This window comes from Martinezella tropici (genome assembly GCF_003287875.1).
In the GTDB taxonomy this organism is placed as follows: Bacteria; Pseudomonadota; Alphaproteobacteria; order Rhizobiales; family Rhizobiaceae; genus Rhizobium; species Rhizobium tropici_C.
In genome coordinates, this window is sequence record NZ_QMKK01000015.1 from 1 (window position 1) to 56,695 (window position 56,695).

The window sequence follows — 56,695 nt, forward strand, 5'->3', positions numbered from 1 at the left end:
TGAGACCCCATGTCCTTAGCCGGCAGGGTGGCTCGTCTCGCATTATGTTCAGAACGAGGGTTAGCTGCAGCGCCAGAGCCTCAAACATAGGAGACGAGCCGTGGTCGATGATATCGCAGTTTACGTTGGTTTGGATGTGAGCAAGGAAAAAATCGCGATCGGTCTGGCGGAAGCGGGCCGCAAAGGTGAGGTTCGCTATTACGGCGAAATTGCCAACCGTGCTGATGCGGTGCGCAAATTTGTCGACAAGCTTGCTGGACGTCACGGACGCCTGTGCCTTTGCTATGAGGCCGGCCCGACAGGTTATGGATTGTATCGTCAACTTCGCGATCTTGGCCATGAATGCCTTGTCGTCGCGCCATCGCTGGTTCCGACCCGTCCGGGGCTTCAGATCAAGACGGATCGCCGCGATGCTGTCGCGCTTGCCGCGTTGTTGCGCGCTGGTGAACTGTCGTCCATCTGGGTTCCCGACGAGACACATGAGGCCATGCGCGATCTCTGCCGGGCAAGGGAAGTGACGGTCTCGGATCTACGGCGCGCGCGCCAGCATCTTTTATCGTTCCTGCTCCGGCACGGGCGGGTCTTCGAAGGCCGCTCTCATTGGACAAGAGCTCATCGAAACTGGCTGGCGACACAGCGCTTTGATCACCGTGCGCAGCAGATCGCTATGGAAGAATATATTCGTGCCATCGAGCAAATCGAGGAACGGCGTGAGCGGTTGACCCGGCAGATGGTGGCGCTCTTGCCGGACTGGTCGCTTAACCCTGTCGTCGAAGCGATCCAGGCCCTGCGCGGTGTCGCACAGATCTCGGCGGTGACACTGGTATCGGAGATCGGCGACTTCAGACGCTTCAACAATCCCCGGCAGTTCATGGCATGGCTGGGTCTGGTTCCCAAAGAGCGCTCGACCGGGGCCAGCGTGTCGCGGGGTTCAATCACGAAGGCCGGCAACACCCGTGCGCGGCGCATGCTGGTCGAAGGCGCATGGACCTATAGATTGCCTGCGCGTGTAAGCCAGGAAATCCTGAAACGAACGGAGGGGCTGCCTGAAGCGATCAGGGCGATCGCCTGGAAGGCGCAGGTGCGGCTATGCCAACGATATCGGCGCATGCAGGCTAGTGGCCGCCCCACAAACATCGTCATCGTCGCCATCGCGCGCGAGCTCGCTGCCTTCGCCTGGGCGATTGCGACGACAGTTCCCATTACCCCAACAAAGGCAGCCTGACGAAAAGGCATCAAGGGAAAGGAGAAAACAAGTTCAATTCCATCACGCTGTTTATTGCTGGGCGTGGCGGCCGGTCAGGGTAACCCTCGTTGTGATTCTGCGAGCCTGAAACGGCAACACGCGCCATGTGAGACAGAGGAAGGCCCGAGACGAACCACGGTCCTGCGGTATCCAACCCGCGCATCAGAGTCTGATCAACCGTCGTCTCAATGCCGCCGCGTCCTGCAATAACCAGCCCGTTTCTTTCGGCGCTGAAAAGCGAAACGAAAACCTATACCCCAATCCTTGAAAACGGACATGAGAATCACAAATTCTTCAAATCCAAAACTATTTTATGGGTATGTGACCTAGAGCAATTCCAGGAAAAGTGCATAGCAGTTTTCCGTCCGGAATTGCGCAAATACAAATGGATAGAGCGTTTTCGCGATTCGAAGAAAAGCGAGAAGGCTCTAGGCTCGCACGGCCATCGATCTGATTTTGAAGAAGCGGCGCGGAAAACGCGCCGCTTCTCCTGTTTTGCGGATAAGATCCCGGCAGTATTATTCCAACGCAGTGTGCAGGCAATGATCTGGTTCGACGCAGTTCTGGAACATCCGGCGGACGATGACCTGCTGAGAGGCCGCATCGCGGCGATGCTTGATCTGCGCACGCAGAGCGTGGACATCGTCCACGACATCGGCGAAATGCGCGATGCGCCCGTCACTTGCGTGGTCGGTGGCGCATCGGAAGACGCCTATTCGCAAATCGTGACCATCTATCTTTCGGGGGATCTTCAACAGCCCGATATCATTGAAAGTGGCGCACGCCTTGCACGACTGCTCGGCAGATCGTTGCTTCTTGCGGATGACGCCACCTCGGACCCCTACTCGTTCATTCTCGTGTCCGAGACCGGGGTTCGGTCGGTCGTATCGGTCGATCCCGGCGAGCTGGACATGCACGACCGTTACGTGATCCAGGCGCGACAGGAGCGTTAGGCGACTGGAGTCTATCGGCTCGGCGCCTCTACGTTTCGCGTCTGATTTTTCCGGCGGACCGACCTTTGCGGCGATCCTCTATTGCTGTTGTCGTCACGCCTGGCCGCCTTCTCCACCAGACGGTCGAGATGCTTCAAATCCTCCTCGTCCAGGTTCTCGATGCCGATGAAGCGATTCTCCGCGGCACTGGTCAGGATGAGTTCGTTGAGCTTGGCCTGGATGGCACGCGTATCGCGCGTCTGCGCGTTCTGCAACAAAAAGACCATCAGGAAGGTGATGATCGTCGTGCCTGTGTTTATGATGAGCTGCCAAGTCTCGGAAAAGCTGAAGATCGGCCCGGTCAAGCCCCAGACGACGACCGACAGCAGCGCCAGTATGAAAACAACCGGTTTTCCCGCCCCTTCTGAAACCACCGTGGCGAAACGAGCGAAGATATGTTTAAGCCTTGCCATGAACATCATCCTCGGCTGAACCCACCTATCTCTCGAACTATTCCAGTTCGCGGGATAGACGCAGATCAACGCTGCAAGGTCACGCTGGTTCCCGCCTAGGAGACGGGAACCAATGACAAGCCGGCGCCTAGTGAGGCTCGGCTGGCACCACAAGCTTGCGATAGAGATGCCAGGTGGCATGCCCGAGTATGGGCATGATCACGGCCAGCCCCGCAAAGATCGGAATCGTGCCGATCACCAGCAGTGCCGCCACAATCAGGCCCCAGACCGCCACCGGTATCGGATTGATCAGCGTCGCCCGGATGCTGGCGTCGATCGCGGCCACGACGCCGACATCGCGGTCCAGCAGCAGCGGGAAGGTAACGACCGTGGTCGCCAGCACGACAAGCGCAAAGATGAAGCCGAGGAGATTGCCCCAGAACATCATCGCTATGCCTTCGGGCGTGGTCAGGATAGTCGACACGAAGGATGTGAGCTTCGGCGGCGCGCCATCACCGAAATAGAAGAAGTAGAGATTCTGCGCCACGAAGAGCCAGACGATGAAAAGGCCGAACAGCAAGAGGCCGGCAACGATGATCGACGGCAAGGCTGGTGAGAAACGGACCTCGAAAGCATGGCTCCATGACGTATCCAGCCCCTTCTCCCGCCGTCGGCTGATCTCGTAGAGGCCGATTGCCGCGATGGGACCCAGCAGGGCAAAGCCTGACATCAATGGAAACAGCAGTGGCAGCAGGTTCTGGTCCGTGCTCCAGATCGCAAGCGCAATGCCTGCAATCGGATACATCAGGCACAGGAACACATAGTGCGATGGCTTTTCGCTGAAGTCGTCCAGCCCCATTTTCAGGGCATCGACGAGGTCAGCAATGCCGATCTTGCGGATGGCCGGGCGGCTGAATGTATGGTCCGCTCCTGCCATGACGTGAAAGGCCGTCATGATGCTCTCCTCCTCAACCTCGATGTGCTCGGCTGGCGGCGCAAATGGCGGCAAAATTGGTTGCCGACATCCTCATTCGCTACCGGCAGCCGCGATATTAGCAAATTTTGCCGCAATTGTCGCCTTTCTCACTTGACAGTTGAGCTCCCCTTTTCCACATCGGCGCAATCATGAAAGCCTCCGACGCAAACATTCTCATCATTCCCGGTTATACGAATTCCGGCCCCGACCACTGGCAGACGCGCTGGGAGCAGAAGCTCTCGACCGCGCGGCGCGTGGACCAGGCGGAATGGTCGAAGCCGGTGCGCGATGACTGGGTCGCCCGCATTGCCGAGGAAGTGAACGCTTCGGATAAGCCCGTTGTCCTCGTCGCGCATTCGCTCGGCGTCCCCTCGGCGATCCATGCGATCCCGCATTTCCGCAACAAGATTGCCGGCGCCTTCTTCGTGGCACCGCCCGATGTCGCCAATCCGGATATCCGGCCGAAGCATCTGATGACCTTCGGTCCCTATCCGCGCGATCCGCTGCCGTTTCCCTCTGTTACCATTGCAAGCCGCAACGATCCTTTCGGCAGTTATGAGCATGCGGATGATGTTGCCAGCAGCTGGGGTTCGCTGCTGATCGATGCCGGTGAAGCCGGTCATATCAATACCGAATCCGGGCATGGTCCCTGGCCTGAAGGCACGATGGTCTTCGCCAAATTCCTCAGCCAGCTGAAGCCTTGATTGCGGTGGAACAACGGTGGGTAGAAGCACGCCTCGCCTCACTAGCCTGTGAAGTAGCAGGCACCTTCATTCCATCGTCAGATAAAAGCCTGTAAAACAGGCTAGCAAAGGATCCCGATTCCCAGCATTGGCACCCCGTCAAGGCCGGAATTCCGAGGAAGGAGGCGCAGGCGGATTGTGAATTCGCTTCTTATCCGTTATGGGGACGCCCACATATGATCCACTTGCGCTATACCGTAAGCGCCAAAGACAGAGAACAATACCAATGAACCGTCGCCGCCGTATTTACGAGGGCAAGGCCAAGATCCTTTATGAAGGGCCTGAGCCGGGCACGCTGATCCAGTTCTTCAAGGACGATGCCACCGCCTTCAACAAGAAGAAGCACGAAGTCATCGATGGCAAGGGTGTTCTGAACAATCGCATCTGCGAATATATTTTCAGCCATCTGAACAAGATCGGCATTCCCACGCACTTCATCCGCCGCCTCAACATGCGCGAGCAGCTGATCAAGGAAGTGGAGATGATTCCGCTCGAGATCGTCGTGCGCAATGTCGCCGCCGGCTCGCTCGCCAAGCGCCTCGGCATCGAGGAAGGCGTCGTGCTGCCGCGCTCGATCATCGAGTTCTACTACAAGTCCGACGCACTCGAAGATCCGATGGTCTCCGAGGAGCACATCACGGCTTTCGGCTGGGCCAATCCGGCCGAACTCGATGACATCATGGCACTCGCCATCCGCGTCAACGATTTCATGACCGGCCTTTTCCTCGGCGTCGGCATCCAGCTCGTCGATTTCAAGATCGAATGCGGCCGCCTCTTCGAAGGCGACATGATGCGCATCATTCTGGCAGACGAGATCTCACCGGACAGCTGCCGTCTCTGGGACATCGAAACCCGGGAGAAGATGGACAAGGATCGTTTCCGCCGCGACCTCGGCGGCCTGTTGGAAGCCTATTCCGAAGTGGCGCGCCGCCTCGGCATCATCAATGAAAACGAACCCGTGCGCGGCACGGGCCCGGTTCTCGTCAAGTAAGTTCAGAAAGGACAATCGTGATCAAGGCTCGTGTAACCGTCACGCTGAAGAACGGCGTTCTCGATCCGCAGGGCAAGGCAATCGAAGGTGCGCTCGGCGCACTCGGCTTTGACGGCGTCCATCAGGTCCGCCAGGGCAAGGTCTTCGACCTCGAGCTGGAAGGTGCCGACAAGGGCAAGGCCGAGGCGGACCTCAGGGCCATGTGCGAGAAGCTTCTCGCCAACACGGTGATCGAGAACTTCAGCATTTCGATCGACTGATTGTCCTCTTTCGCGAGCCGTGCTTCCTTTGCCTGAGGCAATGGGGTATGGCTCACGAAGACCATTCCAGCGATTACTCTTCGCCTATTGCGGGACCAGCATCATGAAATCAGCAGTCGTCCAACTCCCCGGCCTCAATCGCGATCGCGACATGATTGCGGCACTGACCAAGATTTCCGGTCATGCGCCGGTGACGGTCTGGCAGACCGAAACCGAAATCCCTGATGTCGACCTGATCGTCATTCCCGGCGGTTTCTCCTATGGCGATTATCTGCGCTGCGGAGCAATTGCCGCCCGCATGCCGATCATGCAGGCGATCAAGGACAAGGCCGACAAGGGCGTCAAGGTTTTGGGCGTCTGCAACGGTTTCCAGATCCTGCTTGAAGCCGGCATGCTGCCTGGCGCGCTGATGCGCAACGCCTCGCTGAAATTCGTCTGCCGCGAAGTGAAGCTGGAAGTCGTCAATGCCGAGACGGACTTCACCGCCGCCTACGCCAAGGGCCAGGTCATCCGCAGCCCGGTCGCGCATCACGACGGCAACTATTTCGCCGATGCCGAGACGCTGAAGGCGATCGAAGACAACGGCCAGGTGGTCTTCCGCTACGCCGAAGGCACGAACCCCAACGGCTCGGTCAACGACATCGCCGGCGTGATGAACGCCAAGGGCAACGTGCTTGGCATGATGCCGCATCCGGAAAACCTGATCGAGGCCGCCCATGGCGGCAGCGACGGCCGCGGATTGTTCGCCTCCGCGCTCGGTGTGGTCGCCGCCTGACACCAGGCCGATCCTATATCGAAACCACGAAATCGGCGCCTTCGCATAAAACGGCACGGCGCCGAACCATGATCCGGCAGACCTCGGCAGAACAGCCCTAACCGCCTCACTGGAAAGAGATTGATGCGCCCTCGCCTCCTGACAGGACTTTATTCCGCCGCCGCCATCGCGACGCTTGGGCTGCTGGTAACTTCGTGCGGCCCGCGGCCGCCGGCCATCACCGCGACGGATCACAGCGCCCTGTCGACGATGGAACGTATCATGCTCAATGCCAGCGCCTGCTGGTTCAAGTCGTCGGACCCGGCCTTCGCCGGTTATCAGCTCTCTCCGGAGCTCAACTCCTTTACCGGTCGCCCGCGCATTCTTGTGGTCGACAAGAAACACCCGACCGGCCGGCCGTCGCTCGTCGTGCAAGCGGAAGGCAATCCCGCACAATTGCAGGCCTTCGGTCCGATGATGTCGGGTGCCTCTGGCGGCCGCATCACCGGCGACGTCAATCGCTGGGCTGGTGGCTCCAAGGCTTGCAGCTAGGCCAAAGGCCCGAGGCTGTTTTCCGCCTGAGCCACAATTACACCGGCGCATGACGTCCCCTCACTCTCAGGGATCATGGTCATGGACAGGTTTGTCATTCTTTCCGGCTGCTCGGGAGGTGGAAAATCCACCCTATTGGAAGCGCTCAAGCGCCGCGGGCACCAGGCTATCGAAGAGCCGGGGCGACGCATCGTCGTCGAGGAGTTGGAAAGCGGCGGCTCCGCTTTGCCATGGGTCGATGCACCGGCATTCGCGCGCCGGGCAATCGCCATGTCGCTCGCAGATCGCGAGAAAGCAATAGCGTTTCCGGGGATTGTCTTCTTCGACAGAGGCTTGATCGACGCCGCATCGTCTCGAGCATTTGACGGGCGAGCCCGTGCTGGCTGCACTCGGTCAACTGCACCGCTACAACAGGCATGTCTTCCTGACCCCGCCATGGCCGGAAATCTATGTCGGCGATCGCGAAAGAAGGCACGATTTTACGGCGGCGGTTGCGGAATACGACCGATTGACCGCCGCCTATCCCGCGCTCGGCTATGAGGTGCATGTCCTGCCGAAGATCGGCATCGAGGAACGCGCTGACTTCATATATTCCGTTCTGGACCTCGAATAGGCGGCGGACAGGCAGGGCTGCCCAGGTTTATCCGCCCGTTCAATCCCAGAAGAACGACTTCTTGGCTTCCGTCGCCGCCTCGAGCCGCGTCAGGCCGATGTCGCGCAGCTGATCATCCGTCAGGTCTCGTAGGACCCAGCGGCTCTCGCGCTTTTCCAGCCAATGCAGATAAATATTCCAAAGCCGAAGCGCCGGATGCGGCCTTGGCTGCGCCGTCCGGACTTTTACGCCTACCGAGGACGCGTCTTGCGCCTTGGTCGCGCAGATTGCATCTATTGTACTCATCTTCATTCTCACATGATGGTGACAATTTTCGCGTATCGAGCCAAACGATACAAATTGACTCATACGCTTGACTCCATAACAGAGACAATCTAGGAAATTGTCATTATGACAAATTGGCTTCCTGACATTTCCAGCGGAACTGGCCCGGTCTATATCCGCGTCGCCGATGCCATCGAACACGCGATTACCCATGGCGTTTTGCCGCCCGGCACCAAGCTGCCGCCACAGCGCAATCTTGCCTATGACATCGGCGTCACCATCGGCACCATAAGCCGGGCCTATGCGCTCGTGCATGAACGCGGCCTCGTGGCCGGCGAAGTCGGCCGCGGCACTTATGTGCTGGAACGCTCGAACGGCAAGCAGATCGAGCTCGTCGATCCGATCACTCAGGCGCTTGCCGGCACGCGCGGCCTGAATACGCCGGAAGCGAAGATACGCTTCGACACGACCGCGGCGCCCGACATTGGCCAGGGCGAAATCATCGGCAGGCTCTTTGCCGACATCAGCAGCGAGCATCAGACGGAAATTTCCTCCTATTCCCGGAATTTCCCGGCAAGCTGGTTCCAGGCGGGACAAATCTGGCTCGCCCGCAACGGCTGGCAGCCGGCAATCGAGACGATCGTGCCGACGCTCGGCGCCCACGCCGCCGCCATCGCAGTCATTTCGGCCGTCACGTCGCCGGGCGACAAGATCGTCTTCGAGAACCTGACCTATACGCAGATCAGCCGCGCCGCGCGCCTGCTCGGGCGCCGCTCGATCCTGGTGGATTCAGACGAGCACGGCATGATCCCGGAGGATTTTGAGCGCCTTTGCCAGCAGCAGCATCCGCGCCTCGCCTTCGTGATGCCGACGGCACATAATCCCACGCTGGTGACAATGCCGGAATCCAGACGCCGGGCAATCGCCGCCATCGCACGCCGGCACAGCGTCTGGCTGATCGAGGACGACCTCTATGGCGGCATGACCGGCGACCCCAATCCGCTTATGGCCGCCATCGCGCCGGAACGGACTTTCGTGGTCAGCAGCCTGTCGAAGTCGGTCACGGCGGGGGTACGCGGCGGCTGGGTCGCCTGCCCGCCGCATTTTGCCCAGCGCATCAAGGTCACCCACAAGATGACGACCGGCGGCCTGCCCTTTATTCTGGCGGAGACCTGCGCCCGGCTCGTACTTGGCGGTCACGCGCTGGAACTGCGCCGCAAATCGGTCGAGGAGATCAGGGCGCGCGAATTGATCGCGCGCGAGGCGCTGGCCGGTTTCGAGTTCAACTCGCATCCGCATCTGCCGTTCCTATGGCTGAAGCTGCCCGAGCCCTGGCTTTCGGGCACATTCAAGAACGCCGCCCTCGCCGAGGGGGTGCTGATCGATGACGAAGACGAATTCAAGGCAGCACGAATCGAACGGGTTTTCCACAGGGTCCGCATCGCCTTCTCCTCACCACCGCAACGAGAAGATGTTGCAGACGGCTTCATAATATTGCGTAGGTTGTTGGAAAACGGTTCATCGACATACGATAGTCACATTTAAGCAAGTCTTATCAATTTATCGACGGACATCTTGCGGAAATACTATTGCATCATCTCGACTCTTAGGACGCTACCATTCTATCAATAAGTCAGGATTCGCCCGCCACACCAGGGGGAGTGCATGGCTATTGCAGGCTATTTAAGCAAGCGTTTAGTTACGAGTTTTCTGGTAATCAGTTCCGCATTCATAGCAGGTCAATCCATCGCAACCGCCGCAGACACGGTTGCGGTTGCCCCTCAAGCCAAGATCTTCGATGAATTGCGATTTGGCGCGAGCGGATCGGTTCAGAGCGGATATGATCACGAAAATGGCGTCTTTCCGGACGTCCAGGTGTTGTTCAATCCGTTTGGTTACAATCCGACCGCAGATTGGAAAGACCAGCTGACCCATCCGCGTATTCATCTGGGAACTTCGATCGGCACCGGAGGGTCGGCGACCCAGGTCTATGGTGGCCTTTCCTGGACACTCACGCATAGCAACGGCATCTTCACGGAAGTCGGCTTCGGCGGCACGGTGCACACCGGCAATCTCCACGATTGGCAGGATCATGGCCCGATGCTCGGCTGCCGCCTGCTGTTCCACGAATATGCCGGCCTCGGCTATAACTTCGACAGCCATTGGAACGTGATGGCGCAGATCGCGCATGCGTCGCATGCCAATCTCTGCGATGGTCCCAATGGCGGCATGACGCGCGCAGGCGTCATGGTTGGCTATAAATTCTGACGATCTCGCGCGACCTTCAATGGCCGCGCAACCGACTTCTCCAGCATCAATGCCGGCGTGTTGTGAACGCCGGTGATTTTCCTGTCGCACGACAGGGAGAGTTGCGCTAAAGAGACCCCGATCCCTGACCGGTCTTCAAATCCTTTACAGGCAAGGACACTCGAGCGCCCATGACCATTTCCAATTCGATCCAGATCACCCCCGAACTGATTGCCGCCCACGGCCTGAAGCCGGATGAATATCAGCGCATTCTGGATCTGATCGGCCGCGAGCCCTCCTTTACCGAGCTCGGCATCTTCTCCGCCATGTGGAACGAGCACTGCTCGTACAAATCCTCCAAGAAGTGGCTACGCACGCTGCCGACCAAGGGACCGCGCGTCATCCAGGGTCCGGGCGAGAATGCCGGCGTGGTCGACATCGATGACGGCGATTGCGTCGTCTTCAAGATGGAGAGCCACAACCACCCCTCCTACATCGAGCCGTATCAGGGCGCTGCGACCGGCGTCGGCGGCATTCTGCGCGACGTCTTCACCATGGGCGCTCGCCCGATCGCTGCCATGAACGCCCTGCGTTTCGGCGAGCCGGATCATCCGAAGACCCGCCATCTCGTCTCCGGCGTCGTCGCCGGTGTGGGCGGCTACGGCAATTCCTTCGGCGTTCCCACAGTCGGCGGCGAAGTCGAATTCGATGCGCGCTACAACGGCAATATTCTGGTCAACGCCTTTGCGGCCGGCCTTGCCAAGTCCAATGCGATCTTCCTGTCGGAAGCCAAGGGCGTTGGCCTCCCGGTCGTCTATCTCGGCGCCAAGACCGGCCGTGATGGCGTCGGCGGCGCCACCATGGCGTCCGCCGAATTCGACGAATCGATCGAGGAAAAGCGCCCGACCGTTCAGGTCGGCGACCCCTTCACCGAAAAATGCCTGCTGGAAGCCTGCCTGGAACTGATGCAGACGGGTGCCGTCATCGCCATTCAGGACATGGGTGCCGCCGGCCTCACCTGCTCCGCCGTCGAAATGGGCGCCAAGGGCGACCTCGGCATCGAGCTCGATCTCGACAAGGTGCCCGTGCGCGAAGAGCGGATGACGGCCTATGAAATGATGCTGTCGGAAAGCCAGGAGCGCATGCTCATGGTGCTGCAGCCGGAAAAGGAAACCGTCGCCAAGGCGATCTTCGTCAAGTGGGGTCTGGATTTCGCCATCGTCGGCAAGACGACGGATGATCTGCGCTTCCGCGTCATCCATCAGGGCGAAGAAGTCGCCAATCTGCCGATCAAGGATCTCGGAGATCAGGCACCGGAATATGACCGCCCGTGGCGCGAGTCAGACAAGCGCGCAGCCCTGCCGGCCGATCTCGTCGCAGCCCCGGAAGACTACGGTCAGGCTCTGCTGACGCTCGTTGGCTCCGCCAACCAGTCCAGCCGCCGCTGGGTCTATGAGCAATATGACACGCTTATCCAGGGCAATTCGCTGCAGCTTCCCGGCGGTGACGCCGGCGTCGTCCGCGTCGAAGGCCATGCGACTAAGGCTCTCGCCTTCTCCTCCGACGTGACGCCGCGCTATGTCGAAGCCGATCCGTTCGAAGGCGGCAAGCAGGCCGTGGCCGAATGCTGGCGCAACATCACGGCGACCGGCGCCGAGCCGCTGGCTGCGACCGACAATCTGAACTTCGGCAATCCGGAAAAACCCGAAATCATGGGCCAGTTCGTCGGCGCCGTTAAAGGCATCGGCGAAGCCTGCCGCGCGCTGGATTTCCCGATCGTTTCGGGCAATGTCTCGCTCTACAACGAGACCAATGGCGTCGCAATCCTCCCGACCCCAACCATCGCCGGCGTTGGCCTGCTGCCAGATTGGAAGGCCATGGCCCGCATCGGCTCCGCTTCGGAAGGTGACCACGTTTTGATGATCGGTGTCGACGGCAGCCATCTCGGCTCCTCGATCTATCTGCGCGATATCGTCGGCTCGACCGATGGCCCTGCTCCGGAAGTCGATCTCTTTGCCGAGCGCCGCAATGGCGATTTCGTCCGCTCCGCCATCCGCAACGGCCAGGTCACGGCTTGCCACGACATATCGTCCGGCGGACTGGCGTTGGCACTCGCAGAAGTGGCAATGGCATCCGGCAAGGGTCTGCGTGTCGACCTCGCGGAATGCAAAACTTTGCCGCATGCAGCGCTTTTCGGTGAGGATCAGGCCCGTTACGTCATCGCCGTTCCGGCCGATGTCGCCGATTTCGTCTGCATCAATGCGGAAAGCGCCGGAGTGCCCTTCCGCCGTCTTGGAACAGTCGGCGGCGATGCGCTTGCCATCAGTGGCCTGTTAACGCTTCCGGTTGAACAGTTGCGCGAGGCGCATGAATCGTGGTTTCCTGCCTTCATGGATGGCGGCTCGCTTGCCGCTGCTGAATAAATCGAGGTACCACTCATGCCCATGAACCCCGGCGATATCGAAGACATGATCAAGGCCGGCATTCCCGGCGCCAAGGTGACGATTCGCGACCTGGCCGGGGATGGCGATCACTATGCCGCCGAAGTTGTCGCGGAAGCCTTCCGCGGCAAGAGCCGCGTGCAGCAGCACCAGATGGTCTATGATGCCCTGAAGGGCAATATGGGCGGTGTGCTGCACGCCCTTGCGCTACAGACGTCAGCGCCCGACTGAGAGCACCTTTGCCTCTTCGCCGGAGTTGAAGCTCAGCTCCGGCAATCTCTTCGATGAGAACTCAGCGAAATCCGACACCGGCAGCGGACCGGCCGTCATCAGCGTGAAATCGAAGAAGGCTTTCACATCGGGGCCGAGGACATATTGCCGGTGAACCCGCAGGAAATCGCGCTTGATCTTCCTGTAATGCTTCTGCGACAGCATCTGCTTGAAACGCACGAAGAGGATCGAAGCCTGCGCCGCATCCGTATGCCCGCAAACGGCGGCGACCTTCGCCTTATAAAAGTGAATCGCGTCGGTCAGACAATGAACATCGAGCCAGAAGATCTCCTTGCAACGTGCGATCAGCCCGACACGCGAGCGCAGCTCGGATGCCGGCCGCATAAGGGCGCATTGCAGAATGGCGCTGCCGAGCGTCATGAATACCACGCGCTTGCCCTGCAATAGTTCCGGCTCCCGCTCGAGCAGCAGGCCGATCACATGAGTGGCAACGGACGAGCCCATGCTATGTGAGGAAATAACGAATTCGTCGATATCGGGCTCATCCAGGGCCTGACGCACGCTGATCGCGCTCGCCTCCAGCCATTGCTTGGCGCCGAGCCCGTTCACTCCCGCCATGGCCACCGCCATTTCCCAGTCGGAGAAAAGATGCAGCGTATGCAACTTCTCCGCCTGCGGCAGAAATACATAGACGAAGAATGCGACGGCCAGCGCGATGCTGCCGATATGGCTCCAGGCCGGCAGGCCGAATACGAACGGCGTGAAGGCGATGGAAAGGCTGATCGACAGCCCCGCAAGCATCAACAGAAAGGGAAAGACGAAAAACAGGCCGAAGCGCCAGGCGTGACGGAAATAACCGACCATCCCGCCCGAAACGGCAACCCTTGCGGCGGCAAGATATCCCTGCATGAGCCGCGTAAAGAACGGCCTGCCGTTCAAGGCCGAGACAAGATCGTTGTGATCGACGATATGAATGCGGCTCTGCGTCTGCCAATCCGCAGCCGCTGCGGTCACATCGAAACAGGGTGCCCGGCCGAAGTTTTTCAGCTCGTCGACGGAAACCGAAAAATCCCAGACTGCGGCGCTCTGCTGCGCCGAACGCCCGTAGCGAGCCCGATGCGCTGCCGCATCCAACGGCTCGAAACCAGGGAAGTGGAGAACCACCCTCTTCTTGATATTATTCATCTGGCAGTCTGTCCCTGGGCGCACGAGCGGCATCGAAAATACTGGAAATCGCCAAAACCACGGGCTACGGGCTTTTTCATGGCGGCGCCCACAATTCATCTCAACATAAAAAGATTGAAATCAAGTGTTTAAGGTCGTGGCCGTTGGCGGGAAAGAAGAACGCTTATAGAGGTCACCCGACTCGCTGCTGTACCGCACGGTGACAAGAAGGCGACCTCAGCATTCGCGGCCAGGATAGGGAGAACTGTCTGCACAGGGGTCCGCCGGCGGCGCGATCATGATTTTTTGGACGATCGGCGGCACCGCTGGTTGCGGTGTCGGAGCAGTCGAAGCGCGGTAGCCGAAGGCAATGCTCAAAACGAGCACGATGGCACAGACGGTCACGGCACTGTTCAGAATGGAAGCCCTTGGCGTGCGCACATGCTCATAATATTCCCGCTCGCCCTCGCTTCTTTCCTCCGAACTGTAAAATTCCCGCTCTTCACCAACCTGCCCGTCGGAATAGTGATGGTGGCTCATGGTGTCCGCTCCCTCAAAAATACGAATGCAATGTCAACAAGGGACCGATACGCGCCAAATCGCATCAATCGACAAACTCTAACAAACATACCGGCCGTTTGTAAATTAAGTAGCGGCCTAATATTAATCGTCCCTTGCTTGAAATTTTCATTTGTGTTGTTCAGGCTTGGAGTTGAAGAGGCGTTTTCAAAACGCACTGTTCAGAAAAGATTGCCAATGAGCCATTTCGGCCATCTTTCTTAACAGCTGATGCTGGAAATCCATTCATGCGATGAAAAAGGAAAAGCCTGCGTTTTGCCGCTGGAAATCGCGCCTGTCGCTTGCTATTTAAGGAACAGATTTAACGCTGCGGACCTTGACTCCGCATGTGAAAGGAACTGTCCAATGAGCGGTATTCACGAATTCATCGACAACGAAGTCAAGAACAACGACGTCGTTCTTTTCATGAAGGGCACGCCCCAGTTCCCGCAATGTGGCTTCTCAGGCCAAGTGGTCCAGATTCTCGATTATATCGGCGTCGACTATAAGGGCGTCAACGTCCTTGCCGATGCCGAGATTCGTCAGGGCATCAAGGACTATTCCAACTGGCCGACCATTCCGCAGCTCTATGTAAAGGGCGAGTTCATCGGCGGCTGTGACATCGTACGCGAAATGTTCCAGGCGGGCGAGTTGCAGCAACACCTCCAGGAACACGGCATCAGCGTTCGCGGCGCCGCCTGACCGGGCACCGGGCTCCCCGTCCGGTTTCCATAGTTCAATTGGATCGAAAAGGCGCTGCCATCGGGCGGCGCCTTGACATGTTTATGGGAATAAAACCGTGACGAACACATCCCAGGCTATGTCCCATGGGCAGCTGCCCATGGGCAAACGCGAGTTCATCGCGCTCGCGGCCTTCCTGATGGCGATCAATTCGCTCGCGATCGACATCATGCTCCCCGCCTTGCAGCAGATCGGCTCCAGCCTTGGCGTGATAAACGAGAATCATCGGCAATATGTGGTGACGGCCTATCTCATCGGCTTCGGCTTGGCGCAGCTCATCTACGGTCCCCTGTCGGATCGCTTCGGCCGCCGCCTGCCCCTGCTGATCGGCCTTACCGTTTACGTCATCTCCGCTTTCGGCATTGCCCTTATCCCGTCCTTTGCAGGCCTGCTCCTCCTGCGCTTCATCCAGGGTCTCGGATCGGCGGCGACACGTGTTATCACCATTTCGATCGTTCGTGACGTCTTCGGCGGCCGTCTGATGGCGGAGGTCATGTCGCTGATCATGATGGTCTTCATGATCGTGCCCGTCATCGCGCCCGGAAGCGGCCAGATCATCTTGCTGATCAGCACCTGGCACATGATCTTCGTCTTCATCGGCACGATGGCGACACTTGTCGGTCTCTGGATGTACTTCCGGCTTCCCGAAACGCTGAAACCGGAAAACGTCCGGCCTTTGACGGTCAAATCCGTTGCCGCGGGTTTCCGCATCGTGCTGACGAACAGGGTGGCCCTCTGTTACACCCTTGCCAGCACGTTCCTGTTTGGGGCGCTGTTCGGCTTCATCAACTCGGCTCAACAGATCTACAGCGGCATTTACGGACTCGGCGTCTACACGCCCGTCGCCTTCGGCGGCGTGGCGCTGTTCATGGCCTTGTCATCCTTCATCAATTCGCAACTCGTCGGCCGTTTCGGCATGCGGCGGCTGTCGCATGCGGCGCTGCTCGGTTTCTCCGTCGTCACCTTCATCTGGATGATCGTCCAGCTTTACGGCCCGGCGCCGATGCCCTTCCCGCTCTTCATGATCTTTTTCGCGCTGGCAATGTTCCAGTTCGGCTGGATCGGCTCCAATTTCAACTCGCTCGCCATGGAGCCGCTCGGCCATGTCGCCGGAACCGCTTCCTCGGTGCTCGGCTTCATGAGCACGGTCGGCGGTGCATCGATCGGCGCCGGCATCGGCCAGTATTTCAACGGTACGGCGACGCCGATGGTCATCGGCTACTTCACAGTCTCGCTGATCGGTTTGATGTTCGTGCTGATTGCCGAAAGGGGTCGCCTCTTCCGCCCGCATAATGCGCCCCCTCCGGCCGACCAGTCTCTCGCTTTGCATTGACAGGCATATTCAAATGACAACCGCGCCTCAGTCTCACCAGCCGGAACAGTCCGGCTCCAGCCGCATCGGCCTCGGCATCGTGGAATTCATCCTGCTGATCGCCCTGATGACGGCCAGCATCTCCATGGGCATCGACAGCATGCTGCCGGCACTGCCAAACATCGGCCAATCGCTTCATGTCGCCAACTCGAATGACACTCAGCTCGTCATCGGCGTCTACTTCCTCGGCTTCGGCATCTGTCAGCTGTTTTTCGGCAGCATGTCGGACACTTACGGCCGTCGGCGCATCCTGCTCGGCGGCCTCGCCTTCTACATGGCGACGCTGTTTGCGGCGGCCTGGAGCGGCAATCTCTTCACGCTGCTCGTCCTGCGCTTCGCCCAGGGTGTCGGCGCCGCAGCCGTGCGCATCACGACGCTTGCCATCGTGCGCGACTGCTTCGGCGGACGCGAAATGGCCCGCGTCATGTCCTATGTCATGATCGTCTTCATGATCATGCCGATGGTTGCCCCTTTCGTCGGCCAGATGATCGTTGCCTATTCAAAGTGGCAATGGATCTTCATCCTGCTCGGCATCGTCAGCGCTGGCCTGTTCCTGGTCGCCTTCTTCCGCATGAAAGAAACGCTTCCAGCCGAGGAACGCCTGCCGCTTTCGGTCGCCTCTGTCCTGTCCGGCTTCAAGACAGTGTTGACCAATCGCATCACCTGCGGCTACACGATCGGCCTGACGCTCTATACCGGCATCATCTGTGCCTACATCGTATCCGTGCAGCAGGTTTTCGGTGAAGTCTACGGCCTTGGGGACACGTTTCCGATCGCCTTTGCGGCAACGGCAGCCGGCACCGCCGTGGCACAGTTCGCCAATGGCTATTTCGTCCGCAGCTTCGGCATGCGCCGTATTTCTCATGCCGCCATGATCATTTTCACCGTTTTAGGCGCCATCGGTTACATCGTCGGCATGTTCGGCCAGCCGAGCTTCACCTTCATCTATGTACTGATCTCGGTGATGCTGATGATGTTTGCAGTGATCACCACCAATTGCATGGCGATCAGCCTCGAGCCGATGGGGCATCTTGCGGGCACGGCAGCCGCCATCACCAGCTCGATCTCCACGACGGTCGGCGTTCTCATCGGCGGCATCGTCGGTCAGATGTTTGATGGCACCGCGCAACCGCTGCTCGCCGGCTTCACTGTATTCGGTGCGCTATCGATCGTCGCGACGCTTTGGGCGGAACGTGGCAAGCTCTTCACTCATCCCGGCGATACACCGGCGCTGGAGCCGGGCATGGGGCATGTTTGAACGACGTGCCTCCCTTCCTTAGAGCGGTTCAGTTTTTCACGGAATCTCTGAACCGCTCTATCTCTTTGTTTTCACGCAATTCCGGACGGAAAACCGCTGCGCACTTTTCCTGGAATTGCTCTAGGCGCCGCTGCGCGGCCGACTGACCCAGCGCACAGCCGCAGCGATCGCAAGCCCGAAGAGCGGCCACATCGCCCATGGTGTTCCGTGCCAGGTGAAAAGGTTGATGGTAACGATCCCGATACCTGTGATGACAAGGCTCGCGATCGCCATATCGATCTGCGGGTTGCTACGGACGTAACGATACGCGTTGACCCACAAAATCGCGAGTATGGGCCATTTCGCCCAAAATTCGCCATCCCAGGTCAACCCGTTAAGAACGGCTAGGCCGATGCACACGACTAGAGCAACACCGTAGCTCCGCCGCCAGTCCTGCGGCAAGGATTCCCGCATCGCCGCTTCGGGCGCCCGCACGGGAGCCGGCTCCTGGGCCGACCGATAATCGGATGTGGTGTCGACAACCTGCACGCCGCCGATCCGCACAGCATAGCTTGGCACGCCGCCTTCGATGTTCTTGACCTCGAGCTGCCCGAGAAAATCGAAACCGACCGCCACCTTATTGCGGACTTGATCGTAGACCGTGTTGGAAATGACGATGCCACCCGGAGCAGCGCGCGATTGCAGCCGGGCGGCAATATTGACGCCGTCGCCATAAAGGTCATCGCCATCGGCGATCACATCACCGAGATTGAGGCCGATGCGAAAGAGCATCTGCTTGTCGGGATCGGTCACTGCATTGTAGCCGGCAAGCTCGTTCTGCGTGTCGATCGCAGCGCGCACAGCTTCGACGACGCTCGGAAACTCGGCAAAGACGCCATCGCCCCAGGTGTTGATGACACGCCCGCCATGCGCTTCGATCAGCCGTTTCATCGCCTCGCGGTAACGACGAAGGGTCGAAAGTGTCCCCTCCTCGTCTTTGCCCATGAGGCGCGAATAATCCTGCACGTCGGCGCAGAAGATGGTGGTCAGCTTGCGGCTCGTCTCGGACATTTGTCTTCATCCTCGCGGCAAGCACCGACCAGGGCTCTTGCCTGTTACAGCAAAGATAGCCCTCCAGCCGGCACTTTCCAAGTAGGGCACCGTCGGCAATTCAACCGCGAAACCCGCTTTAGAGGGTGAAGACCTCACGCCGCAGCAATTCCCAGGTATCCTTGTCCGCCGCAATCAGCAGCCCGCCGTCGAGGTGGTGCGGCAAATAGGGAGAGCCGTCGAAACGTCGGACATAGGCGCCAGCCTCGGCAGAGATCAGCGCTCCCGCCAGATGATCCCAGGGCATCAGCTTGTTGTACATGAGATAATGCACATAGCCGCCGGCAAGCGTGCGGTATTCGTGGGCCGCGCACCGATAGCAGGTCGTGTAGCGTACTTTGGCGAGATTACCCATGATCTCGGCGCGCTTTTCCTTGGGCAAAAAGCCTGTAGCCGCCATGCCGACCAACTCTTCCAGCGCGACGGAGGGCGCAACGTTGAGACGCAGCGTCTCGCCGTCCGGCCGCCGCAGCCATGCGCCGCTGCCGCGCTCTGCCAGCACCCAGTCGTCGCCCATCGGGTCGAAGATGATGCCGGCGACCGTTTCTCCCTTGGAGACGACCGAGGCCATGACACCGAAAGCCGGAATGCCGGCAGCGAAATTGAACGTGCCGTCGACTGGATCGACGATGATGGCAAGATCGGCATCCGCCAGCTTGCCAAGCAACGACGGATCAGCGGCAACCGATTCCTCGCCGACGAACAGCGCCTCGGGCCAGAGCCGCGAAACCTCGGCCTTGATCATGCGCTCTGCACGTTCGTCGGCTTCCGTCACCAGATCCGTCGCCTCGCTCTTGGCGCGGATATCGTCGCTGCCAAGCCTGCGAAAACGCGGCAGGATCTCCGTCTGTGCCGCGCGGCGCAGCACATGAGCAAGCGTGGTAACGTCAACAAGCGATGTCATGCTTTGTCCTTTCCCGTCAGGCACCAATGATGTCGCGACGAATCATCTGCCAGCTTTCTTCATCCGGCGCAGAAATAATGCCGCCCACGGTTTCACCGGGCCTGTAGGGCGTACCATCGAATTTGGCGGTATAGCCGCCGGCTTCCTGATGCGCCAGCACGCCGGCAAGATGATCCCATGGCATAAGCTTGCAATGGCCGATGAAATGCCATTTGCCTGAAGCCACCATCCAATATTCATAAGCCGAGCAATTCAGCGAGAATGCCATGCGGGTCTTGGACAGGTTGGCGCTGATGCGGGACCGGTCAGGTTCGTCCATGTGCCCCCAGGATATGGCGCCCGTCATGGCGCTTAAGGGCGCGGGTCTGGCAACGGAAAGCCGCCTCACCTGTCCCGTTCTCCGGCGCAGGAAAGTGCCGCCGCCCTTCATGGCGGTAACGGTGTCGCCCAGTACGGAATCATGAATGATGCTGCCGATGGTCTCACCATTGGCGACAATTGCCAGTATCGTCCCGAAGACCGGCAGGCCGGCAGCGAAATTGAATGTGCCATCTACCGGGTCGATAGCGAAGGCAAGCTCCGCATGCGCCAGAGCAGGCACAACTGTTTTGTCCGCCTCATAGGCCTCTTCACCAACGATAAGGGCAGCCGGGAAGCGCGCCTTCAGCGCCGTGGTGATATGCTTTTCGGCCAGTAGATCGGCCTCGGTCACGAGGTCGATAGCCGAGGTCTTTTCCGATATGTCGCCGGCATCCAGATTGCGGAAGCGCGGCATGATCTCCTTTGACGCCGCTTCTGCAACGATCGTCATCACATAGTCGAAATCAGCATCGGAGAAGGTCATCGGAAGCCTCTGTTTTGAAAGGGCTTCCTCTTATGCCCGATTCGATGACATCGGTGTGGCAAAAGCCCTGAAATTAAGCGGAATCGCTCGAAGAGCCCTGCGTCATCAAACCCGCAAAATCGAACAGCTTCGGATCGAGCAGGTGCGACGGGTTCACATGCGCCAGGGCGCGCAGCATCGTATCCTTGCGGCCCGGCATGCGCCGCTCGATATCAGCGAGCATGTCCTTCATGGCATTGCGCTGCAGCCCATCCTGCGAGCCGCAGAGATCGCAGGGGATGATCGGAAACTGCATGGCCGCGGCAAACTTGGCAAGATCGTCCTCAGCGGCATAGGCGAGCGGACGAAGAAGCATCAAGTCGCCTTCGTCGTTGAGCAGCTTTGCGGGCATGGAAGCCAAGCGGCCGCCATGGAAGAAGTTCATGAAGAAGGTCTCGAGAATATCCTCGCGGTGATGGCCAAGCACCAGCGCATCGCAACCTTCCTCGCGGGCGATGCGATAGAGATTGCCGCGGCGCAGGCGCGAACAGAGCGAGCAATAGGTTGCCCCCTCCGGCACCTTCTCCTTCACGATGGAATAGGTGTCGCGATACTCGATGCGATGCGTGACACCGATCTTCGTGAGGTATTCGGGCAGGATATGCTTTGGGAAATTCGGCTGCCCCTGATCGAGATTGCAGGCGATCAGCTCCACCGGCAGCAAGCCTCGCCATTTCAGATCAAGGAGCAGTGCCAGCAAACCGTAGGAATCCTTGCCGCCGGAAAGGCCGACCAGCCAGCGCTTCTGGCCCTTCAGCATCTGGAAGTCTTCCATTGCCTGGCGCACTTGCCGCAACAGGCGCTTGCGAAGCTTGTTGAAGGAGACCGAACGCGGCGCATCGAAAAACATCGGATGAACGGCAGAACTGCCATCTTCAGCCTCGATATCGATGTCGTCTTTCACAGTGGTCGCGATATTCATTGCGTCATTCCTTGCATCTCGCCACGCTGATAGCAGAAAGCGGAACGAGAAGACACCGTATCAATCGCCGAACACCGACCAGCCGGTGCGCGCAGCCAGCATTTCCAACGCTACGGCGCCGAGTTGCGAATTGCCGACCTTGTTCAGCCCCGGCGACCACACGGCGATCGAGCCGATGCCCGGCGCCACCGCCAGAATGCCGCCACCGACGCCGCTCTTGCCCGGCAGGCCGACATGATAGGCGAAGTCCCCCGAGCCATCATAATGGCCGCAGGTCAGCATGAGCGCATTGATACGCCGCGCCCGCTTCGGCGAGACGACGGAGTGGCCGGTGATCGGATTGCTGCCGCGCGCAGCGAGATAGAGCCCAGCCTTGGCAAGCTGCTGGCAGCTCATGGACAGCGCGCATTGATGGAAATAGACACCGAGCACATGCTCGACCGGATGGTGGAGATTGCCGTAGGCGCGCATGAAATTGGCGAGCGCGAAATTTCTATAACCGGTTTGGGTCTCTGAACGCGCAACCTTGTCATCGATGGTGATCGTCTCGTCGTCAGCTACATAGCGCACGAAGCGCAGCAGCTCGCCGATCGCCTCGCGCGGCTCGTGCCCGGCCAGCACGACGTCGCTGATGGCGATCGCGCCCGCATTGATGAAGGGGTTGCGCGGTATCCCCTCTTCGCGCTCCAGCTGGACGATGGAGTTGAAGGCCGTGCCGGACGGCTCGCGCCCTACACGATTCCACAGGCTCTCGCCGACTTTGCCCAACGCCAGGGTCAGCATAAAGACCTTGGAAATACTCTGGATAGAGAAAGGAACGCCGGCGTCGCCGATGCTGTAGACATCGCCATCGACCGTCGCGATTGCCATCCCGAACTGCTTCGGGTCGACCTTTGCCAGCTCCGGAATGTAATCGGCGACCTTGCCCTCGCCGATGCGCGGCGAAAGCTCCGCATGAATGCCGTCGAGAATGGCCTGCAAATCCGTCATGAGGCGCTCCAAAGACAAAAAAGCCGCTCGAACCGAGCGGCTTTTCATTCATCAAGAAAGTTATACGCTTATTAACGCGAATAGAATTCGACGACCAGATGCGGTTCCATGACAACGGCGTACGGTACGTCGCCGAGAGCCGGAACGCGAGCGAAGGTCGCAACCATCTTGTTGTGATCGACTTCGATGTACTCCGGAACGTCGCGCTCAGCGAGCGAAACCGATTCGAGAACGGTTACGAGCTGCTTGGACTTTTCGCGAACTTCGATAACGTCGCCAGCCTTGCAGCGGTAGGAACCGATGTTGACGCGAACGCCGTTGACGGTGACGTGGCCATGGTTGACGAACTGACGGGCTGCGAAGACGGTCGGAACGAACTTGGCGCGGTAGACAATCGCGTCGAGGCGCGATTCGAGCAGGCCGATCAGGTTTTCCGAGGTATCGCCCTTGCGGCGGTTGGCTTCGTCGAAGATGGCGCGGAACTGCTTTTCACGCAGGTCGCCGTAGTAGCCCTTCAGCTTCTGCTTGGCGCGCAGCTGCACGCCGAAGTCCGAAAGCTTGCCCTTGCGGCGCTGGCCGTGCTGGCCCGGGCCGTATTCGCGACGGTTAACCGGGGACTTCGGACGGCCCCAGATGTTTTCGCCCATACGGCGGTCAATTTTGTACTTGGACGATTCGCGCTTGCTCATCGCATTTCCTTTCAAGTGTTATGGCGGCCCGTTGCCGAACCGCGAAGGAAACACGCCCTCCTCTGAACTCCGTTTTCGAGCTCTGACAGGCCTCTCACGTTAGCGAACGGACGAAGCCACGGGACATGTCAAATGAAACACCGGACATTTCTGCCCGGCGTTGGCGCGGTCTGTAAGGGGTCGTTATGAAAATGTCAACAGCCGCACGCGACGCTGTTGAGAATGAAGCAGCGAATGCTATATTTGATGCTTGATGCTTGATGCTTGATGCTTGATGACCGATCAAGGTGCAATGATGCGAACAACCCTTGCAATTGACGACGACGTACTTGCCGCGGCAAAGGCGATGGCAGAACAGCAGCACCGCAGTATCGGTGATGTCATTTCCGACCTGGCTCGCCGGTCGCTCAACCGTCCGCAGCCGGTAAAGGAGCGGAATGGTATTCCGTTGCTCACGCCTAAGACGGGCAATCCCCCTGTTACGCTCGATCTTGTCAACAAACTTCGTGACGAACTTCCGTGACATTTTTGTTGGACGTCAATGTTCTGATCGCTTTATTCGACCCTGGCCATGTATCGCATGATATGGCCCATGAGTGGTTTCACTCCCTAGCCGGCGATAGTTGGGCAACGTGTCCGTTAACGGAAAATGGGGTTGTGCGGATTCTTAGCCAGCCCAACTACCCTAATTCTCCTGGGCCGCCGTCAACAGCTGCGGTTCTTGTTGCCCAACTTCGCAGCTTGCCGGGTCACCAATTCTGGGCCGACGATATCAGTCTGCTGGATGATACTTTGGTGGATTCGACACGCATTCTGACTCCTGGACAAATCACCGACACCTACCTGTTGGCATTGGCGAAATTCCATGGGGGCCAACTGGCAACGTTCGACCGGCGCCTATCAACTTCGGCCGTCAAGGACGGCAAAGCCGCACTCCACATCATCGCCAGCAACGTGTAACCGGCAGCTATTCAGCCGCCGCCTGCTCACCGCCGTCGAGATCGGGCGCATTGGCATCGCCGGGCGCGGTCTGCGACCCCATATCCGGAAAGGCGACAATGCGTTTGCCCGAAAAATCCGTGTGGACGACGACGCTGCCCTGCTCTTCGAAATAGCTCAGCAGTCGCCGCGCGCGCCGGGCCGAATGAGTACCATAGGCGCGGGCGATGCGGGCGTCGGACGGGCATGGCTCGCCGCTGATAGCGGCCTTCGCCAGCATCAGGAAAACACCCTGCAGATCGTCGGTGACGCTGGCAGATAGCGAAAGCGCCGTTGCCCATTGATCCGTCGCCATGACTTCTTCGTCCGCACCGGAGCGGGCAATCGCCACGCGTCGACGGAACTCCGAAAGGCTCATGGGTGCGCCGGGAACGCGGCGCATGCGCAAGCGTACAAGAAACTCCTGATAAAGCACCGAATCCGTTCGGAAGCCCGAGGCCGGATCGTCGAGGATTTCGGAGAGCACGGCGCTCACTCTCGCCTCGCGATCCTCGCTCGATAGTTCCGGCTGGCTGACCTTCGGTTCCGAAGGTGCCGGGCTTGCCGCCGGTACGGAGCGGGAAAGCTCTGCCAGAATATCGGTCGTCGGACGCGGCGCCGGTGTGGTACGGCGGACAACGGGACGCGTGAACTCTTCCGGATCCGGCGTGAAGATCAGATCTTCGATATCCTGCGGTGCATCCGGCAGCGGCATCAGCTTCGGGCTGGAGGAACGCGCCGATGTTTCCACCGTGCCGATGGTGATCGGCAGCGGGCGACGCGAAAGTGCCGGCCCGAGGGCGACGAAATTGCCACGCTTGAGGTCGCGAAACATTTCCGCCTGCCTGCGATCCATGCCGAGCAAATCGGCCGCGCGGGCCATGTCGATATCGAGGAAGGTACGGCCCATCAGGAAGTTGGAGGCTTCTGCGGCAACGTTCTTGGCAAGCTTCGCCAGGCGCTGCGTCGCGATGACGCCGGCAAGGCCGCGCTTTCGGCCGCGGCACATCAGATTTGTCATGGCGCCTAGCGACATCTTGCGCGCATCTTCCGAAACGTCGCCGCCGACCGAGGGGGCAAACATCTGCGCTTCGTCGACCACGACCAGCACGGGATACCAGAATTCGCGGTCGGCATCGAACATGCCATTGAGGAAGGCGGCGGCAGCGCGCATCTGCTGCTCGATATCAAGCCCTTCGAGCGTCAGCACGCAGGAAACGCGATGCTGGCGAATACGGTTTGCGATGCCGGCAAGCTCTGCTTCCGTGCGCTCGCCATCCACGACCACATGCCCGAACTTGTCGGCCAGCGTGACGAAATCGCCTTCTGGATCGATGATGACCTGCTGCACCCATTGCGCCGACTGTTCGAGCAGGCGCCTCAAAAGATGCGATTTTCCGGAACCGGAATTGCCCTGTACCAGGAGACGCGTCGCCAGCAGCTCCTCGATATCGAGCTGGGCGCTGGTCCCGCCGGACGCCGTTCCCATGTCGATGCCGACCTGCAATGCACTTCCCCTATGAGCGAGAATCAAATGTCGATGCGTCCCATCTTTCTGAAAGGACGCGCCTCCGTCTAGCAAAGATTTCCAAGCTTCGCGCCCGTGGATTGAAAAAACCCACAGGCGATTGCGAGACCTACCTGAAGCGCAGGTTTGCGCGCGACAGCTGGCTGACCGATGTGCAGCCCATGAGCTTCATGTCGCGCTCCACTTCGGTACGCAGGTGCCGCAGTGCCCGTTCCACGCCCGCCTGACCGGCAGCGGCCAGCGGATAGAGATAGAAGCGGCCGAGGCCAACGGCCTTGGCACCGAGCGACAGAGCCTTCAGCACATGCGTGCCGCGCTGGACGCCGCCATCCATCATGACATCGATGCGATGGCCGACGGCGTCGACGATTTCCGCCAGCTGATCGAACGCGGAGCGAGAACCGTCGAGCTGCCGGCCGCCATGGTTCGAGAGCACGATGCCGGTGCATCCGATATCGACCGCACGCTTTGCGTCCTCGACCGACATGATGCCCTTCAGGCAAAACTGCCCGTTCCAGTGCTTCACCATCTCGGCAACGTCGTTCCAGTTCATCGACGGATCCAGCATCTCGGTGAAATACTTGCCGATCGACATCGCACCGCCGCTCATGTCGACATGCTCGTCGAGCTGCGGCAGGCGGAACTTCTCGTGGGTGACGTAGTTCAGCGCCCACGCAGGCTTGATGGCGAACTGGGTGATCCCGGCTAGATTGAGCTTGAACGGAATGGAAAACCCCGTGCGAAGATCGCGCTCGCGATTGCCGCCGGTAATGCTGTCCACCGTCAGCATCATCACGTTGACGCCGGCTTCCTTCGCCCGCTCCATCATTGCCCGATTCAGGCCACGATCCCTATGGAAATAGAACTGGTAGACCTGCGGTCCCGCATGCTTCTTGCGGATTTCCTCAAGGCTGACGGTACCGAGCGAGGAAACGCCGAACATGGTGCCGAGCGAAGAAGCTGCGGCAGCCACCGCGTTCTCACCCTGATGGTGGAAGAGACGCTGCAACGCCGTCGGCGAGCAATAAAAAGGTGTCGCGAGCTTTTGCCCCATGACGGTGACAGACATATCAATCTCGCTGACCCCGCGCAGGACGTTGGGAACGAGATCGCAACTTTCGAAGCTGGCTGTGTTCCGCCGGAGCGTCACTTCGTCGTCGGCTGCGCCGTCGATATAGTTGAAGATCGGGCCGGGAAGACGCTTTTTCGCAAGAAGGCGAAAATCATGGAAGTTGTGGCACTCACGCAGACGCATGGCTTGCCCCGACAACACTGCAATCAATCTCAAAAGACATCAAATATCGCCCTCCCAATATTCCGCCACTCAGCCCAATGCTGCATTACAACCGATGCAAGCGTGCCTCCCACTTGTAAAGCACATCCGGCTCCTTTTCCTCATTGCCTGCCCCATCCGACTCGTCAACCACGAAGAAGCCATGCTTCTCGTAAAAGCGGCGCGCAGGCTCGTTTCTCTGGAACGTCCAGAGCGACAGCGCCGGATAGGTCGACTTGGCGATATCGACAAGGCGGCTGCCGATGCCGCGCCCCTGCGCCTCAGGCAGAACATAAAGCTGGTCGATCCAATCCTCGAGAAAGGCGATGACGCCAACAAGACGACCGCCCTCTTCCGCACCCCAAATCTGGCAATCTTTGAAAACGACAGCGCTCCAGAAGCCAACATCTTCTTCGGGCGTATGAAGTCCGGCAAGCGCCGGCAGCCGCTCGTTGAAGGAAGCGCGATGGACAGCGGCAGCCGCCGGCATATCCGCGAGATCGAGTTTTCGCAGCGAAACCTTGTCTTTCATCATCAAGCCTTGAGTCCAAAACCCTGCATCAGCCGGCGCGTGGGGAAATCGGGTGCCCCGGAGGTAAACACCGCAAAGTCGAAATTGTCGGGATGCACAGCATCGGCCATCTGCGGCACCAGGCTGCGGGCGCGCCTTGCGATGGCTTCAGCCGGATCGAGCCAATCGACCGGCCAAGGCGCAAGGCGACGGAAAATATTCGCCATGAAAGGGTAATGCGTGCAGGCAAGCACCACGATATCGGTCTTGCGGCCATCCATCTCGACGAAGCACTGATCGATCTCGGTCATGACGGCCTCGTCTGTAATTGCATCGCCGCGAATATAGCTCTCCGCCAGGCGCGCCAGATTTTCCGATCCGACAAGCCGCACATGGCATTGTGTGGCAAAGGACTGGATCAGATCGCGCGTATAGGCGCGCTTGACGGTGCCCGGTGTCGCCAACACGGAGACCAACCCGGAGCGCGTGCGCTCCGCAGCTGGCTTGATCGCCGGCACGGTACCCACGAACGTCATCTGCGGAAAGGCGGCACGAAGAGCGGCGCCGGCCAGCGTGAACGCCGTGTTGCAGGCGATGATGCAGACTTCCGGATCATATTGCGCGAGCAGCTTTGCGAAGAGACCGACAATGCGCTCTTTCAAGGCTGCTTCTTCCCAACTGCCATAGGGAAATGCGGCATCGTCGGCGATATAGATGAAACCCCGCTCCGGCATCAGCACGCGTGCTTCGCGCAGCACGGTCAAACCGCCGATCCCTGAATCGAAAACAAGGACCGGTTTCAGCTCATTCGCCGCTGCTGTCATCGTTCGTGGTTTCCTTGGGTGCTTTCGAGGATCGGGGATGCGAGCCACTGCCGCGCGGGGACTTCCGCGAGAAGCGGTCGAGAGACGAGATCACCCCGCGCAAGACGCTGATTTCCTGTTCGGTGAAGGCCCGGCGCGAGAGGACGGCCCGGAGATTGTCGACCATTTTCGGCTTTTTCCCGGCGGGATGGAAATAATTGCGCGCATCCAGCGCTTCCTCGAGCTGGTCGAAAAGGCCGAAAAGCTGCTCCTTCGTCGAAGGCCGCTGCTCGATCGCCTGGAAAGGCACATCGCCGAGATCCTCCATGCCCGACTTCATCCACTCATAGGACATCAGCAGCACGGCCTGCGCGATGTTCAAAGAAGCAAAGGCGGGATTGACGGGAAATGTCACGATCTCGTCGGCCAGCGCCACTTCCTCGTTCGTCAGGCCCCAGCGCTCCCTACCGAAGAGGATGCCGGTACCCTCACCTGCTTGGAACTTGGCACGAAGGGTTTGCGCGGCAATAACAGGCGAACGCACCGGCTTGTAACCATCCCGCTCCCGCGCGGTTGTCGCATAGATGAAATTGAGATCAGCGATCGCCTGCTCCAGTGTCTCGTAGACCTTGGTCGCTTCGATGATGTGATCCGCCTTGGAAGCCGTCGCCTGTGCCCTCTCGTTCGGCCAGCCATCGCGAGGATTGACGAGCCGCAACTCGGCAAGGCCGAAATTCGCCATGGCGCGCGCCACCATGCCGATATTTTCGCCCATCTGCGGCTCGACCAGAATGATGGCCGGCCCTTCGGCCAGAAGTTGACGCTCGCTGTTCGTGCCTGCCATGATGCCTAAATCTCCGCGCGCGAAACCAATCGCGCTAATTCGAGCATGATGCCGAGAAGTGTTAGCGGTTTTCGGACGACATCATGCTCAATGTCCTGATTCCGGTGTCGCAATAGCGAGACGCCAGCCGATCGGCAAGGTTTTTGCGCTTGAACGGCAGAACGAATCCGGCCCGATTATTGTGGATTGGCGGGCTTCTGATCCGACGGTTGCTGCGTCTGGTCTGTCGGCTGTTGCTGCTGTTGTTTGACGAGATCCACCATCACGCTCTTGAGCGAGCTCGGATTGCCGTTGTCATCGTTGGTGACGATATCGTCCACCAGGGGCCTGCCGCCCTCTTCGATGACCTCGAAACGAACCGTGGTCACCTTCTGATAATCGGCATCTGATCCCATGCAGGTGGATTTCTTGAAGGTCGCCAGCACCTCGGTCACATTGTTCTTCGGCGTCTGGGCGGCAATCTTCACGTCCTCCAGCGGACACGCATCCTGCGCATTGACGATGACATCGTAGTCGAAGGGCGAGATACCATCCTCGTCGGCGGCGGGAAATTGCGCCGCCGCCTGATATTTCGCCGCGAAATCCTTGCTGTAGATATCCTTGAGCTTGCTCTCGTCGAAGATATCCTGCCAATCGCTGTCGCCGCCCGCCCAGTTCGAGACGGTCGCATCCATGATGGCCTTGACCGGCGTCGTCGCATCGGCGGCCAGTGCCATATGCGCGCCTAGGGAGAACTGAAAGAGCGTGAAGGCAAGCGCGGATGCGGCAAATTTCTGCATGACGTGATTCCGTAATAACAGGCAAAACATGCGCGACCTTAGCCCCATCGACCGCTTTGGCAATGGCCGGATCGCAAAAAGCGGATGATGTCACGAATGATCAAAAACACTATGCCCAAGGCTCTATCGGCTTTGCGTTCCGCACTTGCGGTGCTATAGCCCTCGGGACTTCATATTACTCACAGGACCATCGGGTCCCATCAGCTTAAACGAGGCAGAAGCATGAAGAAGATCAAGGTCGCAAATCCCGTTGCCGATCTCGATGGCGACGAAATGACTCGCATCATCTGGCAGCTCATCAAAGAAAAACTGATCTTCCCCTACCTCGACATCGATATCGATTATTACGACCTCTCGGTCGAAAACCGCGACGCCACCAATGACCAGGTCACCGTCGACGCCGCTAACGCCATCAAAAAATACGGCGTCGGCATCAAATGCGCGACGATCACGCCGGACGAAGCCCGCGTCAAGGAATTCAACCTCAAGGAAATGTGGAAGAGCCCGAACGGCACGATCCGCAACATTCTCGGCGGCGTCATCTTCCGCGAGCCGATCATCTGCAAGAACGTTCCGCGCCTCGTTCCGGGCTGGACGCAGCCGATCGTCGTCGGCCGTCACGCTTTCGGCGACCAGTACCGCGCCACCGACTTCAAGTTCCCCGGCAAGGGCAAGCTCACCATCAAGTTTGTCGGCGAAGACGGCACGGTCATCGAGAAGGAAGTCTTCAACGCTCCTGGCGCCGGCGTTGCCATGGCCATGTACAACCTCGACGAGTCGATCCGCGAATTCGCCCGCGCCTCGATGATGTACGGCCTGATGCGCAAGTGGCCGGTCTACCTCTCGACCAAGAACACCATCCTCAAGGCCTATGACGGCCGCTTCAAGGACATCTTCGAAGAAGTCTACCAGAACGAGTTCAAGGCTCAGTTCGACGAAGCCGGCATCACCTACGAGCATCGCCTGATCGACGACATGGTTGCCTCGGCTCTCAAGTGGTCCGGCGGCTACGTCTGGGCCTGCAAGAACTACGACGGCGACGTCCAGTCCGATACCGTTGCCCAGGGCTTCGGCTCGCTCGGCCTAATGACCTCGGTTCTGCTCACGCCGGATGGCAAGACGGTCGAAGCCGAAGCCGCACACGGCACGGTGACCCGCCACTATCGTCAGCACCAGAAGGGTCAGGAAACCTCGACGAACTCGATCGCTTCGATCTTCGCCTGGACCCGCGGCCTCGCTCATCGCGCCAAGCTCGACGACAATGCCGAACTCGCGAAGTTCGCTTCCACGCTCGAAAAGGTTTGCGTCGACACGGTTGAAGCCGGCTACATGACCAAGGACCTGGCGCTGCTGATCGGCCCCGATCAGCCGTGGCTCTCGACCACCGCCTTCCTCGACAAGATCGACGAAAACCTCAAGAAGGCCATGGCTGCCTAAGCCTCGTCACCATCTGGACATAAGAAAACCCGGCCTCAGCGCCGGGTTTTCTTTTGCGCGGAATCTTGCCGCCGGGGCGAACCGGTGGCAAAAATGCGCGCAACAAAAGGGAGAGGCAGATGGCTGAGGAACTCGTTTTCTATACCAATCCGATGTCGCGCGGACGCATAGCCCGCTGGATGCTGGAGGAAATCGGCCAGCCCTACCGCACCGAATATCTCGACTACGGCACGACGATGAAGTCGCCGGAATATCTTGCAGTCAACCCAATGGGCAAGGTGCCGGCCATCAAGCACGGCGACACCGTCGTCACCGAAGGTGCCGCCATCTGTGCCTATCTGGCCGAAACCTTCTCGCAGGCAGGCCTTGCCCCGACAGCGGCCGAGCGCGGCCGCTATTTCCGCTGGATGTTTTTTGCGGCCGGCCCGTTCGAGATGGCGATCACCAATCGCACCCTCGGCTTCGAAGTGCCGCCGGAACGCCTGCGCATGGCCGGCTGCGGCAGCTTCGCGAATGTGCTTGATGCGATGGAGTACGCCGTCACGACCTCGCCGTTTATCGCCGGCGACCGCTTCACGGCCGCCGACGTCTATGTCGGTTCGCATATCGGCTGGGGTCTCAATTTCGGGACGATCGAAAAGCGGCCAGCTTTCATCGACTACTGGAGCCGGGTCAGCGACCGCGACGCCTACCGCCGTGGCAACGAGATTGATAATGCCGCGATGCCGAAACCGGCTAATGCCTGACAATACAAGGTATTGAAAGGAAACCCTCTATCGGGATCTTATGCCGCTACTGAAGCGGCATATAGATATCCGTCAGCAATTCCGTCGGCGGTACATCACGCGGATTGTTGATATATTCCTCGAACATGAGGGTATCGCGCAGCTGCCGTCCGGAAGCCGGAAGCCATTGCGCATAGAGCCACTGATAAGCCCTATGCATGTTCGCATAAGGCCCCTTGTGACGCAGCACGGCATATTCACCGCCCTCCAGCGAGCGCCGTTCCAGTGGGGCGGCAGTCGCAACGGCCTCGCTGGCAGTAACACAGGCATAGGAGCGCAGATTGTCCGCTTCCACGACATCGGGATCGTCGAGATAGACGCCGATCATGCGCATGTCCGGCCCTGCCAGACCGCGGGCGAAGATGGTGCCGAAGAGTGTTTCGAAAGCCTGGCCTATCTGCATGTAGGAGCCGCGATGGGCGACACCGATCAGTGACATCGGGGAAATGGTGCGAAGCGTAACGTCGAACATGATCGTGATCCTTCCTTGAGTATTGGGTTCGAAGATCCTGTGGCTTCCCTCATTCCGATATCGCGCCGGCGGCATGCCGTAGACGGATCTGAAGATGCGGTTGAACGATTGGAGGTTGGGATAGCCCGACCGCTTTGCAATGTCGCTGACGGATAGACGGGTGTTGACGAGATCGCCGGCGGCACGGTGCAGCCGCAGCCGCTTGACGGTCGCCGCCGCCGTCTCACCATAGATCGCCCGATAGATCCTGTGCCAGTGGTAGCTGGACATGCAGGCGATCTCGGCGAGCTTTTCCATATCGAGTTCTTCATCCAGATGCTCATGGATATAGGCCGAAACCCGCCGCAACCGGGTCTCGTAAAGCGTCCACGCCGTTCCACCACTCATGTCTAACCCCCTTGTAAATCGATCGGCCGACAAGAGCATAACCGGATTTGACAAATCCTGCGGAGTTGCCTGCATAAACAAAAATGGCGGACACCGAAGCATCCGCCATCCTGGATTATCTATCGGAAATCAGCGACTTAGCCAGCAAGTGCTGCAGCAATTGCCTCGATCGCTTCATCAGCCTTGGCGCCATCCGGGCCCCCGGCTTGGGCCATGTCGGGACGGCCGCCGCCGCCCTTGCCGCCGAGCGCAGCCGAAGCAACGCGCACGAGATCGACGGCGCTGAAGCGGCTCGTCAGGTCCTCCGTGACGGCGACGACGGCGCTGGCCTTGCCATCATCCGAGACGCCGATCAGCGTCACGACGCCGGAGCCGAGGCTTGCCTTAGCCTCATCCGCCAGACCCTTGAGATCCTTGGGATCGACGCCGGAAACCGGCTTGCCGAGGAATTTGACGCCATTGACTTCGCGGACAGCATCGGCCGAACCGCCCTGACCGCCGCCCATGGCAAGCTTGCGCTTGGCATCCGCCAGTTCGCGTTCCAGCTTGCGGCGCTCGTCCATGAGCGCTTCAACGCGCGTGACGACATCGGCCGGCTGTACCTTCAGCGCCGAGGCGAGGCTCTTCACGCGATCGTCCTGCTCGGCGAGATAGTCGCGCGCGGATTCGCCGGTCACGGCTTCGATGCGGCGCACGCCGGCACCGACGGCACTTTCGCCGAGAATGCGGACGAGGCCGATCTGGCCAGTGGCGGAGACATGCGTACCGCCGCAAAGCTCGACGGAATAGGGCTTGCCGGCCTTGGCACCCCGCACGCCCTGCCCCATCGATACGACGCGGACTTCGTCGCCATATTTCTCGCCGAACAGTGCCATCGCACCTTCCGCGATGGCATCGTCGACGCTCATCAGGCGGGTCGTCACCGGCGAGTTCTGCAGGATGATCTCGTTGGCCATCTCTTCGACGACCTTGAGCTCCTCGGCCGACATTGGCTTCGGATGCGAAACGTCGAAACGCAGCCGCTCGGGGGCAACCAGCGAGCCCTTCTGCGCCACATGCGTGCCGAGTACTTCGCGAAGTGCCTCGTGCAGCAGATGGGTGGCGGAATGGTTGGCGCGCAGGCGCGAACGCCTGTTGTGATCGACGGTCAGGACGACGGCGTCGCCGACCTTGATCTTGCCTTCCGAAACTTCGGAGCTGTGAACGAAGAGGCCCTCGCCCTTCTTCTGCGTATCGCTGACAGCGAGCTTGCCGTGATCGCTGGAGATCACGCCCGTGTCGCCCATCTGGCCACCGGATTCACCGTAGAACGGCGTCTGGTTGACGACGATCTGCACCTTGTCGCCGGCAGAGGCGCTGTCGACCGCGACACCGTCCTTGACGATTGCCTGGATGACGCCTTCGGCGGTTTCCGTGTCATAGCCCAGGAATTCGGTCGCACCGTTCTTTTCCTTGAGCTCGAACCAGATGGTTTCGGTTGCCTTGTCGCCGGAGCCGGTCCAATGCGAGCGCGCCTCGGCCTTCTGGCGCTCCATGGCATCGGTAAAGCTGGAAATATCGACACCGATGCCGCGGGCGCGCAGCGCATCCTGCGTCAGGTCGAGCGGGAAGCCGTAGGTGTCATAGAGCTTGAAGGCGGTCTCGCCGTCCAGACTGTCGCCCTTATGCAGATCCGAAGTGGCATCGTTGAGCAGCGAAAGGCCGCGTTCCAGCGTTTTGCGGAAACGGGTTTCTTCGAGCTTCAGCGTCTCGGAGGTCAGCGCCTCGGCGCGCACCAGCTCCGGATAGGCGCGGCCCATCTGCTGGATCAGCGCCGGCAGCAGCTTCCACATCAGCGGCTCTTTGGCGCCGAGTAGCTGCGCGTGGCGCATGGCGCGGCGCATGATGCGGCGAAGCACGTAGCCGCGGCCTTCATTTGACGGCAGCACGCCATCGGCGATCAGGAAGGCAGACGAACGCAGATGGTCAGCAATGACGCGATGGCTGGCACGATGCTCGCCCTCGGCCTTCACGCCGGTCGCCTCTTCCGAAGCTTCGATCAGCGCGCGGAAGAGATCGATATCGTAGTTGTCATGCTTGCCCTGCAGCACGGCGGCAACGCGCTCGAGGCCCATGCCGGTGTCGATCGACGGACGCGGCAGGTCGACGCGCTGCTCCTTGGTGATCTGCTCAAACTGCATGAAGACGAGATTCCAGATCTCGATGAAGCGGTCGCCATCTTCTTCCGGAGAGCCGGGAGGGCCGCCCCAGATATGATCGCCGTGATCGTAGAAGATTTCGGAGCAGGGGCCACACGGACCGGTATCACCCATCGCCCAGAAATTGTCGCTGGTGGCGATGCGGATGATCTTGTCATCGGAAAGACCGGCAATCTTCTTCCAGAGATTATAGGCGTCGTCATCGGTGTGATAGACCGTGACCAGCAGGCGCTTGGCATCGAGACCGAATTCCTTGGTGATCAGGTTCCAGGCAAGCTCGATGGCGCGCTCCTTGAAATAGTCGCCAAAGGAGAAGTTGCCGAGCATCTCGAAGAAGGTGTGATGGCGCGCGGTGTAGCCGACATTGTCGAGGTCGTTGTGCTTGCCGCCGGCGCGCACGCATTTCTGCGCCGTCGACGCCGTCGTATAGGGACGCTGCTCTAGGCCGGTGAACACGTTCTTGAACTGCACCATGCCGGCATTGGTGAACATCAATGTCGGATCGTTGCGCGGCACCAGCGGGCTCGACGGCACGATCTCGTGGCCGTTTTTCTTAAAATAGTCGAGGAAGGTCGACCGGATTTCATTCACACCGCTCATATGGGGCCCTTCAGTCCTGCGCTCAGCAACTTGCATCAAAGTCAGTGGCTTTTATCGTCCGCTCCCGGCGCTGTCCAGCCGCACGAACAAAACCGGCCGCACATCCCTTGGACAATACGGCCGGTTTCGAATTTTAGTCTCGGTCTTGGATGGGAAATTGCTCCCGAAAATCCTTATTCGGCGGAGGCGTCGCCATCATCGGCATCGGGACCGCCATTCTGCAGGAAGCGATCGGCGATCAGGCCGGCATTCTGGCGTAGCGACAATTCAATCTCACGGGCGAGATCCGGATTGTCACGCAGGAAGAGCTTCGCGTTTTCGCGGCCTTGGCCGAGACGCTGGCTGTTATAGGAGAACCAGGCACCGGACTTTTCGACGATACCGGCCTTGACGCCGAGATCGACCAGTTCGCCAGTCTTGGAGACGCCTTCGCCATACATGATGTCGAACTCGACCTGCTTGAAGGGCGGCGCCATCTTGTTCTTGACGACCTTGACGCGGGTCTGGTTGCCGATCACTTCTTCGCGCTCCTTGACGGCGCCGATGCGGCGGATGTCGAGGCGAACCGAGGCGTAGAACTTCAGCGCGTTACCGCCCGTCGTCGTTTCCGGCGAGCCGAACATGACGCCGATCTTCATACGGATCTGGTTGATGAAGATCACCATGCAGTTGGACTTGGAGATCGAAGCCGTGAGCTTGCGCAGCGCCTGGCTCATCAGACGGGCCTGCAGACCCGGCAGGCTGTCGCCCATCTCGCCTTCGATTTCGGCACGCGGCGTCAATGCCGCAACGGAGTCGACGACGAGAACGTCGATCGCGCCGGAGCGCACCAGCGTATCGGTGATTTCGAGCGCCTGTTCGCCGGTATCGGGCTGCGAAATCAGCAGGTTTTGCAAGTCGACGCCGAGCTTGCGGGCATAGACCGGATCGAGCGCATGTTCCGCGTCCACAAAGGCGCAGATGCCGCCCTTCTTCTGGGCCTCTGCAATGGTCTGCAGCGCCAGCGTCGTCTTACCCGAGCTTTCCGGCCCGTAGATTTCGATGATGCGCCCCTTCGGCAAGCCGCCAATGCCGAGAGCGATATCGAGGCTCAGAGAGCCAGTGGAAACCGTTTCGATTTCGACCACGTTCTCGTTAGAGCCGAGCTTCATGATCGAGCCCTTGCCGAACGACCGCTCAATTTGAGAGAGTGCCGCTTCAAGTGCCTTGCTTTTATCCACCGATTTGTCCTCTACAAGCCGCAAAGAATTCTGAGACATCCGATCCACCTTTAGGTTATTGAAGCCGCTCTAGCAATGTCGCCGCCGATGAGAATTGTGTACTCGATTTGTTCTCATGTCGCAAGGCCACAACAAGCAATTGAAAGAAAAAGGTAAAATGAATTCCGTTCTATTTTTGTTTTCTTCTTTCTTCCCAGGCACTTGCATGACCGAGGCGGTGAATTGCCAGATGTTACCGACCCGTCCGATTCGTCCTTTCGACCGCTGAGGAAAACCATATGGCGAAGAAGATTCTCGTTCTCGGCGGCGCCCATATCGACCGGCGCGGCCGTATCTTCGGCGAGACCGCACCCGGCGCCAGCAACCCCGGCGCCTGGTTCGAGGAACCCGGCGGCGGCGGTTTCAATGCGGCCCGGAATCTCGCCCGCCTGGGCTTCGACGTAAAGCTGATCTCGCCGCGCGGCGGCGACCCTTCGGGCGAAATGGTGGCGGAAGCGGCAAGCCATGCCGGCATCGACGACAAGCCCTTCGTCTTCCTCGATCGCAAGACGCCGAGCTATACGGCGATCCTCGAACGCGACGGCAATCTGGTCATCGCGCTTGCCGACATGGAACTCTACAAGCTGTTCGTCCCGAGGCGTCTGGCTATTCGCGCCGTGCGCGACGCTTTCGAAGAAACCGACCTCGTTCTCTGCGACGCCAATCTGCCGGCAGAGACCCTGGCCGCGATCGCAGCAAGAGCCGCCGCCTGCGGCAAGTCCGTCGCGGCAATCGCGATCTCTCCGGCGAAAGTCGTGCGGCTGAAGCAGAGCCTTGCCGGCATCGACCATCTCTTCCTTAATGAAGCCGAGGCCGCCGCGCTGACCGAAAGCCGGCCTGAAGATCCACTCGAATGGGTGAGCGGATTGCGCGCCCTTGGCTTGCGCAATGGCGTCATCACCCGCGGCAGGCGGCCGCTGATCGCATTTTCCCGGGATGCCGTCGTCAGCCTGCAGCCACCCGTCGTCGACGATGTCGCCGATGTCACCGGGGCGGGAGATTCGCTCGCTTCCGGCGTGCTGTCGGCCCTGCTTGACGGACATGATCTCGCAGAGGCTGTCCGCCACGGTGCTGCAGCCGCAGCGATCACCGTGCAATCGCCCTTCGCCACCGCCGAAAATCTGTCTCCCGAGCTTTTGGAGACGATGTTGGCCCTTGTTCCCAAGGCCGAAATTCTGTCATGAAGCCTGCTCAGAACGCGTATATTGTTTCAGTGAATTGGAAACGACAATGACCCAGCCTATCTCGCCACTGCTTCCGATCTCCTATTCGAAGGAAGTCGCCGCCGCCAAGCTGCGCGGCGCCCCGCTCGTGGCACTGGAATCGACCATCATCACCCACGGCATGCCTTATCCCGGCAATATCGAGATGGCTCGCAGCGTCGAGGCGATCATCCGGCAGGAAGGCGCAGTGCCAGCGACTATCGCCGTCATCCATGGCGCGCTGCACATCGGTCTTGAGCCGGAAGAGCTGGAAGCATTGGCGAAGACGGAAGGGGCGATGAAGGTTTCACGCGCCGACATCGCCTTTGCGATCGCCGAGCGGCGAACCGGCGCGACCACCGTCGCCGCCACGATGATTGCCGCCGCCCGCGCCGGCATCAAGGTTTTCGCCACCGGCGGCATCGGCGGCGTCCATCGTGGTGCCGAAGAGAGCTTCGACATCTCTGCCGATCTTGAAGAGCTTGCGCGCACGGGCGTCATTGTCGTCTGCGCCGGCGCCAAGGCGATCCTCGATATTCCGAAGACGTTGGAAGTGCTGGAAACCCGCGGCGTTCCGGTCGTAACCTACGACAGCGCCGAATTTCCGGCCTTCTGGTCGCGTTCTTCCGGCCTGGCAAGCCCGCTGACGCTGAACAGCCCGGCTGCCATCGCCAATTTCCAATCCACGCGCGAGCAGCTCGGCATCGATGGCGGCATGCTGATCGCCAATCCGGTGCCGGAAGCCGACGAAATCCCGCGCGAGGAAATGGAAATCTATATCGAGCGCGCCCTCGACAGTGCCGAGCGCGACGAGATCACCGGCAAGGCCGTAACGCCCTATCTGCTCAGCACCATCTTCGACATCACCGAAGGCCGCAGCCTCAAGACGAACATCGCGCTTGTCGAAAACAATGCGCGCCTGGCCGCCGAAATCGCGGTCGCTCTGGCAGAATAATTAGATAAGCAGTTACGAAAACGGCCGGGCGCTTCAAAAGATCGTCCGGCCTTTTTCGTTTCAGATCAGGGAGAACAGACCCAAGGCGTCGCGTAATTCCGCAAGCGTTGCCTCCGTCCGTTCCCTCGCCTTTCTCGTCCCCTCACGCACGACTTCCATCACATAGTCCGGCTCGGCAGCATAGTGTGCTCGGCGCGCGCGGATCGGAGCGAGCAGCGCCTGCAGGATATCATCAAGACGTCTCTTTAAGGTGATATCACCAAGTCCACCTCGGCGATAATGCGCCTTCATGTCATCAACCAACTGCCGGTCCTCGCAGAAGGCATCCAGATAGGTGAAGACGACGTTTCCCTCGACCCTGCCGGGATCGCCGACGCGCAGATGATCGGGATCGGTATACATCCGCCGTACCGCATCGCTTATTTCATCCGGCGAGGAGGAAAGCGGGATGGCGTTGCCCTGGGATTTGCTCATCTTCGCCTTGCCGTCGACGCCTGGCAGGCGCCCCACGCTCGGCACCATCGCCGTTGCTTCCACAAGAACATCGCGCCCAATCTGCCGATTGAGACGGCGAACGATCTCGTTCGTCTGCTCGATCAATGGTGCCTGATCCTCGCCGACGGGAACGATCGTCGCCTTGAAGGCGGTGATATCGGCAGCCTGTGAAACCGGGTAGCAGAGAAAGCCGGCAGGCACGTCACGTTCGAATCCGCGCAGCTGGATCTCCGTCTTGATCGTCGGATTACGCTCCAGGCGACTGACCGTGACGAAATTCAGATAAAGCAGCGTCAGCTCCGCCAGCGCCGGCAAAGCGGATTGGACGCAGATCGTCGTCAGCGCCGGATCGACGCCGACTGCAAGATAATCGATAGCGACCTCAAGAACGTTGCGACGGACCTTCTCGGGATCATGGGCATTGTCGGTCAGCGCCTGGATATCCGCCAGCAGCAGGAATTGCCGATGGCTATGCTGAAGCGCAACGCGGCTCTTCAGCGACCCGACATAATGGCCGAGATGAAGCGGACCGGTGGTCCGGTCGCCCGTCAGGATGACGGGGCGAGTGTCGGTAGGAGAATGCATTTGGTTGCTCCGCAAAAGGAGCCGCCGCAATCGGGAAGGGAAAACGGAAAATGGACCATGCCTGCCGGATCACGGCGGCAGGGTCGATTTCAAGACATGACGACTGCCGCTCCTAGAAGGAGCGCCACCACAAACGGCAAATGGGTTCGGGGAGGTCGATCATGAGGCTGTCGATAGCATCCTTTCGCCGCCATCGGCAACAGCTGCTTCTCGCTTAGTTCTTGTCCAGCGTCTCGCGCACGACGACGGCAAGCTGCTTCAGCGAGAACGGCTTCGGCAGGAAACCGAACTGCGCATCCGCTGGCAGATTGCGGGCAAAGGCATCCTCGGCGTAGCCCGAAACGAAGATGAATTTCAGGTCCGGATATTTCTTGCGCAGTTCCCGCAGCAGCGACGGGCCGTCCATCTCAGGCATGACGACGTCGGACACGACGACATCGACCTGGCCGTCGAGCTCGTCCATGATGTCAAGCGCCTCGACGCCGGAGCCGGCCTCGTAAACGGTATAGCCCCGCGTCTCAAGCATGCGCTTGCCGCCGCGCCGCACCGCCTCCTCATCCTCGACCAGCAGCACGACTGCGGATTTGCCGGTAAGATCGGCCGGCTCTTCCGGCGGAGCGACTATGCCGACACTCTGATCCATGGCCGCGACATCCCGGCTCTCCGGCGCCTTGACATCGGTTACGGCCGGCATTTCGACGACATGGCGCGGCAGGAAGATGCGGAAAGTCGTCCCCTTGCCCACTTCCGATTCCGGCTGGATATAGCCGCCGGACTGCTTGATGATGCCATAGACCATCGCGAGGCCCAGACCCGTGCCCTTGCCGACTTCCTTGGTCGTGAAGAAGGGCTCGAAGATCTTATCCATGATTTCGGGCGCAATGCCGGTGCCGGTATCGCTGACCTCGACAAGCACCATGTCTTCATGCGGCAGGAAGGGATAGTTGAAGGCGCTGACATCAGCCGCAAGCAGATTGCGGGTGCGCAGCGTCAGCTGACCGCCGCCGGGCATGGCATCGCGGGCGTTGACACAGAGATTGATCAGCACCTGCTCGAACTGCGAGAGATCGGTTTTGACAGGCCAGAGATCGCGGCCGTAATCGACGTCCAGCTTGACATGCGTGCCGGACAGAAGCCGGTCCACCAGCATGCGCAAGTCGCCGATCACGTCAGTGAGATTCAGGACTGTCGGCCGCATGGTCTGCTTGCGCGAGAAGGCGAGCAACTGCCGCACCAGCACGGCCGCACGATTGGCATTGCGCTTGATTTCCATCAGATCCGCGAAGCTGGCGTCGGAAGGCCGCGCCTGTAGCAGCAGATGGTCGGAAGACAGGAGGATCGCGGTCAGCACATTGTTGAAGTCGTGCGCGATGCCGCCTGCAAGCGTACCGACGGCATTGAGCTTCTGCGTCTGCGCCATCTGCGTCTCGAGCGCCTTCTGCTCGGTCACCTCGACGGCATAGACGATGGCGGCTTCTTCCGGCGCCTCGTCGGTCTGGTCGATCACCGCATTGATGTAGAAGCGGAAATGCCGTGCCTCATCCTTCGGATTGCGGGAGTCGATCGGCGGAATGTCGCCCTGCCGGTCCTTTGCGGCCGCCAGCGCCTGCTGCAGCCGCGGCCGGTCGCTTTCATTGACGACGCTCTCCAAGGCCGCGCCACGCTCGATATCGTCGCGCGAGACGAGATCCGAGAAAAGCTTCAGGAACGGCGCATTCGTCCGCAGGATGCGGCCGTTGCCATCGACGGAAGCGATCGCCATCGGCGTATTGTTGAAGAAGCGGCTGAAGCGCATCGCCGCCGCTGAAGCAGATTGCTCGGTATCCGCGCCGTTCTGCCGGGTGAGGACGATAGTGCGGCTCTCGCCGGGAGCGCCGTCGCGCATCGAGGTGACGCTGTGGACGATCTGCACCGGCAGGCTCTGGCCGTTGGCGCGACGCAGATCGAGATCGAGCGTCACCGTTTTCTTCAAGCCCGGTTCCGCCTGAACGGACTGGATCAGCGCCAATCCCTCGCCGGCCACCAGATCGCCGATTGTCATCGAGCCTGGCACGAACTTCGTCAGATCTAGGCCCAGCCACTCGGCCAGCGTCGCGTTGAGATAGAAGATTTCGCCCTTGCGGCCGGCGGAGAAGAAGCCGGCGGGCGCATGATCGAGATAGTCGATCGCGTTCTGTAACTCCTTGAAGAAGCGCTCCTGGTCGTCGCGTTCGGAGGTGATGTCGGTGATCTGCCAGATATGCAGCACCTTGCTGCTGCCCTGCTCCGGCGGCAGCACACGGGCCTTCAGCCGATACCAGTGCGCCCCGTTGCCGCTTCCATCCGCAGGGCCGAGCGGCTTCAGCAGGCGAAACTCTTCCGATCCCTCCTTGCCGTCGCGCAGACCATTGGCGAGACGGTACAAGGCCTCGTTGGATTCGCGGTTTCGCGACAGCAGCATTTCCAGCGACTGCACTTCCGTCGCCTTGGTAGCGCCGGTCAGCCAGCCATAGGCGGCGTTGGCATAGACGATGCGCCCCTTCTCGTCGGTGATCAGCGTCCCGTCCGGATGGCTGTTGAGAAATGAACGCGCCAGGCTATCGGATTGCGGCTGCGGCATAACCTCGACGAAGCCGATGATCGAGGAAACGAGGAAGAAGATGCCGACCATGGCAAGAATGCCGAGGCCCCCGAGAACCGCTTCATTGTCGAGCTGGCTTTTGAAGACGACGAAGGCGGCGGCGGCGGCCACGAGAACGAGCGCCAGCAGAATGATGCGCAGCACCGTTCCCGAACGAACTCCGCGATCCACCAGCGGCACGCTATACTCGTCGGATGGACGCTGCTTCGTCATAAACCCCTCGTCTCCGCCGTTCTCCTCGCGACATGTCATACACGTTAAGGATCGCCGGAGTCGGACCTTTCGAATCTTCTTTACCAATTTGCGTCATCGGCAAAAAGCTTTGCCGAGCCAGAAAGGCTTGAATTCACAGGCAATAGAGCACAAGACGTATCAATCGCATCTTGTCTCAGCCGCGATCCTGCTCATATGATCGCCGCATAGGAAGGCCAAGTTCAAGGCATCTACCCGCCGGAGCTGCATAATAGGCCGCGACGTCGGGGACAAATACGGGAGCATCTCGACATGTTGGACGACATCGCCGGAGCCTATGGCAGCCGTTTCCTCCTCGCAGCCGGTGGGGTTGGCATCGCCCTGATCGTGTTGATCGCCATTCTGTGGGTCCTGCGCAATCGAGCGCCTTCTCCCTTCGTGCGCGGCGGCAAGAACCGCCAGCCGCGTCTGCAGGTGCTGGATGCCGCCGCCGTCGATGCCCGCCGCCGTCTCGTGCTCGTCAGGCGCGACGGCATCGAACACTTGATCATGATCGGCGGCCCGACTGATATCGTCATCGAGTCCGGCATCTCCGATCCCGCGCGCGCGGCCGTCGCAGCGACGCCCGTCGATCCTCCCGTAGCAGCGACGCCTGTCGATGTTCCCCTGGCCTATGAAAGCAGGCAGCAACAGCCGGAAAAAGCTTCCGAACCCGATGCCACTCCCGCGCCACTTCCACAGGGTCGGCAATCCACCGAAGACAGGATCGAAGCCTATCTGCGCTCCGAAACGCCTACTGCTGCCCCTCGGGCTCCGGAGCCAGCACCGCGCGCGGCTGCCGAACGTCCGCAACCAGCTGCCGTCAGTCCGCCGCAGCCAGCTCCCCAAACCGCTCCGACCATCAGCGAAGCCGAAGCCGCCGACATACTGGACGCCGCCCGCCATGTCGTCCTGCCGCAGCAACAGCCGGCTCCCGCTCGCCCAGTGCCCGTCGAGCCTGCCATTGCATCTCCGCGCGCCCCCGAGCCTGGCAACGATTTCCAGCGCATATTAGAAGCCGAAATGTCGAAGAATCTGACTGCCGAACGGATTATTCCCAACACGCCGACGCCGCGGCAGGTGCAACAGCAGCCCGTTCCATCACCGGCACCAAGCCCGGCACAGAGGGTCGAACCCGAGCTTGCGCCGCTGACCGGGGCCGACAGCGCCCTCCAGCAGGAAGTGGCGCGCATCTTTGGTGAAATGAGCGTCAGTCGCGACAAATAATGCGCGGCGCGAAATGCCGGAAATGAAAAAGCACGAAGAATGAATTCCTCGTGCTTTTATTTGTATCCAGTCGAGCCGACAACTCGATTATTCGTCGCGATAAACCTTTTCCCGGCGCTCGTGGCGTTCCTGCGCCTCGATCGACAGGGTCGCGATCGGACGAGCATCCAGGCGCTTCAGGCCGATCGGCTCGCCGGTCTCTTCACAATAGCCGTAAGTACCGTCTTCAATACGCTGCAATGCGGCATCGATTTTCGAGATGAGTTTACGCTGGCGGTCGCGAGCCCGAAGCTCGATGGCCCGGTCTGTTTCCGAAGAGGCCCGATCGGCCAGATCGGGATGATTTGCGCTTTCTTCCGCCAGATGATCGAGGGTCTCGCGCGCTTCTCTAAGGATATCGTTTTTCCATGCTATCAGTTTCGCTCGAAAATAAGCTCGCTGATTCAGATTCATGAACTCCTCGTCTTCCGAGGGAACATAATTGCTAAGATCGATCTTCTCACTCAACGCGATTCTCCTGAAGAACATCTCATATGGCTGGGCTGTATATCCCAACCAATAGTGCCGGTTCAAGCCAAATAGATGCTGTCAACTGATTTTTAAATTTGTCATAAAATTCGGCTAAGCGTCTATTTTTTCATCATTTCTTCTCATTGAGCCGGAATCACGTCTCTCGTAACCTTCGCGTGAAGGTAGGACATTTCGCCTTCTGGCGGATCGCGCCGCAGTTGACTGAGCATGCAAACAGACGTTACCTCATTAGGGAAATCGAGCTCCGGAATTTCGCCATGGTCAGCATTTCGCCGCCGCCCTCCAGGATCTATCTCCTGCGTCATGCCGAGGCCCAGCAGGCCGCTCCCGGCCAGAAGGATTTCGACCGTCCTCTGAGCGACAACGGCTATGCTGCGGCCGAGATCGTTGCGGACGAGGCCGCCGACAAGGGCTACAAGCCGGACCTCGTCATTTCATCGACGGCCACGCGCTGTCGCCAGACTGCCGACGCCATGCGCCGTGCCGTCACGCCCTCGACAGAGTTCCGCTTTGTCGATGCGCTCTACAACGGCACGCCGGACATCTACCTGTCGCTCATATCAGCGCAGACTGATCAGGACTCGGTCATGCTGGTTGCGCACAACCCGGTCATCGAGCTGACGCTCGCAGCCTTGATCGGGCGCGAGGCCATGGCCGGCGCGCTCCCGCGCGGCTTTCCGACGGCCGGTCTTGCCGTCGTCGATTCGACACCGTCAGGCTGGGTGCTGACCGACTTCATCACTGAATAGGGATATTCGCCGAGCCGCTTGTCTCGCTCGCCCGAAAACGTACCCTGCCCCTGATTGCAGACGTTTGCGTCTTCATCTTTTCGGGGCAAGTTTCGATCCCTATATTCACGGTCACGCTGTCATCCAGGGATCCCGCCTTGCCCCCAAGCCTGACCTCTTTTACTGACGACGCCCTCATTGCCTTTGACAATCTTGCCGATCGCGCAGCAGGCCTCGTCAATCCCACAATTCGTCTGGGCGTCACGGGCCTCTCCCGTTCGGGCAAGACCGTCTTTATCTCCTCGCTGGTGCATAATCTTCTGAACGGTGGGCGTCTGCCGCTGCTCGAACCGGTGCAGTCCGGCCGCGTGTCCGCCGTTCGCCTCGAGCCGCAGCCGGACGATGCCGTGCCGCGTTTTCAATATGAGGATCATATTCGCGCGCTCGTCAAAGACCGCATCTGGCCGGATTCGACGCGTGCCATCTCCGAACTGCGTATCACGCTGGATTATCAAAGCGCCAGCGGCTGGAACCGCCTGTTCTCGCCAGGCCGCCTCTCCATCGATATCGTCGATTACCCGGGCGAATGGCTGCTGGACCTGCCGCTGCTTGCCAAGGATTTCCGCATCTTCAGCGAGGAAACGCTGGCTCTGGCCAAATCCGGCATTCGCGCCGAACTGTCACGTCACTGGCTGGGGATAACGGAACAGGCCGATATCGTGGCACCTGCGGATGAAATGAAGGCACGCGACCTTGCGACCGCCTTCGCCGATTATCTGAAGGCCTGTAAATCCGACGAACGCTCGCTTTCCACACTGCCGCCCGGCCGTTTCCTCCTGCCCGGCGATCTCGACGGCTCGCCTGCCCTCACCTTTGCGCCGCTGAAACTGCCGGCCGAAGGCAGCGCTCCGAAAGGTTCACTCTGGACGATGATGGAGCGCCGCTATGAGGCCTATAAGTCCGTCGTCGTCAAACCCTTCTTTCGCGAGCATTTCGCTCGTCTCGACCGGCAGATCGTCCTCGTCGATGCCCTGCAGGCCATCAATCGTGGCCCCGAAGCCGTGCAGGATCTGGAACGGGCGCTGACGGACGTTTTGGCATGCTTCCGTCCTGGCACGAACTCGCTCCTTTCCTCGCTGCTCGGCCGGCGCATCGACCGCGTGCTGGTCGCCGCCACCAAAGCCGACCACCTCCATCATGAAAGCCATGACCGGCTGGAGGCCTTGACGCGCCGCCTCGTCGAAAGGGCCATAGAGCGCATCGGCATGGCCGGAGCCGGTATCGAGGTCATGGCGATCGCCTCCGTACGCGCGACGCGGGAGGCAACCGTGACCCGCGACGGCCAGACGCTCCCTGTCATCGTCGGCACGCCGATGGATAAGGAAACCATCGCCGGCGAGCTGTTCGACGGCAATCGGAAGACCGCGATCTTTCCCGGCGACCTGCCGGAAAATCCGCGCTGGCTGTTCGAAGCCCTTGAATCGGATGGGTCCAAGGTCCATCTGCCCGAGGTGAACGTCGTGCGGTTCCGCCCGCCGGAACTGGATGAAACCGGCGGCGGCATCAAGCTGTCAGTGCCGCATATCCGCCTTGACCGCGCCATGCAGTTCCTGTTCGGAGACCGTCTCGCATGACGAAGCCGACCGAAAACGAGCCGAACGGTAATCGCCGACCCGCCGCCTTCACACTGGAACCGGACGTCTCCGGAAAAGATGCCGATCTCAGACCCATCCCGTCGACAGTGCGCAAGCCGCAAAGCTTCAATACCGATGTCGTCCTGACTCCGGACGAAGAAGATCCATTCATCAATCCGACCCTTGGCGCCGAGGCGGACGGAACCGCCATTGCCAGGCCTCGCCGCACAGGTTTCTCCTTCGGCAGGGTGGCGCTCGGCGCGCTCGGAATTCTCGTCTCGCTCGCCTTCGGTCTCTGGACCGATCAGCTCATCCGCGACTTGTTCAGCCGAGCTGACTGGCTCGGCTATACCGCGCTGGCGACTGTCGGGATCGGCATTCTCGCCGTGCTTGCCATCGTCATCCGCGAAACAGCCGGCATGATGCGGCTCGCCGCCGTGCAGACCATCAAGGCAGAAGCGGAGGCCGCTATCGGGGAGACCCGACCGATCCGCGCCAAAGCGCTGGTGAAGCGTCTTTGCACGCTGCTGGAAGCCAACCCGGATACGGCCAGGGGCCGTGCGACGTTAAAGGCGGCAGAGGATGACATCATCGATGCGCCACAGCTGATCGACCTTGCGGAGCGCGAACTGCTCGGACCGCTCGACCGACGTGCCCGTGCGCTGATTCTTGGTGCCTCGAAGCGGGTGTCGGTCGTGACGGCCGTCAGCCCCCGTGCCCTCGTCGACATTCTCTACGTCCTCTATGAGGCGGCAAAACTGGTCCGCGCCATGGCGGAACTCTATGGCGGCAGGCCGGGCACGCTCGGCATGATCAGGCTGATGCGCGACGTGATCGCCCATCTCGCCGTCACCGGCTCCATCGCCGTCGGCGACAGCATCATCCAGCAGCTGATCGGCCACGGGCTCGCATCGAAGCTTTCAGCGCGTCTTGGCGAAGGTGTCGTCAACGGCATGATGACGGCAAGGATCGGTATAGCGGCGATGGATCTTTGCCGCCCGCTTGCCTTCAAGGCGCTCAAGAGGCCCGGCATCGCCGATTTTGCCGGCGACCTCACGCCGACTATCACCGGCCGCAACACGACGTGACGACCTGAAAATCAGGTGCTTTAGCATCACGGAAACCAAGCATTAACCATTCTGCGGCAAAAGTGGGAACCAGTTTTACGGTTCCGCCTCGCTAGGAAATATCCATGTTTTCGCGTCGATTTCTTCTTGTAAGCAGCTTTGCCGCCGCAGCCCTGTCTACGGGCGCTGGGGTGCAATCAGCCGACGCGGCGCCCCGCGACAAGGCCTTCTTCCAGTCGATCTCAGGCACCTGGAGCGGCCCCGGCGAAATCGTGGCCGGCAAGTACAAGGGCACAAAGTTCACCTGCAATCTCACGGGCAAGCCCTCCGACGGCGGCAATGCCGGCGTCAAGCTCGACGGCACCTGCCGCGTCGGGGTCTTCCAGCAGCCGATGTCGGCCGAGATCACGCAAAACGGCGGCTCCTACAGCGGAAAATTCCTTGACGGCGCGGCCGGCAAGGGTCTCGACGTCACCTCGGGCACGGTCAATGACAATACCGTCGTGCTCGGACTGATCCGTCAGAAGCTGAACGGCGCCATGATCGCTCGCGTTTCGGACAACAAGTCGATGAACGTCACCATCTCGGTGAAGGTCGGCGAACAGATGGTGCCTGTCATCGGCGTCACCTTGAAGCGGGCCGATGTCGACCAGATGGCAGTCGGATCGATCCAGTAAGCTTTGAATATCAATGCCCAAAGGCAAAAGGCCGGCAAACTCGCCGGCCTTTTGCTTTTTTCATATTGCGATTCAGACGGTTCGCCACCAGTCACGGTTTTCATCAGCGACCTCGATGCCCTCGACGTCGACCTCCCGCAACCAGTCGCTGATCTTGCGGCCGTTGACGACGAGATCCGCTGCAAAATCGGCAAGCGGCATCAGCACGAAGCCACGTTCGACCATCCGCGGATGGGGTATGGTCAAGAGCGGCTCAGCCCGCTGCAGATCGCCATAAGTCAGCACATCGATATCGATCGTCCTTGGCCCCCAGCGTTCGATCCGCACCCGCTTCATCTGCCGCTCTATATCGAGGCATACGTCGAGCAGTGCTTCCGGCGCCAGGGTGGTATCGATGGCCGCGCAGGAATTATAGAAAAAGGACTGGTCCGTCTTGCCCCAGGGCGGTGTGCGATAAAGCCGCGACACCGAAACCACATGGCAATCGGCGCGCTGATCCAGTGTGCGAAGGGCGAGCGCCATGGCGCGGACAGGATTGTCCAGATTACCGCCAAGACCGAGCGTCGTCCGCACCGCCAGGTTTTCAGGCAAAATGCTCAATGCTCACCTGCACATAATCGAGGACGCCCGGAACAGGGGCATTGGGTTTGCGCACCGTGATCTTGGCGCGGCGGATACTGGGAAAGCGCCGACACAGCTCCTTCGCCACATCGAGCGCCAGCGCTTCGATCAGGTAGCGGCGGCGTCCGGTCACGATCTCCTCGATGACGGCGAATGCGACTCCATAATTGACGGTATCGTCGATCGAATCGCGCTCCAGCGCATCGCCCGCTTCGACGTCCAGCTCGGCATCGACGAAGAAGCGCTGACCAAGGAATTCCTCCTCGTCATGCACGCCGTGGCGGGCAAAGAAAGCGCAATTCTGCAGAGTAATGGTGTATGTCACGGCGCTCATGGCGTCCCTCCGTTTCGAACAGGCACGACGGCGTCCGAAAAACGCTCCCTACCTTCAAGGATCATGTTTAAGTCTCGCGCGCGTCCTGAGAATAGCATCCGCGACCGCCAGCGCGTCCCTGTTGATTGCGACATTGTGTACGCGGAATAGCGCAGCTCCCTGCAGGCGCAGGATCGCGCTGGTCGCAGCCGTTCCGACATCCCGATCGGACGCATCACGGCCCGTGACGGTGCCGACAAACCGCTTGCGCGAGGTGCCGACCAACAGCGGCAGCTCGAAGCGGAGCAGCGCATTGAACCGCACCATCAATTCCAGATTCTCCTCCGCACTCTCCTTGGCAAAACCAAAACCGGGATCGAGCACGATATTCTGCTTGTTGACGCCCGCCGCCGCGGCGATATCGAGCGATCGGCTGAGGAACAGCATCTGGTCGTCGATCACGTCGGGCAGCTTCGTTCTGTCACGACCGGTATGCATGATGCAAAGCCCGGCACCCGTTTGCGCTGCCACCGCGGCAATATCCGGCTCGCGCTGCAGGCCGAAGACGTCGTTGACGATGTGCGCACCGGCACCGACCGCCAGCCGCGCCGTATCGGCACGATAAGTATCGACCGAGATCAGGGCGTCAGTCCTGCCCCGCAAGGCTTCGATGACGGGCAGCACCCGCCCCTGCTCCTCGCTGGCGCTGACGGCGGCAGCACCGGGCTTCGTCGATTCGCCGCCGATGTCGATGATGTCGGCCCCCTCCTGGACACAAGCCAAGGCATGCCCAACCGCCGCGTCGACGGCCTCGTAATGTCCGCCGTCGGAAAAGGAATCCGGCGTCACATTGACGATCGCCATGATGACACTCTCTTTGCCGAGCTCGAGGCTGCGGCCATGGGCGACATGCCAGGTTTGGCTGCGAAGCTCCGTCACGAACCGTCCCATCCCATTGAAAATGAAAAAACCTTGCGCTTGATATTGCGCTCACAGTGGCTATGCCGCAAGGTTCGCCGAAGTTCAACATGGTAGCGACACGAATGCCGCTTGCGTTCCATAAGATAAGTATTTCGTGTGCTCTGTTGCTCGCGTTCTGCATACCCAGCGTGGCCGATGCGGAAGTCGTCGCCCGCAAATCCATTTCCTATTTCGACATCAAGGGCAGCACGGCCGACGAGCTCGATGCGGCCCTGAACCAACGCGGACCGCTTGCGATGGGTTCCAGCAGCCATCATCCCGGCGCGACGAGAATTCGCTTCGGCGGCAACGCGACCTACAGCGAGGCAAATGGGCGCTGCTATATCTCCAGCGTCAAGGTCACGGTCGATACCGAAATCATCCTGCCGCGCTGGCGCGACCGGCGGCATGCCAGCAAGCAGCTTTCGACGATATGGGACACGTTGGCCGCCGATATCCGGCGCCATGAGGACCGGCACGTCGAGATCGCCCGAGAGCACGCACGAAGAATGGAACGGCAAATCCTGTCCCTGCCGTCGGCGAGCAATTGCGATGCGCTTCAGGAAAAAGCAAATGACGTGACGACGCGGGAAACCGAGCGGCACGACGCCGACCAGGCCCGCTTCGACCGGATCGAGGCGATCAATTTCCAGAACCGGATACAGCGGTTGCTGTACTATCGCAGTCGTCACGGCGGCCAGCGATAGATCACGTCTCCCGCTATTTCAGGGAAATCGCCCACGCACGAGCGCCGACTGTGGGAAAACAGCCACTATTTCTGTGAATCGTCCGGCCGCGCTGCTCTTTGAACTTTACGAGAATCTGAAATAGGTTTTTGCTATCAATTACAGAGATAAACGCACCGGATGATTCGAAAAATACTGGGCGGGATCTCGAAAAAGATCGATTGAGAGTGCCTGCGGCGGCGGGTTTGTTTGCTCTTCGGCGCAGTCGGGTTTGTTTTTCAAAGCATTTGGTAAGTGTTCTCCTGGCGCGTCCTTAAGCCGCAGGTGTTTCCTCCCTTGCCTGTCGGTGATGCGCCCGCCTCGCCTCGCTCGCTAATCAGCTGAGCGAGGCATCTTTTTGGTATAGGACCCCGAAATAAATTGTCCGGTGAGTATCAAGAACTTCGGCGCAGGAAGCGCGCCGGGGAAAGCGTCAGGCCTGACGTTCCGGCACATGCACGACGAGTCCGTCGAGAGCGCTCGTCATCTTGATCTGACAGGAGAGACGCGAATTCGGCCGGACGTCGAAAGCGAAGTCCAGCATGTCCTCTTCCATCGCCTCGGGGCTGCCGACCTTTGCGGTCCAGTCCTCGTCGACATAGACATGACAGGTGGCGCAGGCGCACGCACCGCCGCATTCTGCTTCGATGCCGGGAACGGAGTTTCGTACGGCATTTTCCATCACGGTGGATCCCTCGTCGACATTGAGGTCAAAGCGCGTGCCGTCGAAGGCGACGATGGTCAATTTGGTCATGTGGGTGAATTCCGATATTCGTGAATGAAGGATGATCGGAATTTTACTTCCAACAAATCGCTGGGGCAGTCAACATTTGCGCCGCCGAAACGGTCTACCCGTCTGGCGGCGCTGGCATCAAGTTCAGTTGACCTTCAGGCGGCTCGGTTCAGCGCGAGAGCTTCAGAATGAAATTCTCGGCCTCGACGACACAGGTCGTTACCGCCGCCATGCGCGCGGCATCGCCGGCATCGCTTTCGAGCGCGCCAGCTGCATCGGCCACGCGGAAGGCGCCGACGGCGCCGGCCGCCCCCTTCAGCTTATGCGATGCCGCCTCGATGCGCTTGGGGTCACCGCTGCCGATCTCCTGCAGGCAGGAACGGGCCTGCCTCGCAAACATCTGCAACACCTCGACCTCCAGCGCCTTGTCGCCCATCGTTTGCTTGCCGAGATGGACGAGATCGATCGCCCGCTCCCGCGACGGGGCAGCGCCCCTCGAATTATCGGGAGATTCAAACGCGATATTCAAAGCTGCCATGTGCCAATGCTCCCGTCATTTATCTGTGACTGTTTTAGGGACATGCCGCATAGTTGCGGCCCGGGCATGGCCATCCAGTTAAATTTTGGCACATTGAGGGCCGAAAACTCCAGACATGGTTAACGTCCGTTAAACATGCTCAAAATCTTGAGTTTTCATGGCGTTGAACAGGCAAACAGGGTTAATGCGCCCTTAACGATCCACTGCCTTTAAGGTGGAATTAATTGTCATGACTGGGGGAATGTGTCACTACGATACTAGTAAATTGGGCTTATGGCACATGTCTTTGCCCAGGAAGTGGATGATGGTAATGTTTTCATAACATCCGTTTGAAAAACCAGTTATCCACTCTGAAATGTAACGGGAAATCCAACCTCGATATTGATCGACAGCGGAGGACCCAACGGGAGGCAGGGGTCGTCTTTTCCGGAGCGGCGGAATTACCGGAAAAGACACGGCAAGCCCGAGTGAGTTGTAACGAGGCGTAACCGCATGGCGAACAAAAAGTACATCGAGTCGGTCGAGGACAAGGCCTTCCAGGCATTGGACGAAGCTCTGCAGATCGATTTCAGTGACGAGAGCTTGGAGTCTCGCAGTGCCCCTACACCCGATGTCCCGGAGCAAAAAGTGTCTGAGCCGCCGAAACAGCCGATAAAGCAGAGCAGGGATGATGCAGCCCGCAATACCGGCGGCATGCGCAGCACTGCAGCCCCCGCCGCAACACCTCGCTCCGCCGAGGCGCCGAGAAATCCCAACCTTGCGGCTGCCAATGATGGCAATCGGGCAAGTTCCGCCAGCATCCTGAAGGCGCTGGACAGCGGCTCTCAGAGCCGGGCGGTGCGCAATGCCACGATCTTCTCGCTGTTCTGGATCATCGGCGGCGCCGGTCTCGCCTTCCTCCTCTACGGCACCCAGATCCGAAATATCCATTCCTTCGCCGATCTGGCCGCCCTGCCCGGCGTTATCGCCTGCATCGTCGGCATCATCGTTCCGGTCCTTCTTTTCTATGCTTTCGGCATGATGATCTCGCGCGCGCATGACATGCGCAACGCGGCCCGCTCCATGGCGGAAGTCGCTTTGCGCCTGGTCGAGCCGGAAACGGTCGCCTCCGAGCGCATCATGACGGTCGGCCAGGCGGTACGGCGTGAAGTCTCGGCGATGAATGAGGGTATCGAGCGCACCATTGCGCGCGCCACCGAGCTGGAAACCCTCGTCCATTCCGAAGTCAACGCCCTGGAGCGCAGCTACGCCGACAACGAACTGCGCGTACGCGGCCTCGTCCACGAGCTCGGCACCGAACGCGACGCGATCATCAATCACGCCGAGCGAATCCGCTCGTCGATCGTCGGTGTACACGATCAGATCAAGGAAGATCTGTCGCTGGCGACCGAAGAGATCGCGGTACGCCTTTCCACCTCGGGCGAAGCCTTCGCGTCGATGATCGACACGCGCGCGGCCGTCTTGATGGAAAAGTCGGATTCTGCAGTCGAGGCGCTCGGCACGCTGCTTGCCGCCAAGACCGACAGCCTGTTGCAGAACCTCAATGCCTCCGGTCTGGCGCTGAGCCACGAATTCGATACCCGCCTGGAATCCCTGTCGTCGACCCTTTCCGAACGCGGCAAGGAACTGCTCGGCCACTTCGAAACACGCGCCTCAACCCTTGACGCGAACACCGAAAAGCTGAACTCCGCGCTCAATGAACGTGCCCGCCAGCTCAATGAAACGCTGGTCGCGCGCACGAAGGAAATCAGCGAAAGCCTCACCGGCGGCGAGCGGTCCATCACCGGGACGCTGGACAATGTGCTGTCCCGCCTCAACACTGCGCTCGATGAAAAGGGCGCGAGCTTCCGTCAGAGCCTGCAGTCGACGGCCGATGACGCCATCATGGATATAGACCTGCGCTCCGGCTTTTTCGACGAGCGCTTCCAGTCGACCATCGCGCAGCTTTCGACCGCCTTCGACGAACGCGTATCGGAATTCACCTCCGCCTTCGACAAGCGCGCCGGCTCGCTGGACAGCAAGCTGTCTGAAAGCCTGGCCCGCATCAATCAGAGCCTCGGCAGCAATTCGGATGCATTGGAAGGCATTCTGACCTCCAGCATCGAACGTCTGGGCTCGCATCTCACCGATCAGTCTCTCGCGCTCGCGACCACTCTTGCGACCGGCCAGGAAGTGCTGGAAAGCGCAATCGGTTCCAGGGCCGGAGAGATCACCTCCGCGCTTCAGAATGCCACCAGCGGAATTTCCTCCGCCCTGGCATCGGGCACGAGCGAACTGAACACCACCCTCGCCTCGCATGCCGACGCCTTCACCTCGGCGGTACAAGGGGTCACGCGGGATGTCTCGACCGCGCTGCAAAGCGGCACGGAAGAACTCACCACGGCCTTTGCCGGCCGCGCCAGCGAGATCAACAACACGCTCTCTTCCCGCACGAGCGAAATCACCCAGGCGCTTGGCTCCGCGCATGAACGCATCGATGCCGTTATGGCCGCACGCAGCAGCGCGCTTTTCGGCGCGCTGACCGACAACCAGTCGCGGTTTGAACAAACGCTTGCCGAGCGTTCGCAGGCAATCACCGATGCCGTCAGCGGCTCTCACGAGCACCTGACCGCCGCCCTCGACGAACGCACATCGATGCTGGCGATTTCGCTGGCGGAAAACCAGCTCCGCCTCGAAAATACGCTGGCAAGCCGCGCCGACGCCATCACCGGCGCCGTTACCGATATGCATGGCAAGCTTGCCGACACGCTCGACGACAAGACGATGGCGCTTGCCATCGCCCTTTCCGAAGGTAAGTCCCGCTTGGAAGACGCTGTGTCCGGCCACGCGGATCATGTCGCCGGCACCATGGACGCAAAGACCAAGGAGTTCGCACGCGCGCTTGCCGAAGGTCAGGCGCGTCTCGAAAGCACCGTTTCCGGCCACGCCGAAAGCGTCACGAACGCTCTGGACGACAGAACCATGGCGCTCGCCATCGCGCTTTCCGAAAGCCAGGCAAGGCTGGAGGAAACCGTTTCCGGCCATGCCGAACGTGTCGCCGACACGCTGGACGGCAAGACCGGCGCGCTTGCCGCCGCCCTGACCAGCGGGCAAAGCCGCCTCGAAGAAACGCTCGCCAATCGCGCCGAGGAGATCATCAAGGCGTTTGCCGGCAATCATGCTTCCCTGGTCGACGCTCTCGATGACAGGGCAATGGCGCTCGCCATTGCGCTTTCGGAAAGCCAGGCTCGTCTTGAGGGCGCAATCTCGGGTCACGCCGACCAGGTCACCACCACGCTCGACGACAAGACGATGGCTCTGGCTATCGCCCTTTCGGAGGGTCAGGCACGACTGGAAGACACTGTCGCCGGCCACGCCGAACGGGTTGCCGATACGATGGACAGCAGGACGAAGGCACTGTCCGACGCGCTGACGTCAGGCCACTCCCGCCTCGAGGCCACGCTTGCCAACCGCGCCGAAGCGATCACCAGCGCCTTCACCGGCAATCATGCTGCTCTGGCGGATGCTTTGGACGAAAAGGCGATGGCTCTCGCCATTTCCCTCTCCGATACGCAGTCTCGGCTTGAGGATGCCGTATCAAGCCGGCTGGACGCACTGTCCGAAACGGTTGCCGGAACGCACGACAAGATCGTCAACAGCCTTGACGACAAGACAATGTCCCTGGCGATCGCCCTTTCGGAAAACCACGCGAAACTCGAGGAAACCCTGGAGAACAGCGCCAAGGCCA

Annotated in this window: 55 protein-coding genes and 1 pseudogene (1 of these 56 cut by a window edge); 28 read left to right on the forward strand and 28 right to left on the reverse strand. The window is 60.0% G+C overall.

Annotated elements, in window-relative coordinates:
- The first annotated feature begins 100 nt into the window (after positions 1–100).
- Positions 101–1,225, forward strand: coding sequence for an IS110 family transposase (locus DQ393_RS00860; protein ID WP_112339943.1), 1,125 nt, complete (start codon positions 101–103; stop codon positions 1,223–1,225).
- A gap of 209 nt (positions 1,226–1,434) precedes the next feature.
- Entirely contained in the window at positions 1,435–2,199 is a 765-nt protein-coding gene (locus tag DQ393_RS33740; RefSeq protein ID WP_245430228.1) for a hypothetical protein, read from the forward strand.
- Between the two features lie 11 nt (positions 2,200–2,210).
- Here DQ393_RS33740 and DQ393_RS00870 read toward each other — a convergent pair whose 3' ends face one another.
- Positions 2,211–2,651, reverse strand: coding sequence for a low affinity iron permease family protein (locus DQ393_RS00870; protein ID WP_112340017.1), 441 nt, complete (start codon positions 2,649–2,651; stop codon positions 2,211–2,213).
- Positions 2,652–2,778: 127 nt separating this feature from the next.
- Positions 2,779–3,585, reverse strand: a complete 807-nt coding sequence (locus DQ393_RS00875) for a DUF2189 domain-containing protein (protein ID WP_112340018.1) — start codon at positions 3,583–3,585, stop codon at positions 2,779–2,781.
- A 170-nt stretch (positions 3,586–3,755) separates the two neighbouring features.
- Here DQ393_RS00875 and DQ393_RS00880 point away from each other — a divergent pair, with 170 nt between their 5' ends.
- From DQ393_RS00880 to DQ393_RS00905, 6 genes and pseudogenes are all read left to right on the forward strand, one after another.
- Positions 3,756–4,310: an RBBP9/YdeN family alpha/beta hydrolase gene (locus DQ393_RS00880; RefSeq protein ID WP_112339944.1), complete on the forward strand. Its 555-nt coding sequence runs from the start codon at positions 3,756–3,758 to the stop codon at positions 4,308–4,310.
- A gap of 265 nt (positions 4,311–4,575) precedes the next feature.
- Positions 4,576–5,340, forward strand: a complete 765-nt coding sequence (gene purC, locus DQ393_RS00885) for a phosphoribosylaminoimidazolesuccinocarboxamide synthase (protein WP_112339945.1) — start codon at positions 4,576–4,578, stop codon at positions 5,338–5,340.
- 17 nt (positions 5,341–5,357) lie between these two features.
- The gene (gene purS, locus DQ393_RS00890; RefSeq protein ID WP_112339946.1) at positions 5,358–5,600 is read left to right on the forward strand and encodes a phosphoribosylformylglycinamidine synthase subunit PurS; all 243 of its coding nucleotides are present in this window, start codon (positions 5,358–5,360) and stop codon (positions 5,598–5,600) included.
- A gap of 103 nt (positions 5,601–5,703) precedes the next feature.
- A complete protein-coding gene (gene purQ / locus DQ393_RS00895; protein ID WP_095435003.1) occupies positions 5,704–6,375 on the forward strand; it encodes a phosphoribosylformylglycinamidine synthase subunit PurQ in 672 nt (223 codons plus the stop codon).
- A gap of 123 nt (positions 6,376–6,498) precedes the next feature.
- Positions 6,499–6,906 (forward strand): hypothetical protein, encoded by a 408-nt coding sequence (locus DQ393_RS00900; RefSeq protein WP_112339947.1) that lies wholly within the window; start codon positions 6,499–6,501, stop codon positions 6,904–6,906.
- Positions 6,907–6,987: 81 nt separating this feature from the next.
- Positions 6,988–7,519 (forward strand): annotated as a pseudogene (locus DQ393_RS00905) (AAA family ATPase).
- Positions 7,520–7,558: 39 nt separating this feature from the next.
- Here DQ393_RS00905 and DQ393_RS00910 read toward each other — a convergent pair.
- Positions 7,559–7,804: a DUF1127 domain-containing protein gene (locus DQ393_RS00910; RefSeq protein WP_112340019.1), complete on the reverse strand. Its 246-nt coding sequence runs from the start codon at positions 7,802–7,804 to the stop codon at positions 7,559–7,561.
- Between the two features lie 105 nt (positions 7,805–7,909).
- On the opposite strand from DQ393_RS00910, the gene DQ393_RS00915 reads away from it, so the two are divergent.
- From DQ393_RS00915 to DQ393_RS00930, 4 genes are all read left to right on the forward strand, one after another.
- Complete coding sequence (locus tag DQ393_RS00915; protein ID WP_112339948.1) at positions 7,910–9,328, forward strand: PLP-dependent aminotransferase family protein; 1,419 nt, start codon at positions 7,910–7,912, stop codon at positions 9,326–9,328.
- 120 nt (positions 9,329–9,448) lie between these two features.
- The gene (locus DQ393_RS00920) at positions 9,449–10,051 is read left to right on the forward strand and encodes an acyloxyacyl hydrolase (RefSeq protein WP_112339949.1); all 603 of its coding nucleotides are present in this window, start codon (positions 9,449–9,451) and stop codon (positions 10,049–10,051) included.
- 170 nt (positions 10,052–10,221) lie between these two features.
- Positions 10,222–12,453, forward strand: coding sequence for a phosphoribosylformylglycinamidine synthase subunit PurL (gene purL / locus DQ393_RS00925; protein WP_112339950.1), 2,232 nt, complete (start codon positions 10,222–10,224; stop codon positions 12,451–12,453).
- A 15-nt stretch (positions 12,454–12,468) separates the two neighbouring features.
- Positions 12,469–12,702, forward strand: a complete 234-nt coding sequence (locus DQ393_RS00930) for a BolA family protein (protein ID WP_004108912.1) — start codon at positions 12,469–12,471, stop codon at positions 12,700–12,702.
- On the opposite strand, the gene DQ393_RS00935 is transcribed toward DQ393_RS00930, so the two are convergent.
- Positions 12,688–13,887, reverse strand: a complete 1,200-nt coding sequence (locus tag DQ393_RS00935) for a hypothetical protein (RefSeq protein ID WP_112339951.1) — start codon at positions 13,885–13,887, stop codon at positions 12,688–12,690. The two genes, DQ393_RS00930 and DQ393_RS00935, sit on opposite strands and share 15 nt — an antisense overlap.
- Positions 13,888–14,103: 216 nt before the next feature.
- On the reverse strand, positions 14,104–14,406 hold the full coding sequence (locus DQ393_RS00940; protein WP_112339952.1) for a hypothetical protein: 303 nt from the start codon (positions 14,404–14,406) through the stop codon (positions 14,104–14,106).
- A gap of 384 nt (positions 14,407–14,790) precedes the next feature.
- Here DQ393_RS00940 and grxD point away from each other — a divergent pair, with 384 nt between their 5' ends.
- The 3 genes from grxD (at position 14,791) to DQ393_RS00955 (ending at position 17,795) form a co-directional block, all read left to right on the forward strand.
- Positions 14,791–15,126 carry a Grx4 family monothiol glutaredoxin gene (grxD, locus tag DQ393_RS00945; RefSeq protein WP_112334744.1) on the forward strand — a complete coding sequence of 112 codons (336 nt, stop codon included), beginning with the start codon at positions 14,791–14,793 and terminating at the stop codon, positions 15,124–15,126.
- Positions 15,127–15,265: 139 nt separating this feature from the next.
- Positions 15,266–16,498 carry a multidrug effflux MFS transporter gene (locus DQ393_RS00950; protein WP_112339953.1) on the forward strand — a complete coding sequence of 411 codons (1,233 nt, stop codon included), beginning with the start codon at positions 15,266–15,268 and terminating at the stop codon, positions 16,496–16,498.
- A 13-nt stretch (positions 16,499–16,511) separates the two neighbouring features.
- Complete coding sequence (locus DQ393_RS00955; RefSeq protein ID WP_112339954.1) at positions 16,512–17,795, forward strand: multidrug effflux MFS transporter; 1,284 nt, start codon at positions 16,512–16,514, stop codon at positions 17,793–17,795.
- Between the two features lie 120 nt (positions 17,796–17,915).
- On the opposite strand, the gene DQ393_RS00960 is transcribed toward DQ393_RS00955, so the two are convergent.
- The 6 genes from DQ393_RS00960 to rpsD all read right to left on the reverse strand — a co-directional run bounded on the left by DQ393_RS00960 (position 17,916) and on the right by rpsD (position 23,272).
- A complete protein-coding gene (locus DQ393_RS00960; protein WP_112339955.1) occupies positions 17,916–18,845 on the reverse strand; it encodes an adenylate/guanylate cyclase domain-containing protein in 930 nt (309 codons plus the stop codon).
- Positions 18,846–18,963: 118 nt separating this feature from the next.
- Positions 18,964–19,788: an inositol monophosphatase family protein gene (locus DQ393_RS00965; RefSeq protein ID WP_112339956.1), complete on the reverse strand. Its 825-nt coding sequence runs from the start codon at positions 19,786–19,788 to the stop codon at positions 18,964–18,966.
- 16 nt (positions 19,789–19,804) lie between these two features.
- The gene (locus DQ393_RS00970; RefSeq protein WP_112339957.1) at positions 19,805–20,632 is read right to left on the reverse strand and encodes an inositol monophosphatase family protein; all 828 of its coding nucleotides are present in this window, start codon (positions 20,630–20,632) and stop codon (positions 19,805–19,807) included.
- Positions 20,633–20,705: 73 nt separating this feature from the next.
- Positions 20,706–21,593 carry a tRNA 2-thiocytidine(32) synthetase TtcA gene (gene ttcA / locus DQ393_RS00975; protein WP_112339958.1) on the reverse strand — a complete coding sequence of 296 codons (888 nt, stop codon included), beginning with the start codon at positions 21,591–21,593 and terminating at the stop codon, positions 20,706–20,708.
- 60 nt (positions 21,594–21,653) lie between these two features.
- Positions 21,654–22,583: a glutaminase gene (locus DQ393_RS00980; protein WP_112339959.1), complete on the reverse strand. Its 930-nt coding sequence runs from the start codon at positions 22,581–22,583 to the stop codon at positions 21,654–21,656.
- 71 nt (positions 22,584–22,654) lie between these two features.
- A complete protein-coding gene (gene rpsD, locus DQ393_RS00985) occupies positions 22,655–23,272 on the reverse strand; it encodes a 30S ribosomal protein S4 (protein ID WP_112339960.1) in 618 nt (205 codons plus the stop codon).
- A gap of 295 nt (positions 23,273–23,567) precedes the next feature.
- On the opposite strand from rpsD, the gene DQ393_RS00990 reads away from it, so the two are divergent.
- Both DQ393_RS00990 and DQ393_RS00995 read left to right on the forward strand, forming a co-directional pair.
- Positions 23,568–23,795 (forward strand): CopG family transcriptional regulator, encoded by a 228-nt coding sequence (locus DQ393_RS00990; RefSeq protein WP_112340020.1) that lies wholly within the window; start codon positions 23,568–23,570, stop codon positions 23,793–23,795.
- Positions 23,792–24,232 (forward strand): TA system VapC family ribonuclease toxin, encoded by a 441-nt coding sequence (locus tag DQ393_RS00995; protein ID WP_112339961.1) that lies wholly within the window; start codon positions 23,792–23,794, stop codon positions 24,230–24,232. The genes DQ393_RS00990 and DQ393_RS00995 overlap by 4 nt, the downstream gene beginning before the upstream one ends.
- A 7-nt stretch (positions 24,233–24,239) precedes the next feature.
- Here DQ393_RS00995 and DQ393_RS01000 read toward each other — a convergent pair whose 3' ends face one another.
- The 6 genes from DQ393_RS01000 to DQ393_RS01025 all read right to left on the reverse strand — a co-directional run bounded on the left by DQ393_RS01000 (position 24,240) and on the right by DQ393_RS01025 (position 29,988).
- Positions 24,240–25,757 (reverse strand): ATP-binding protein, encoded by a 1,518-nt coding sequence (locus DQ393_RS01000; protein ID WP_112339962.1) that lies wholly within the window; start codon positions 25,755–25,757, stop codon positions 24,240–24,242.
- A 130-nt stretch (positions 25,758–25,887) separates the two neighbouring features.
- Positions 25,888–27,033, reverse strand: coding sequence for an alpha-hydroxy acid oxidase (locus tag DQ393_RS01005; protein ID WP_112339963.1), 1,146 nt, complete (start codon positions 27,031–27,033; stop codon positions 25,888–25,890).
- An 85-nt stretch (positions 27,034–27,118) separates the two neighbouring features.
- Positions 27,119–27,583, reverse strand: coding sequence for a GNAT family N-acetyltransferase (locus tag DQ393_RS01010; RefSeq protein ID WP_112340021.1), 465 nt, complete (start codon positions 27,581–27,583; stop codon positions 27,119–27,121).
- Positions 27,584–27,585: 2 nt separating this feature from the next.
- Positions 27,586–28,386 (reverse strand): glutamate racemase, encoded by an 801-nt coding sequence (gene murI / locus DQ393_RS01015; protein WP_112339964.1) that lies wholly within the window; start codon positions 28,384–28,386, stop codon positions 27,586–27,588.
- On the reverse strand, positions 28,367–29,209 hold the full coding sequence (locus DQ393_RS01020) for an RNA methyltransferase (protein WP_112339965.1): 843 nt from the start codon (positions 29,207–29,209) through the stop codon (positions 28,367–28,369). Before DQ393_RS01020 ends, murI begins: the two co-directional genes overlap by 20 nt.
- A 176-nt stretch (positions 29,210–29,385) precedes the next feature.
- Positions 29,386–29,988, reverse strand: coding sequence for a hypothetical protein (locus DQ393_RS01025; protein WP_181592264.1), 603 nt, complete (start codon positions 29,986–29,988; stop codon positions 29,386–29,388).
- Positions 29,989–30,210: 222 nt separating this feature from the next.
- On the opposite strand from DQ393_RS01025, the gene DQ393_RS01030 reads away from it, so the two are divergent.
- Both DQ393_RS01030 and DQ393_RS01035 read left to right on the forward strand, forming a co-directional pair.
- The gene (locus DQ393_RS01030; RefSeq protein ID WP_004108975.1) at positions 30,211–31,425 is read left to right on the forward strand and encodes an NADP-dependent isocitrate dehydrogenase; all 1,215 of its coding nucleotides are present in this window, start codon (positions 30,211–30,213) and stop codon (positions 31,423–31,425) included.
- Between the two features lie 119 nt (positions 31,426–31,544).
- Positions 31,545–32,171, forward strand: coding sequence for a glutathione S-transferase family protein (locus DQ393_RS01035; RefSeq protein WP_112339966.1), 627 nt, complete (start codon positions 31,545–31,547; stop codon positions 32,169–32,171).
- 46 nt (positions 32,172–32,217) lie between these two features.
- Here DQ393_RS01035 and DQ393_RS01040 read toward each other — a convergent pair whose 3' ends face one another.
- The 3 genes from DQ393_RS01040 to recA all read right to left on the reverse strand — a co-directional run bounded on the left by DQ393_RS01040 (position 32,218) and on the right by recA (position 37,126).
- Complete coding sequence (locus DQ393_RS01040) at positions 32,218–33,069, reverse strand: AraC family transcriptional regulator (RefSeq protein WP_112339967.1); 852 nt, start codon at positions 33,067–33,069, stop codon at positions 32,218–32,220.
- Positions 33,070–33,206: 137 nt separating this feature from the next.
- Complete coding sequence (gene alaS, locus DQ393_RS01045; protein ID WP_112339968.1) at positions 33,207–35,867, reverse strand: alanine--tRNA ligase; 2,661 nt, start codon at positions 35,865–35,867, stop codon at positions 33,207–33,209.
- A gap of 173 nt (positions 35,868–36,040) precedes the next feature.
- Positions 36,041–37,126: a recombinase RecA gene (gene recA / locus DQ393_RS01050; RefSeq protein WP_112339969.1), complete on the reverse strand. Its 1,086-nt coding sequence runs from the start codon at positions 37,124–37,126 to the stop codon at positions 36,041–36,043.
- A gap of 239 nt (positions 37,127–37,365) precedes the next feature.
- Between recA and DQ393_RS01055 the strand changes: the two genes are divergently transcribed.
- Positions 37,366–38,310: a carbohydrate kinase family protein gene (locus DQ393_RS01055; protein ID WP_112339970.1), complete on the forward strand. Its 945-nt coding sequence runs from the start codon at positions 37,366–37,368 to the stop codon at positions 38,308–38,310.
- Positions 38,311–38,356: 46 nt separating this feature from the next.
- Positions 38,357–39,283: a pseudouridine-5'-phosphate glycosidase gene (locus tag DQ393_RS01060; protein ID WP_112339971.1), complete on the forward strand. Its 927-nt coding sequence runs from the start codon at positions 38,357–38,359 to the stop codon at positions 39,281–39,283.
- A gap of 60 nt (positions 39,284–39,343) precedes the next feature.
- On the opposite strand, the gene trpS is transcribed toward DQ393_RS01060, so the two are convergent.
- Together trpS and cckA are read right to left on the reverse strand one after the other, a co-directional pair.
- Positions 39,344–40,363 carry a tryptophan--tRNA ligase gene (gene trpS, locus DQ393_RS01065; protein WP_112339972.1) on the reverse strand — a complete coding sequence of 340 codons (1,020 nt, stop codon included), beginning with the start codon at positions 40,361–40,363 and terminating at the stop codon, positions 39,344–39,346.
- A 214-nt stretch (positions 40,364–40,577) separates the two neighbouring features.
- The gene (gene cckA / locus DQ393_RS01070; RefSeq protein WP_432421972.1) at positions 40,578–43,235 is read right to left on the reverse strand and encodes a cell cycle histidine kinase CckA; all 2,658 of its coding nucleotides are present in this window, start codon (positions 43,233–43,235) and stop codon (positions 40,578–40,580) included.
- A 252-nt stretch (positions 43,236–43,487) separates the two neighbouring features.
- Here cckA and DQ393_RS01075 point away from each other — a divergent pair, with 252 nt between their 5' ends.
- Entirely contained in the window at positions 43,488–44,441 is a 954-nt protein-coding gene (locus DQ393_RS01075) for a flagellar biosynthetic protein FliO (protein WP_112339974.1), read from the forward strand.
- An 87-nt stretch (positions 44,442–44,528) separates the two neighbouring features.
- Here the strand turns inward: DQ393_RS01075 and dksA are convergent, their stop codons facing one another.
- Positions 44,529–44,948 (reverse strand): RNA polymerase-binding protein DksA, encoded by a 420-nt coding sequence (dksA, locus tag DQ393_RS01080; RefSeq protein ID WP_004109001.1) that lies wholly within the window; start codon positions 44,946–44,948, stop codon positions 44,529–44,531.
- 281 nt (positions 44,949–45,229) lie between these two features.
- On the opposite strand from dksA, the gene DQ393_RS01085 reads away from it, so the two are divergent.
- The 4 genes from DQ393_RS01085 to DQ393_RS01100 all read left to right on the forward strand — a co-directional run bounded on the left by DQ393_RS01085 (position 45,230) and on the right by DQ393_RS01100 (position 49,078).
- Positions 45,230–45,721 (forward strand): SixA phosphatase family protein, encoded by a 492-nt coding sequence (locus DQ393_RS01085; protein WP_112339975.1) that lies wholly within the window; start codon positions 45,230–45,232, stop codon positions 45,719–45,721.
- 137 nt (positions 45,722–45,858) lie between these two features.
- Positions 45,859–47,334 (forward strand): YcjX family protein, encoded by a 1,476-nt coding sequence (locus DQ393_RS01090; protein WP_112339976.1) that lies wholly within the window; start codon positions 45,859–45,861, stop codon positions 47,332–47,334.
- A complete protein-coding gene (locus DQ393_RS01095; RefSeq protein ID WP_112339977.1) occupies positions 47,331–48,422 on the forward strand; it encodes a YcjF family protein in 1,092 nt (363 codons plus the stop codon). The genes DQ393_RS01090 and DQ393_RS01095 overlap by 4 nt, the downstream gene beginning before the upstream one ends.
- 104 nt (positions 48,423–48,526) lie before the next feature.
- The gene (locus tag DQ393_RS01100; RefSeq protein WP_112339978.1) at positions 48,527–49,078 is read left to right on the forward strand and encodes a hypothetical protein; all 552 of its coding nucleotides are present in this window, start codon (positions 48,527–48,529) and stop codon (positions 49,076–49,078) included.
- A gap of 72 nt (positions 49,079–49,150) precedes the next feature.
- Here DQ393_RS01100 and folK read toward each other — a convergent pair whose 3' ends face one another.
- From folK to folP, 3 genes are read right to left on the reverse strand one after another with little or no spacing between them, the layout of a single operon-like run.
- Positions 49,151–49,678 (reverse strand): 2-amino-4-hydroxy-6-hydroxymethyldihydropteridine diphosphokinase, encoded by a 528-nt coding sequence (folK, locus tag DQ393_RS01105; RefSeq protein WP_432421973.1) that lies wholly within the window; start codon positions 49,676–49,678, stop codon positions 49,151–49,153.
- Entirely contained in the window at positions 49,662–50,033 is a 372-nt protein-coding gene (gene folB / locus DQ393_RS01110; RefSeq protein WP_112339979.1) for a dihydroneopterin aldolase, read from the reverse strand. Before folB ends, folK begins: the two co-directional genes overlap by 17 nt.
- Before the next feature lie 54 nt (positions 50,034–50,087).
- A complete protein-coding gene (gene folP, locus DQ393_RS01115; protein WP_112339980.1) occupies positions 50,088–50,963 on the reverse strand; it encodes a dihydropteroate synthase in 876 nt (291 codons plus the stop codon).
- 92 nt (positions 50,964–51,055) lie between these two features.
- On the opposite strand from folP, the gene DQ393_RS01120 reads away from it, so the two are divergent.
- Entirely contained in the window at positions 51,056–51,679 is a 624-nt protein-coding gene (locus DQ393_RS01120) for a DUF922 domain-containing Zn-dependent protease (protein WP_112340024.1), read from the forward strand.
- Positions 51,680–52,130: 451 nt separating this feature from the next.
- On the opposite strand, the gene DQ393_RS01125 is transcribed toward DQ393_RS01120, so the two are convergent.
- Positions 52,131–52,451 (reverse strand): 2Fe-2S iron-sulfur cluster-binding protein, encoded by a 321-nt coding sequence (locus tag DQ393_RS01125; protein ID WP_112339981.1) that lies wholly within the window; start codon positions 52,449–52,451, stop codon positions 52,131–52,133.
- Positions 52,452–52,599: 148 nt separating this feature from the next.
- The gene (locus tag DQ393_RS01130) at positions 52,600–52,968 is read right to left on the reverse strand and encodes an Hpt domain-containing protein (protein WP_112339982.1); all 369 of its coding nucleotides are present in this window, start codon (positions 52,966–52,968) and stop codon (positions 52,600–52,602) included.
- Positions 52,969–53,460: 492 nt separating this feature from the next.
- On the opposite strand from DQ393_RS01130, the gene DQ393_RS01135 reads away from it, so the two are divergent.
- Positions 53,461–56,695: the beginning of a hypothetical protein gene (locus DQ393_RS01135; protein WP_112339983.1), read on the forward strand. The gene runs 3,512 nt beyond the window's last position; the window shows 3,235 of its 6,747 coding nt (coding positions 1–3,235); it begins with the start codon at positions 53,461–53,463; the stop codon falls past the right edge of the window.

Bases quoted from the DNA above. Each gene is read 5' to 3' on its own strand.
- DQ393_RS33740 (WP_245430228.1), top strand. From the start codon at position 1,435: ATGCCGCCGCGTCCTGCAATAACCAGCCCGTTTCTTTCGGCGCTGAAA.
- DQ393_RS00870 (WP_112340017.1), bottom strand. From the start codon at position 2,651: ATGGCAAGGCTTAAACATATCTTCGCTCGTTTCGCCACGGTGGTTTCA.
- DQ393_RS00875 (WP_112340018.1), bottom strand. From the start codon at position 3,585: ATGACGGCCTTTCACGTCATGGCAGGAGCGGACCATACATTCAGCCGC.
- DQ393_RS00880 (WP_112339944.1), top strand. From the start codon at position 3,756: ATGAAAGCCTCCGACGCAAACATTCTCATCATTCCCGGTTATACGAAT.
- purC (WP_112339945.1), top strand. From the start codon at position 4,576: ATGAACCGTCGCCGCCGTATTTACGAGGGCAAGGCCAAGATCCTTTAT.
- purQ (WP_095435003.1), top strand. From the start codon at position 5,704: ATGAAATCAGCAGTCGTCCAACTCCCCGGCCTCAATCGCGATCGCGAC.
- DQ393_RS00900 (WP_112339947.1), top strand. From the start codon at position 6,499: ATGCGCCCTCGCCTCCTGACAGGACTTTATTCCGCCGCCGCCATCGCG.
- DQ393_RS00910 (WP_112340019.1), bottom strand. From the start codon at position 7,804: ATGAGTACAATAGATGCAATCTGCGCGACCAAGGCGCAAGACGCGTCC.
- DQ393_RS00915 (WP_112339948.1), top strand. From the start codon at position 7,910: ATGACAAATTGGCTTCCTGACATTTCCAGCGGAACTGGCCCGGTCTAT.
- DQ393_RS00920 (WP_112339949.1), top strand. From the start codon at position 9,449: ATGGCTATTGCAGGCTATTTAAGCAAGCGTTTAGTTACGAGTTTTCTG.
- purL (WP_112339950.1), top strand. From the start codon at position 10,222: ATGACCATTTCCAATTCGATCCAGATCACCCCCGAACTGATTGCCGCC.
- DQ393_RS00930 (WP_004108912.1), top strand. From the start codon at position 12,469: ATGCCCATGAACCCCGGCGATATCGAAGACATGATCAAGGCCGGCATT.
- DQ393_RS00935 (WP_112339951.1), bottom strand. From the start codon at position 13,887: ATGAATAATATCAAGAAGAGGGTGGTTCTCCACTTCCCTGGTTTCGAG.
- DQ393_RS00940 (WP_112339952.1), bottom strand. From the start codon at position 14,406: ATGAGCCACCATCACTATTCCGACGGGCAGGTTGGTGAAGAGCGGGAA.
- grxD (WP_112334744.1), top strand. From the start codon at position 14,791: ATGAGCGGTATTCACGAATTCATCGACAACGAAGTCAAGAACAACGAC.
- DQ393_RS00950 (WP_112339953.1), top strand. From the start codon at position 15,266: ATGGGCAAACGCGAGTTCATCGCGCTCGCGGCCTTCCTGATGGCGATC.
- DQ393_RS00955 (WP_112339954.1), top strand. From the start codon at position 16,512: ATGACAACCGCGCCTCAGTCTCACCAGCCGGAACAGTCCGGCTCCAGC.
- DQ393_RS00960 (WP_112339955.1), bottom strand. From the start codon at position 18,845: ATGTCCGAGACGAGCCGCAAGCTGACCACCATCTTCTGCGCCGACGTG.
- DQ393_RS00965 (WP_112339956.1), bottom strand. From the start codon at position 19,788: ATGACATCGCTTGTTGACGTTACCACGCTTGCTCATGTGCTGCGCCGC.
- DQ393_RS00970 (WP_112339957.1), bottom strand. From the start codon at position 20,632: ATGACCTTCTCCGATGCTGATTTCGACTATGTGATGACGATCGTTGCA.
- ttcA (WP_112339958.1), bottom strand. From the start codon at position 21,593: ATGAATATCGCGACCACTGTGAAAGACGACATCGATATCGAGGCTGAA.
- DQ393_RS00980 (WP_112339959.1), bottom strand. From the start codon at position 22,583: ATGACGGATTTGCAGGCCATTCTCGACGGCATTCATGCGGAGCTTTCG.
- rpsD (WP_112339960.1), bottom strand. From the start codon at position 23,272: ATGAGCAAGCGCGAATCGTCCAAGTACAAAATTGACCGCCGTATGGGC.
- DQ393_RS00990 (WP_112340020.1), top strand. From the start codon at position 23,568: ATGCGAACAACCCTTGCAATTGACGACGACGTACTTGCCGCGGCAAAG.
- DQ393_RS01005 (WP_112339963.1), bottom strand. From the start codon at position 27,033: ATGCGTCTGCGTGAGTGCCACAACTTCCATGATTTTCGCCTTCTTGCG.
- DQ393_RS01010 (WP_112340021.1), bottom strand. From the start codon at position 27,583: ATGAAAGACAAGGTTTCGCTGCGAAAACTCGATCTCGCGGATATGCCG.
- murI (WP_112339964.1), bottom strand. From the start codon at position 28,386: ATGACAGCAGCGGCGAATGAGCTGAAACCGGTCCTTGTTTTCGATTCA.
- DQ393_RS01020 (WP_112339965.1), bottom strand. From the start codon at position 29,209: ATGGCAGGCACGAACAGCGAGCGTCAACTTCTGGCCGAAGGGCCGGCC.
- DQ393_RS01025 (WP_181592264.1), bottom strand. From the start codon at position 29,988: ATGCAGAAATTTGCCGCATCCGCGCTTGCCTTCACGCTCTTTCAGTTC.
- DQ393_RS01030 (WP_004108975.1), top strand. From the start codon at position 30,211: ATGAAGAAGATCAAGGTCGCAAATCCCGTTGCCGATCTCGATGGCGAC.
- DQ393_RS01035 (WP_112339966.1), top strand. From the start codon at position 31,545: ATGGCTGAGGAACTCGTTTTCTATACCAATCCGATGTCGCGCGGACGC.
- DQ393_RS01040 (WP_112339967.1), bottom strand. From the start codon at position 33,069: ATGAGTGGTGGAACGGCGTGGACGCTTTACGAGACCCGGTTGCGGCGG.
- alaS (WP_112339968.1), bottom strand. From the start codon at position 35,867: ATGAGCGGTGTGAATGAAATCCGGTCGACCTTCCTCGACTATTTTAAG.
- recA (WP_112339969.1), bottom strand. From the start codon at position 37,126: ATGTCTCAGAATTCTTTGCGGCTTGTAGAGGACAAATCGGTGGATAAA.
- DQ393_RS01055 (WP_112339970.1), top strand. From the start codon at position 37,366: ATGGCGAAGAAGATTCTCGTTCTCGGCGGCGCCCATATCGACCGGCGC.
- DQ393_RS01060 (WP_112339971.1), top strand. From the start codon at position 38,357: ATGACCCAGCCTATCTCGCCACTGCTTCCGATCTCCTATTCGAAGGAA.
- trpS (WP_112339972.1), bottom strand. From the start codon at position 40,363: ATGCATTCTCCTACCGACACTCGCCCCGTCATCCTGACGGGCGACCGG.
- cckA (WP_432421972.1), bottom strand. From the start codon at position 43,235: ATGACATGTCGCGAGGAGAACGGCGGAGACGAGGGGTTTATGACGAAG.
- DQ393_RS01075 (WP_112339974.1), top strand. From the start codon at position 43,488: ATGTTGGACGACATCGCCGGAGCCTATGGCAGCCGTTTCCTCCTCGCA.
- DQ393_RS01085 (WP_112339975.1), top strand. From the start codon at position 45,230: ATGGTCAGCATTTCGCCGCCGCCCTCCAGGATCTATCTCCTGCGTCAT.
- DQ393_RS01095 (WP_112339977.1), top strand. From the start codon at position 47,331: ATGACGAAGCCGACCGAAAACGAGCCGAACGGTAATCGCCGACCCGCC.
- DQ393_RS01100 (WP_112339978.1), top strand. From the start codon at position 48,527: ATGTTTTCGCGTCGATTTCTTCTTGTAAGCAGCTTTGCCGCCGCAGCC.
- folB (WP_112339979.1), bottom strand. From the start codon at position 50,033: ATGAGCGCCGTGACATACACCATTACTCTGCAGAATTGCGCTTTCTTT.
- folP (WP_112339980.1), bottom strand. From the start codon at position 50,963: ATGGGACGGTTCGTGACGGAGCTTCGCAGCCAAACCTGGCATGTCGCC.
- DQ393_RS01120 (WP_112340024.1), top strand. From the start codon at position 51,056: ATGCCGCTTGCGTTCCATAAGATAAGTATTTCGTGTGCTCTGTTGCTC.
- DQ393_RS01125 (WP_112339981.1), bottom strand. From the start codon at position 52,451: ATGACCAAATTGACCATCGTCGCCTTCGACGGCACGCGCTTTGACCTC.
- DQ393_RS01130 (WP_112339982.1), bottom strand. From the start codon at position 52,968: ATGGCAGCTTTGAATATCGCGTTTGAATCTCCCGATAATTCGAGGGGC.